The sequence below is a fragment of the Candidatus Baltobacteraceae bacterium genome (assembly GCA_035502855.1).
GTDB lineage: Bacteria > Vulcanimicrobiota > Vulcanimicrobiia > Vulcanimicrobiales > Vulcanimicrobiaceae > Aquilonibacter.
Map to the genome: position 1 here is coordinate 1 of DATJTX010000039.1, position 57671 is coordinate 57671.

49 protein-coding genes and 1 pseudogene (1 of these 50 running past the window's edge) are annotated in these 57671 nt (G+C 64.2%); 28 read left to right on the top strand and 22 right to left on the bottom strand.

All coding sequences use genetic code 11. The features are described 5' to 3' along the window. The 5 genes and pseudogenes from VMF11_15175 to VMF11_15195 all read left to right on the top strand — a co-directional run. On the top strand, positions 1–346 hold a 346-nt coding region (locus tag VMF11_15175; GenBank protein HTU71643.1), incomplete at its 5' end, for a hypothetical protein. A 238-nt stretch (positions 347–584) separates the two neighbouring features. Continuing rightward, positions 585–923, top strand: coding sequence for a hypothetical protein (locus tag VMF11_15180; GenBank protein HTU71644.1), 339 nt, complete (start codon positions 585–587; stop codon positions 921–923). Continuing rightward, entirely contained in the window at positions 920–1108 is a 189-nt protein-coding gene (locus tag VMF11_15185; GenBank protein ID HTU71645.1) for a hypothetical protein, read from the top strand. Before VMF11_15180 ends, VMF11_15185 begins: the two co-directional genes overlap by 4 nt. Continuing rightward, positions 1078–1170, top strand: a pseudogene (locus tag VMF11_15190) (MGMT family protein). The gene VMF11_15185 and the pseudogene VMF11_15190 overlap by 31 nt, the downstream one beginning before the upstream one ends. Before the next feature lie 53 nt (positions 1171–1223). After that, a complete protein-coding gene (locus VMF11_15195) occupies positions 1224–2663 on the top strand; it encodes an AlkA N-terminal domain-containing protein (GenBank protein HTU71646.1) in 1440 nt (479 codons plus the stop codon). Between the two features lie 42 nt (positions 2664–2705). On the opposite strand, the gene VMF11_15200 is transcribed toward VMF11_15195, so the two are convergent. Both VMF11_15200 and VMF11_15205 read right to left on the bottom strand, forming a co-directional pair. Then, on the bottom strand, positions 2706–3620 hold the full coding sequence (locus tag VMF11_15200) for a retroviral-like aspartic protease family protein (GenBank protein HTU71647.1): 915 nt from the start codon (positions 3618–3620) through the stop codon (positions 2706–2708). Positions 3621–3711: 91 nt separating this feature from the next. Further along, entirely contained in the window at positions 3712–4374 is a 663-nt protein-coding gene (locus tag VMF11_15205; GenBank protein ID HTU71648.1) for a hypothetical protein, read from the bottom strand. A gap of 55 nt (positions 4375–4429) precedes the next feature. On the opposite strand from VMF11_15205, the gene VMF11_15210 reads away from it, so the two are divergent. Then, the gene (locus VMF11_15210; GenBank protein HTU71649.1) at positions 4430–4882 is read left to right on the top strand and encodes a helix-turn-helix domain-containing protein; all 453 of its coding nucleotides are present in this window, start codon (positions 4430–4432) and stop codon (positions 4880–4882) included. Next, complete coding sequence (locus VMF11_15215; GenBank protein ID HTU71650.1) at positions 4882–6042, top strand: YbfB/YjiJ family MFS transporter; 1161 nt, start codon at positions 4882–4884, stop codon at positions 6040–6042. The genes VMF11_15210 and VMF11_15215 overlap by 1 nt, the downstream gene beginning before the upstream one ends. Before the next feature lie 4 nt (positions 6043–6046). Here the strand turns inward: VMF11_15215 and VMF11_15220 are convergent, their stop codons facing one another. Beyond that, the gene (locus VMF11_15220) at positions 6047–10147 is read right to left on the bottom strand and encodes a DEAD/DEAH box helicase (protein HTU71651.1); all 4101 of its coding nucleotides are present in this window, start codon (positions 10145–10147) and stop codon (positions 6047–6049) included. Positions 10148–10206: 59 nt separating this feature from the next. On the opposite strand from VMF11_15220, the gene VMF11_15225 reads away from it, so the two are divergent. After that, positions 10207–11505: a PQQ-binding-like beta-propeller repeat protein gene (locus tag VMF11_15225; GenBank protein ID HTU71652.1), complete on the top strand. Its 1299-nt coding sequence runs from the start codon at positions 10207–10209 to the stop codon at positions 11503–11505. Between the two features lie 8 nt (positions 11506–11513). On the opposite strand, the gene VMF11_15230 is transcribed toward VMF11_15225, so the two are convergent. Continuing rightward, complete coding sequence (locus VMF11_15230; protein ID HTU71653.1) at positions 11514–12245, bottom strand: hypothetical protein; 732 nt, start codon at positions 12243–12245, stop codon at positions 11514–11516. A 115-nt stretch (positions 12246–12360) separates the two neighbouring features. On the opposite strand from VMF11_15230, the gene VMF11_15235 reads away from it, so the two are divergent. Then, positions 12361–14034, top strand: a complete 1674-nt coding sequence (locus tag VMF11_15235; protein ID HTU71654.1) for a hypothetical protein — start codon at positions 12361–12363, stop codon at positions 14032–14034. Between the two features lie 55 nt (positions 14035–14089). Here VMF11_15235 and VMF11_15240 read toward each other — a convergent pair whose 3' ends face one another. Both VMF11_15240 and VMF11_15245 read right to left on the bottom strand, forming a co-directional pair. After that, positions 14090–14764, bottom strand: coding sequence for a hypothetical protein (locus VMF11_15240; GenBank protein HTU71655.1), 675 nt, complete (start codon positions 14762–14764; stop codon positions 14090–14092). A gap of 216 nt (positions 14765–14980) precedes the next feature. Further along, entirely contained in the window at positions 14981–15667 is a 687-nt protein-coding gene (locus tag VMF11_15245; protein HTU71656.1) for a hypothetical protein, read from the bottom strand. Positions 15668–15793: 126 nt separating this feature from the next. Here VMF11_15245 and panE point away from each other — a divergent pair, with 126 nt between their 5' ends. Further along, positions 15794–16717 carry a 2-dehydropantoate 2-reductase gene (gene panE, locus VMF11_15250; protein HTU71657.1) on the top strand — a complete coding sequence of 308 codons (924 nt, stop codon included), beginning with the start codon at positions 15794–15796 and terminating at the stop codon, positions 16715–16717. Further along, positions 16714–18093 (top strand): glycoside hydrolase family 47 protein, encoded by a 1380-nt coding sequence (locus VMF11_15255; GenBank protein HTU71658.1) that lies wholly within the window; start codon positions 16714–16716, stop codon positions 18091–18093. Before panE ends, VMF11_15255 begins: the two co-directional genes overlap by 4 nt. Here the strand turns inward: VMF11_15255 and VMF11_15260 are convergent. Next, positions 18090–18512, bottom strand: coding sequence for a hypothetical protein (locus VMF11_15260; GenBank protein ID HTU71659.1), 423 nt, complete (start codon positions 18510–18512; stop codon positions 18090–18092). The two genes, VMF11_15255 and VMF11_15260, sit on opposite strands and share 4 nt — an antisense overlap. A 42-nt stretch (positions 18513–18554) precedes the next feature. Between VMF11_15260 and VMF11_15265 the strand changes: the two genes are divergently transcribed. Next, the gene (locus VMF11_15265) at positions 18555–19598 is read left to right on the top strand and encodes a hypothetical protein (GenBank protein ID HTU71660.1); all 1044 of its coding nucleotides are present in this window, start codon (positions 18555–18557) and stop codon (positions 19596–19598) included. Here the strand turns inward: VMF11_15265 and VMF11_15270 are convergent. Together VMF11_15270 and VMF11_15275 are read right to left on the bottom strand one after the other, a co-directional pair. Beyond that, entirely contained in the window at positions 19560–21353 is a 1794-nt protein-coding gene (locus VMF11_15270; protein ID HTU71661.1) for a PAS domain-containing protein, read from the bottom strand. The two genes, VMF11_15265 and VMF11_15270, sit on opposite strands and share 39 nt — an antisense overlap. A 54-nt stretch (positions 21354–21407) precedes the next feature. Then, the gene (locus tag VMF11_15275; protein ID HTU71662.1) at positions 21408–22265 is read right to left on the bottom strand and encodes a helix-turn-helix domain-containing protein; all 858 of its coding nucleotides are present in this window, start codon (positions 22263–22265) and stop codon (positions 21408–21410) included. Between the two features lie 373 nt (positions 22266–22638). Between VMF11_15275 and VMF11_15280 the strand changes: the two genes are divergently transcribed. Further along, the gene (locus VMF11_15280; GenBank protein HTU71663.1) at positions 22639–23589 is read left to right on the top strand and encodes a proline dehydrogenase family protein; all 951 of its coding nucleotides are present in this window, start codon (positions 22639–22641) and stop codon (positions 23587–23589) included. Further along, positions 23586–24440, top strand: coding sequence for a dihydrodipicolinate synthase family protein (locus VMF11_15285; protein ID HTU71664.1), 855 nt, complete (start codon positions 23586–23588; stop codon positions 24438–24440). The genes VMF11_15280 and VMF11_15285 overlap by 4 nt, the downstream gene beginning before the upstream one ends. Here VMF11_15285 and VMF11_15290 read toward each other — a convergent pair. Beyond that, entirely contained in the window at positions 24417–26378 is a 1962-nt protein-coding gene (locus VMF11_15290; GenBank protein ID HTU71665.1) for an oligopeptide transporter, OPT family, read from the bottom strand. The genes VMF11_15285 and VMF11_15290 overlap by 24 nt on opposite strands. Before the next feature lie 81 nt (positions 26379–26459). Here VMF11_15290 and VMF11_15295 point away from each other — a divergent pair, with 81 nt between their 5' ends. Continuing rightward, a complete protein-coding gene (locus VMF11_15295; GenBank protein HTU71666.1) occupies positions 26460–27824 on the top strand; it encodes an ATP-binding protein in 1365 nt (454 codons plus the stop codon). Between the two features lie 7 nt (positions 27825–27831). On the opposite strand, the gene VMF11_15300 is transcribed toward VMF11_15295, so the two are convergent. Then, the gene (locus tag VMF11_15300; GenBank protein ID HTU71667.1) at positions 27832–28200 is read right to left on the bottom strand and encodes a hypothetical protein; all 369 of its coding nucleotides are present in this window, start codon (positions 28198–28200) and stop codon (positions 27832–27834) included. A gap of 88 nt (positions 28201–28288) precedes the next feature. Between VMF11_15300 and VMF11_15305 the strand changes: the two genes are divergently transcribed. After that, positions 28289–30883, top strand: a complete 2595-nt coding sequence (locus VMF11_15305; GenBank protein ID HTU71668.1) for a LuxR family transcriptional regulator — start codon at positions 28289–28291, stop codon at positions 30881–30883. Here the strand turns inward: VMF11_15305 and VMF11_15310 are convergent. The 8 genes from VMF11_15310 to VMF11_15345 form a co-directional block, all read right to left on the bottom strand. Next, complete coding sequence (locus tag VMF11_15310) at positions 30867–31154, bottom strand: hypothetical protein (protein HTU71669.1); 288 nt, start codon at positions 31152–31154, stop codon at positions 30867–30869. The genes VMF11_15305 and VMF11_15310 overlap by 17 nt on opposite strands. Positions 31155–31238: 84 nt before the next feature. Then, a complete protein-coding gene (locus VMF11_15315) occupies positions 31239–32102 on the bottom strand; it encodes a class I SAM-dependent methyltransferase (GenBank protein ID HTU71670.1) in 864 nt (287 codons plus the stop codon). 59 nt (positions 32103–32161) lie between these two features. Next, positions 32162–34123 carry a YcaO-like family protein gene (locus tag VMF11_15320; protein HTU71671.1) on the bottom strand — a complete coding sequence of 654 codons (1962 nt, stop codon included), beginning with the start codon at positions 34121–34123 and terminating at the stop codon, positions 32162–32164. Positions 34124–34172: 49 nt separating this feature from the next. After that, on the bottom strand, positions 34173–34322 hold the full coding sequence (locus VMF11_15325) for a hypothetical protein (protein HTU71672.1): 150 nt from the start codon (positions 34320–34322) through the stop codon (positions 34173–34175). A 305-nt stretch (positions 34323–34627) separates the two neighbouring features. Beyond that, positions 34628–35422 carry a hypothetical protein gene (locus VMF11_15330; protein ID HTU71673.1) on the bottom strand — a complete coding sequence of 265 codons (795 nt, stop codon included), beginning with the start codon at positions 35420–35422 and terminating at the stop codon, positions 34628–34630. A 164-nt stretch (positions 35423–35586) separates the two neighbouring features. Then, a complete protein-coding gene (locus tag VMF11_15335) occupies positions 35587–36510 on the bottom strand; it encodes a nucleotidyl transferase AbiEii/AbiGii toxin family protein (GenBank protein HTU71674.1) in 924 nt (307 codons plus the stop codon). 952 nt (positions 36511–37462) lie between these two features. Beyond that, entirely contained in the window at positions 37463–39184 is a 1722-nt protein-coding gene (locus VMF11_15340; GenBank protein HTU71675.1) for a GAF domain-containing protein, read from the bottom strand. Next, positions 39181–40716: a mechanosensitive ion channel family protein gene (locus VMF11_15345; GenBank protein ID HTU71676.1), complete on the bottom strand. Its 1536-nt coding sequence runs from the start codon at positions 40714–40716 to the stop codon at positions 39181–39183. The genes VMF11_15340 and VMF11_15345 overlap by 4 nt, the downstream gene beginning before the upstream one ends. 15 nt (positions 40717–40731) lie before the next feature. Between VMF11_15345 and nadA the strand changes: the two genes are divergently transcribed. The 3 genes from nadA to nadC are packed head-to-tail and all read left to right on the top strand — an operon-like array spanning position 40732 to position 44118. Further along, positions 40732–41751, top strand: a complete 1020-nt coding sequence (gene nadA, locus VMF11_15350; GenBank protein ID HTU71677.1) for a quinolinate synthase NadA — start codon at positions 40732–40734, stop codon at positions 41749–41751. Further along, positions 41748–43271 (top strand): L-aspartate oxidase, encoded by a 1524-nt coding sequence (locus VMF11_15355; GenBank protein HTU71678.1) that lies wholly within the window; start codon positions 41748–41750, stop codon positions 43269–43271. Before nadA ends, VMF11_15355 begins: the two co-directional genes overlap by 4 nt. Then, on the top strand, positions 43225–44118 hold the full coding sequence (nadC, locus tag VMF11_15360) for a carboxylating nicotinate-nucleotide diphosphorylase (protein ID HTU71679.1): 894 nt from the start codon (positions 43225–43227) through the stop codon (positions 44116–44118). The genes VMF11_15355 and nadC overlap by 47 nt, the downstream gene beginning before the upstream one ends. Here nadC and VMF11_15365 read toward each other — a convergent pair. Further along, positions 44115–44639: a hypothetical protein gene (locus VMF11_15365; GenBank protein ID HTU71680.1), complete on the bottom strand. Its 525-nt coding sequence runs from the start codon at positions 44637–44639 to the stop codon at positions 44115–44117. The two genes, nadC and VMF11_15365, sit on opposite strands and share 4 nt — an antisense overlap. A gap of 78 nt (positions 44640–44717) precedes the next feature. Here VMF11_15365 and VMF11_15370 point away from each other — a divergent pair, with 78 nt between their 5' ends. Genes VMF11_15370 through VMF11_15385 form a run of 4 tightly spaced genes read left to right on the top strand, consistent with a single transcriptional unit; the run spans position 44718 to position 49591 of the window. Then, positions 44718–46157 carry a Xaa-Pro aminopeptidase gene (locus VMF11_15370; GenBank protein HTU71681.1) on the top strand — a complete coding sequence of 480 codons (1440 nt, stop codon included), beginning with the start codon at positions 44718–44720 and terminating at the stop codon, positions 46155–46157. Next, a complete protein-coding gene (locus tag VMF11_15375) occupies positions 46154–47476 on the top strand; it encodes a cytosine permease (GenBank protein HTU71682.1) in 1323 nt (440 codons plus the stop codon). Before VMF11_15370 ends, VMF11_15375 begins: the two co-directional genes overlap by 4 nt. Beyond that, on the top strand, positions 47469–48371 hold the full coding sequence (locus VMF11_15380) for an ATP-binding cassette domain-containing protein (protein ID HTU71683.1): 903 nt from the start codon (positions 47469–47471) through the stop codon (positions 48369–48371). Before VMF11_15375 ends, VMF11_15380 begins: the two co-directional genes overlap by 8 nt. Beyond that, positions 48368–49591 (top strand): ABC transporter permease, encoded by a 1224-nt coding sequence (locus VMF11_15385; GenBank protein ID HTU71684.1) that lies wholly within the window; start codon positions 48368–48370, stop codon positions 49589–49591. The genes VMF11_15380 and VMF11_15385 overlap by 4 nt, the downstream gene beginning before the upstream one ends. Positions 49592–49721: 130 nt before the next feature. On the opposite strand, the gene VMF11_15390 is transcribed toward VMF11_15385, so the two are convergent. Continuing rightward, positions 49722–49976 carry a glutaredoxin domain-containing protein gene (locus VMF11_15390; protein ID HTU71685.1) on the bottom strand — a complete coding sequence of 85 codons (255 nt, stop codon included), beginning with the start codon at positions 49974–49976 and terminating at the stop codon, positions 49722–49724. 37 nt (positions 49977–50013) lie between these two features. On the opposite strand from VMF11_15390, the gene rsmI reads away from it, so the two are divergent. The 5 genes from rsmI (at position 50014) to VMF11_15415 (ending at position 56934) form a co-directional block, all read left to right on the top strand. Continuing rightward, the gene (gene rsmI, locus VMF11_15395) at positions 50014–50847 is read left to right on the top strand and encodes a 16S rRNA (cytidine(1402)-2'-O)-methyltransferase (protein ID HTU71686.1); all 834 of its coding nucleotides are present in this window, start codon (positions 50014–50016) and stop codon (positions 50845–50847) included. Between the two features lie 33 nt (positions 50848–50880). Then, a complete protein-coding gene (metG, locus tag VMF11_15400; GenBank protein ID HTU71687.1) occupies positions 50881–52431 on the top strand; it encodes a methionine--tRNA ligase in 1551 nt (516 codons plus the stop codon). Continuing rightward, positions 52428–54116, top strand: a complete 1689-nt coding sequence (locus tag VMF11_15405) for a GGDEF domain-containing protein (protein ID HTU71688.1) — start codon at positions 52428–52430, stop codon at positions 54114–54116. The genes metG and VMF11_15405 overlap by 4 nt, the downstream gene beginning before the upstream one ends. A 172-nt stretch (positions 54117–54288) precedes the next feature. Next, positions 54289–55053 carry a TatD family hydrolase gene (locus VMF11_15410; protein ID HTU71689.1) on the top strand — a complete coding sequence of 255 codons (765 nt, stop codon included), beginning with the start codon at positions 54289–54291 and terminating at the stop codon, positions 55051–55053. Between the two features lie 21 nt (positions 55054–55074). Further along, positions 55075–56934: a hypothetical protein gene (locus VMF11_15415; protein HTU71690.1), complete on the top strand. Its 1860-nt coding sequence runs from the start codon at positions 55075–55077 to the stop codon at positions 56932–56934. Here the strand turns inward: VMF11_15415 and VMF11_15420 are convergent. Then, positions 56918–57671: the 3' portion of a phospholipase D-like domain-containing protein gene (locus VMF11_15420; GenBank protein ID HTU71691.1), read on the bottom strand. The gene runs 134 nt beyond the window's last position; the window shows 754 of its 888 coding nt (coding positions 135–888); the start codon falls outside the window, past its right edge; the stop codon is at positions 56918–56920. The two genes, VMF11_15415 and VMF11_15420, sit on opposite strands and share 17 nt — an antisense overlap.

The window sequence follows — 57671 nt, forward strand, 5'->3', positions numbered from 1 at the left end:
CCCCGCAGATGTGGCGACTATTTGCGTGCTACCGCCCCACGGGTCTGTTACCTGCAACTTGCCTCCGGATCAGATTCAGGATCCTAAGGAGCGTGCAAAATACGCGGCTGCATTACAGGCGAACGCATTGAAGCTCCAGCAGGCATATCATTTTCATGATGTTTCTGTTCTTGATTTGCTGGCGATGGGGGCCCTTCAGATGCACCTGAAAGGCTTTGCTGCGGCGGGCGCACCGTCGGATTACGCAGCGCTTGACGCCATTTTCCGCCAAGCGGGCATTAGCAAGACTAGAATGGCGAAGATCGATGCGATGCTGGCGGCTCCAGCACCCAAAACGAATCCCTAGTCACTGACGCCGGGCACGAGCCACCCGCATTCGCCGCACTGACGTACTCCCTCTTGAACTCAGCGTTCGGGGTCAGCGCTCCGGAGCGTGCCTTAGAGGATGGGGTCCGAAAACGGCGAGCCTGCGCACACGCAAGGCGTTACGATCATCGAAAGCAGCATTGCGTGTTTCAAGGAGAATATGATGACGACAACGGTGCGGGAGACGGCCGGCTTCGTCGAGGCGCTGGTCGCTCGCGGTGCAGCTCGTGTGGGCCATTCCACGGCGCTCGCAGCGGAGGGCGGGTACACCGAAAGCGGGAAACCGCTACGGCACGACGCTGTGCGTTTGGGATGCGCAGATCGGCGGGTGGCGCGTGACGTGGATCAATCCGGTGAGCGGGGCGCGAACCGAGTTGACGGCGCGTGGCGATCGCGAGCGCATCGTGCAGATCGGACGCCACGCGGACGGGACGCCGGTTCGATGGAACTTCAGCGAGATCACGGAACGCTCGTTTCGGTGGTCGGGCGAGGCACTCGAGACCGACGGAAAGACCTGGCGACTCGAAGTCGAGTTTCGGGGCACCAAGGTCGCATGAACGCAACGCGCGAGCTCGTCTTCAGCAGCGCGCATGTGCCAAGCCCAATCGGACCGCTGATCATCGTGACCGACGACAACGGCCGCCTGCGCGCACTCGACTGGGTGGATCACGAAGCACGCATGCGCGATCTGCTGAACGTGCAGTACGGCTGCTCCGGCGCATCCCAAGCGGCCGTACGGTGAGTTATGGTGAGCCGGCGACGCGGCTCGGATATCCGCGTGCCGCCCGCGCAGTAGGCGCAGCGAACGGCGCGAACGGACTGACGCTCTCCGCGGACCGCGGGCACATCCTGCCGTGATGCTCGACTCCGCGGCATGCTACGCCGCGCTGCGCGCACGCGATCTGCGTTTCGACGGGCGCTTTTTCGTCGCCGTGCGGACCACGCGCGTCTACTGCCGTCCGATTTGCACGGTCAAGACACCCAAGCGCGAGAACTGCGAATTCTACACGAACGCGGCGGCGGCCGAGGCTCGCGGTCACCGTCCGTGTCTGCGATGCCGGCCTGAACTTGCACCGGGGAGCTCGAGCGTCGACGCGGGTTCGCGGCTGGCGCAGGCAGCGGCGAGCGCAATCGGCGACGGCGCCCTCGAAGGCGGCAGTCTTGCCGATCTGGCCGCCGCGCTGCGGACGACCGATCGTCACCTGCGGCGCGCGTTCAACGCGCGCTTCGGCGTCTCGCCGATCGCCTATGCTCAGACGCACCGGCTGCTGCTCGCGAAACGCTTGTTGACCGACACGCAGCTCAGCGTAACGCAGGTCGCGTACGCCAGCGGCTTCGGAAGTTTGCGGCGCTTCAACGCGCTCTTCAAGCAGCGGTACCGGCTCAATCCCGCAAATCTGCGCGCGCGTGCGCAAACCACCTCTCTCGATTCGCAATTCGACGCAATGGCGTTCACACTCGCCTTTCGACCGCCGTACGACTGGCCGTCGCTCCTCGCGTTCCTAGGCGCGCGTACGATTTGCGGCGTGGAGGAAGTCGGCGAGGGTGTTTACCGGCGCGCGTTGCGCGTCGAGCGCGGAAGGGCAGTCTCTTCAGGCTGGATCGAAGTAAGCTTTGCCGAGGGCGCACCGGCGCTGCGCGTGCTCGTGTCGGGTTCGTTGCTCAGCGTGATCTCATCCGTGTTGGCGCGTGTCGAGCACGTCATGGATCTCGCCGCCGATCCGCAAGAGATCGCCGCGGTGCTCGGTCCGATCGCGGCGCGGCGTCCGGGATTGCGCGTGCCCGGCGCATTCGACGGCTTCGAGGTCGCCGTGCGCGCGGTGATCGGACAACAAATCTCGGTCAAGGGCGCGCGCACGATTGCCGGGCGCTTCGCCGAGGCCTTCGGCACGCAGATCGCGACGCCGTTCGCCGGCGTGTCGACGCTCTTTCCTCGCGCGAGGGACGTCGCCGACGTTAATCCGGATCGGATCGCCGCGCTCGGAATCATCGGCGCGCGTGCGCGGACGATCGTCTCGCTCGCTCGTGCCATCGCGCGCGGCGAGCTCGACCTGCATCCGCGTTCCGACGTGCCTGCGACTCTTCGTGCGCTGCAGGCGATCCCCGGCATTGGCGAGTGGACGGCGCAATACATCGTGATGCGCGCCGTCGGTTGGCCCGATGCCTTTCCGCACAGCGATCTCGGCTTGCGAAAAGCGTTACACGAGAACGATCCCAAGCGAGTGCTCATGGCAGGCGAAGCCTGGCGGCCGTGGCGCGCCTACGCCACAATGCACCTTTGGCATCGGCTTGGATAACAACAACGATGCGTCTTCGTCGCGATGCCGGTCGCCGGGTGCTTATCGCGGATCGGCAGCGCACGCTGAAGCACGGATCCAGATACGACGTGCCTGATGATCGTATACGAGTCGAAATTTGCCTAAAAGATCGCTTCCTAGCAGCATCGCGGGCCGGCTGCCGAAATCTCGGCGAAGAACGGGCAGATCGATTACCTCCGCGCGAGCGTCGCGAACGCTGACGTTCGCGAAACGAACCGTGCCGATCGGGCCAACTCGCGGCGTCATGCGGTTCGAATTCGCACCGTAGATTGCGGCGCCGTTGTGAAAGTCCGCTGAGCGCGTGTCAATTCCAGCGGCTCGCGCAAAGGCCGGCGTCATGCGGGTATCGCGCGATCCCGTATCGATCACCGCCGTTCCGGCGTAGCCATTGACCGAAATCGGGATCGAGAGCAGACCGCTGCCGTTTACGGTTGCCGCGGATACCGGCGCGCCGTCATCGCCCACGGCTCGAGCGGACTCGACCGGCTTGGCGTAGACGTCGACTTTGCCGCACGGAAAATCGAACGCAATGATCGCACCGTCCATATAGTCCGTGCCGAGCACGCCCGCTTCGCGCCCGGCGTCGTGCCGGTCGGGAAGGCCGTATACCGTGACGTGCTCGATGTGACGATCGCTCATCGCCAAGTCGTCGATCTTGTAGAGGGGAACGTCTGCCGTACCCGTCTGTCCCGATAGACTCCCGGCTGCGCCCGCGACCGTTTTCAATTTCGCAAAGCGGGCGAACCATTGATAAACGGCAGAACCGTCGGCGCCGGTATCGAGAATGAATGGATACGGTCCTCGTCCGTTGACAAATACCGGCACGGTCTGATGACCGTCGGGCGATGGAGTGAGAGCTACCTGCGCATCCACGACAGTCCTCGCGACGAAGACAACGAGAAAGACGGCGCACAGTGCGAGAACACGGCGGAGCATACACAATCCTCTGTTTTGGGTTGCAACTAATTCTTTAAGAGTAATGATAGCCGCGTCTCGGCCCGCATGTCAAGGGTCCAGTCCGCGATGATCAGCGTGCCATAGCGATCGTACGCTGCGCAGAAGCCGCTCGAACAAAGATCATGATGTGACCGATCATGAACGTCGGGACCAGAGCTAACGGGATCAGCGACCACGGTAGCGCCGAGATCGCTGCGGAGCCGGCACCGGCGTGGAACACCTGCAGCGGAAACCCGTTGGCGGACGTAACGCCGAGCGCTACCGCAACCAAGAGGTCGAGCAGCCCCCACGCGTTCCACGCCAGCACGCGCGGGTCATTCGCGTTCTCCCCTCTCATGCTCAACGCGACCGGAAGAGCGAACGCACCGGCAACCATATCGCCGATGCCGGCGAAATATGGAAACGGGCCGCCGAGTGCTCCGGCAAAGGCAAGCAGCACGAACTCTACACCGAGAATGCGGATGACGTTGAGCGCAACGAATGTCCGCGACGCTACGCCGCGCCATACAAACGGTGCAGCGATCAGACTTGCGGCAAACAGCGCGACGAAGACCCGGAAGTCTTTTGCGTCGCCGTTCGCGGTGAGGGCTGCGATCAGCCCGATCCACCCGCCGGCCACCGCCGCGAACACGGCGCGATTCCAGAGAGGGGCAGGACGATTGCCGATGGTTGCGGCTACGATCGCGGCGAGCGAGGCGCCGGCGGTAACGGCTCCGAACGTGTCTAGCATCATGCAAGTGACTATACTGCGTTGACTTGCGTGATGCAAGTAGCTACACTGAAATTCGATGCAACACGCCAATCTCTCGGCACAGATCCCGTGTCCCATCGCTCGCTCGCTCGAAATCGTCGGGGAGTGGTGGACGCTGCTCATTGTCCGCGATGCGTTGCTCGGCGCGCGCCGCTTCGATGAATTCAAGGCGACGGGGATCGCCGATAACATTTTGGCCGCGCGCCTCAAGAAGCTCGTCGCCGAGGGTGTCCTCAAGAAGCGCGCCTATCAGCAGCACCCGGTGCGCTACGACTATGCGCTAACGATGAAAGGCCGTGCGCTTGCGCCGGTCGTGATAGCCCTGCGCACGTGGGGGAAGCGATTCACGAAGGGCCCCGATTCGAGCGGTGTGACGCACTCCGCATGCGGGCACGAATTGACGGCGGCGTTGTATTGCGCGGAATGCTCGCGGGTTGCGCTCGGTGACGATGTACGCGCCGTACCCGCACGATCGGAACGAGCGAGCTAGTGTCGCTCCGTGGGGGACCCCGCGTGCTCGTCTTCTGGTCGAGCGCGGTGTTCGCGTTGCAGATCGGGGTCGCTCGACTCGGATACGGCCTTGCGCTGCCTGCGATCCGGACGGCGCTTCACGGCGATTACACGCTCTACGGAACGATCAACGCGGCGAGTCTGGGTGGCTATCTAGCCGGTGCGCTGATCGCGCCGCTGGTGATCCGGCACATACGCCAGGCGGTGCTATGGAGCGGCGTCATCGCCGGTGCGGCGCTCGTCGTCTCGGGATTCGCCGGTGATTCGCTCGTCTTCGGCGCGGCACGCACGCTCTTCGGATTTGCCAGCGGCGTCTGCCTCGTCGCCGCGGCAGTTCAAACGCTCGAATCCGTCGAGGCGTCAAAACGCGGCGGTGCAAGTGCGGTCATGTGGGGCGGCATCGGCATCGGAATGGTTCTCTCGGCGTTCGGCGCCGATTGGCTCCTTCGCGGACTCGATTGGCGTATCGCTTCGTTCGGTACCGGCGTGGTGACGGCACTGATCGGCATCGGTTACGGCGCTGCGGCCCGCCGATTGCCCGCGAGCGCGCCCACGACACCGGTCGCTGCGCACCGATCGCTGTCACTGCGGCAGTTCGGATTTCTGAGCCTCGCGTATTTTTCGTTCGGCTTTGCGTACATCGCCTACGCGACGTTCATCGTCGCATCGATCGATGGGCGGCTCGGCGTTCGCGGCGGCCAAGCGACGATCGAGTTCCTGTGGGGCTTGTACGGGATCGCAAGCGTCATCGGTACGATGTCGATCGGACGCATTCTGCACCGTCCGATCGGACGCGGCGCCATGATCTTTGCCGCACTTGCCGGCGCTACCGGATGCGCGCTGGCGTCCCTCGCGCCGGGGGCCGCCGTTCCGAGCGCATTCCTCGTGGGTCTGGGTCTGACCGCGACGCCGGCTGCCGCAACGGCGTTCGCGCGCGCCCGCAGTACACCATCCACGGCAGCGGTGGCGATCGCCGCGGTCACCGTCGCGGTCGGCATCGGGCAATTGATCGGTCCGGTCGCAGCGGGCGTTGCGGCCGATCGCTTCGGCCTCAATTCGGTGGTGCTGGTGGCCTGTGCGGTCTATTCGCTCGGCGTACTATTCTCCGCCCTCGACGCCGCCATCGCTCTTAGGCACTGATCTCTTAGGCACTGATCTCGGCGGATGCGGCGACCGGGCTTCGCGAGCCCGGAAGAATGATACCGGTGAGGTGAAGCGGATCGTACGCGCTGACCACCATCAACTCGGCGTCGTCGCCGCTTCGGCGAGATGCGCGAAGCGCATCGATTGCTTCCGGAAGCGCAAACTGCTCGCCCACGAATCCGTGGACGAAACGGCCGCCGCGAATCTCACCGCGCGCTTCCATACGGCGCAGTGCGACGAGAAGGTCGCGCCAGCGGGGCGCTAGCGTTTCACGCGCAACTACATCGCGGAAGAGCACACCCCATCGCTCGAGTAGCCGTCGCGCGAACCACTCGGGATCGATCCCTGCGGTCGCCGAATCGAGCAGCGTCCACCGTCCGCTCGACGACCGCGGACGAGCGCGCAGACCCTTTTCACCCAGACGGCGCTTCGCATCGATCAGCGAACGGAGCGCATCGAAACCATCCGCGGTTACGAGCCCGGCCGCGACCAGCTGCCAGAGTGCATCCTCGACCTCGCTGGCCAGACGCTTCGAGCCGCGAACGATATCGCTGAAAAACGGCGCACCGCGGCGGCGTATTTCAGCAAGCACGTCGAGGGCCGCATGCGAAAGGCCGGCGGTACGGTACTCACCGCGTGCGATCAACGCTTCGGCGTTTTCGCGGGTAAAGACCGAAATCGGTGCGAGCTTGGTCGGTCGTACGCGGCGGCTTCGTTCGTCGTTCGGTTCGAGTGCGGGATGCGCTGAGAGCCGTCCCCACATCACCTCACCGGAATAGCACAACTGATCCAGATACTCGCGACGGTATCCGGCAATACGGGAGGGCAGAATCTGCGCCTCCCATGCCGCAGCGGGAATTTCGTAGCCTTCCAGCTGCCGAATGACCGCGAGCGTTCCATCGATGCCGTGGAGGCGAGAGCCGGGCGCGACGTGCTGCCATCGATGCAAGAAGCGAACGTACTGGATCGAGGAAACGGGCTCGATCTCGCGCCGCAGCGTGCCGATCGTACGGCGATGGATTCGCGCGAGCACGCGGCGGTTACACCATTCTTCCGCTTCTCCGCCGCGGAAATGGCCCCGCAGGAGCTGGCCCTGCGTTTCGAGCCGGATCAACGCGGCGTCGATCGTCGCAACCTCGATGCCGAAGCGTTCGGCCAGTTCGAGGTTCGTCGCCGGGCCGCCCGACTCGAGCCAGCCGCGCAGGATCTCGGCTACGGCGGCCTCACGCGTCTGCGGCACTTCACCGTGCGTGGCCGCACTAATGTGCGGTTCCAACGTCGCGCCGGGGTATGCGGCGCGTGCAAAATCCAATCGCTCGGCGCTCGTCCAGAACGCGCCCGAGCGCGAGCGTATCGTCGTCGCGCGCCGCTGCGCGACGAGTTCGTCGTACCACGCGGCCCATTGCGGCACTACAGGCAGCACCACGAGCGTCGCCAAGGCGTCGTGCAATTCGTCGGCATCGCGCACGACCGGCCAAGACTCCTCGGCGACCTCGGCGATCGCCTCGGCGCTCAAAATCCCGGCGCCGCCGACGTCGTCACGGATGGTGCGCCGCAGCTGCACGGCACGGGCGCGGCGTTCTTCGAGCGGGGCATCGTCGAGATAGGCAAACGGATTCGCGTTCAAAATTTCGTGGCAGAACGGAGAAGGCTCCGGCGTATCGATGGCGACCGTGCGTATCGCGCCCGCTTCGAGGCTGCGCAGGATCTCCAGCAGACCGTCCAGGTCCATCGCCTCGTGCAGACAGTTGTCGATCGTTTCACGCACCAGCACGTGATCGGGAATACGAATCGGTCCGCTGAGATTCTCGGCGCACGCCGCTTGATCCGGGAAAACGGCCGCCACCAAATCATCGGCCCGCATCCGTTGTAATTGCGGAGGGACTTTTCGACCGCCTCGCATCCGCAGGATCGCAAGCGCGCGCGTTGCGTTCCAACGCCAGCGTGCGGCAAACATGGGCGCCGGCAACAACGCTTGCGTGAGCACGTATTCGACGCTCGCCGACTTCACGTACTCGAAGATGACCTCGAGCGGAAACGCGTGCTGGTCGGTGAGCGAGAGCACGATACCGTTGTCGGTCGCTGCGGCTTGGAGTTCCAAATTGAACGAACGGCAAAAGCGCTTGCGCAGCGCCAAGCCCCACGCGCGATTGATACGGGCGCCGAACGGCGTGTGCAGGATGAGCTGCATCCCGCCCCCCTCGTCGAAAAATCGTTCGGCGACGATCGTCCGGTCGGTTGGCACGACGCCGAGAATCGCCTTTCCGGCGCGCACGTACGCGATCGCCTGATCCGCTCCCGCCGCGTCGAGCCCGCAGCCGCCGATCAAAAATTCCCGTGCTGCCGCGTCGTCGCGTTCGTCGATCGCCGAGCGAACCGCCGCGACTTCACGCGAGAGTTCGATCGTGCGGCCGAGGCCTTCGCCATTCCAAAAAGGCACGGTCGGCGGCGCACCGCTTGCGTCTTCGACCCGCACGACTCCCGGTTCGATGCGGCGGATTCGCCACGACGTGGTTCCCAGCATGAAGATGTCGCCGGCCAAACTCTCGATCGCAAAATCTTCGTCCAGCGTCCCGACGATATGCCCGTCCGGCTCGACGACCACGTTGTAGTTTGCCGTCTCCGGAATAGCGCCGCCCGATGTGATCGCGGCGATGCGAGCGCCGCGCCGCCCGCGCAGCCGGCCGTTGACGCGATCGAAGTGCAGGAACGCTCCGCTGCGTCCGCGCGAGGTCGCAACACCGTCCGCGAGCATGTCGATGACGTCGTCGAAATCCTTGCGCGCGAGCGCTCGATACGGGTACGCCGTTCGAACGGTCTGGTATAACTCCGCCACGTCCCACTCTTCGCTCGCGCAAGCGGCGACGATCTGCTGCGCGAGAATATCGAGCGGTGACGTGGGAATCGTTATCGCATCCATCGCACCCGTGCGTATCGCGCGCACCAGCGCCGCGCACTCGAGCAACTCGTCGCGCGTCGCGGGAAACAGCCTGCCGTGCGGACGCGCCCCGATCCAGTGACCCGATCGGCCGATGCGCTGAAGCGCCACGGAAATCGACCGCGGCGAGCCGAGCTGCACGACCAAATCGATCGACCCGATGTCGATACCGAGTTCGAGTGAGGCGGTGGCGACCACGGCCCGAAGCTCGCCCTGCTTGAGCCGATCCTCTGCCTCAAACCGCTTCTCGCGCGAAAGACTTCCGTGGTGCGGCAGCACCACGCCTTCACCGAGGCGCTCGGTCAGGGCAAAGGTGACGCGCTCGCTCATGCGCCTCGTGCCGACAAATACCAGCGTCGTCCGATTGGCGCGTATCAAGTCGGCGATACGATCGTAGATCTCGCCCCACATCTCGCTGCTCGCAACCGGGCCGAGTTCGTCGCGCGGTACCTCGACGGCAATCGTCATTTCACGCCGGCTCCCGACGTCGATCACCTGCGCATCCGGGCTCAAGAACCGCGCAACGTCCTCCAACGGACGCACGGTTGCCGACAACCCGATCCGCTGCGGCTTCTTGCCTCCGGCGCCCTCGACGATGCGGTCGAGACGCACGAGCGTCAACGCCAGATGAGACCCGCGCTTGTCGCGCGCCATCGCGTGGATCTCGTCGACGATGACGGTCGTGACACCGGTGAAAAGGGCTCGCGACTTCTCGGCTGTCAACAGAATGAAGAGTGACTCAGGGGTTGTAACCAGAACGTGCGGCCGCTTCTTGAGCATGCGTTGCCGTTCAGCAGCGGTCGTATCGCCCGTCCGAACGGCCGTGCGGATCTCGGCAAGCGTCGAGCCTCGCTGCCGTGCCAAATCGACGATCTCGCCGAGCGGAATCTCGAGATTTTTGCGCACGTCGTTCGTGAGCGCTTTGAGCGGAGAGACGTAGACGACGAGCGTTCGATCGGGAAGCTCGTTCGCCGCCGCCCGGCTCACGAGATCGTCCAAGCAGATGGAGAATGCGGCGAGCGTTTTCCCGGAGCCCGTCGGAGCCGAGATCAGCACGTCCTTTCCCGCGTGAATCGCGGGCCAGCCGTGAACCTGCGGCTCGGTCGGCTTGCCATAGCGCCAGGCGAACCAGTCGCTCACCAGCGGATGGAAACGATCGATCACAGGACGTGAAACACCGAATGCCCGCGGGCGTATGCGCGGCCACTACGAATAACCGCCGTATGCGCAGCTTCTTGCCCCTCATCCTCGCGGTCGCGACGATGGGCGCCACGATCACGCCGAGCAACGTCGCGGGCTTGCGCGTTCGATGGCAGGTCAAGCTCGGCGCGGTCGCCGACACGGCCCCGCTCGTTGTGGGAACGACGCTCTACATCACCGCGACGGACGGCACGACCTACGCGGTCGACACCGCTAACGGCCGAATCCTTTGGCGGTTTGCGACGCACGGCCCGAAGATCACGACGTCGGTCCCCGCCTACGATCCGGCAACGCACGCGCTGTATGTGCCGGGCGTCGACGGCATGGTGCACCGCCTCGATCCCGGGAACGGACGGGAAGTACGCGAGGGCGGATTTCCCGAGCAGATCACGCTCGCGCCACAGACCGAAAAGAACGCATCGCCGCTGCGCGTGGCCAACGGCTATCTCTACGCGCAGACGTCCGGGTACGTCGGCGATGCGACGCCGTACGTCGGCCACGTGGTGGCGATTCGTCTGAGCGACGGCAGCAAGCACGTCTTCAACGTGCTTTGCAGTTCGCATCACGAGTTGATCGAACCGCAAACTTGCGCGGGACAGCGCGCGGGGATGTGGTCGCGGGCCGGCGTCGTGGTCGACCCCGACGCCTCGATGCACGGACGTATCTACGTCGCCACCGGCAACGGCCCGTTCGACGCTTCCGCCGGCGACTACGGCGATTCGATCCTCTCGCTGAACGACGATGCGGCCACATTGATCGGATATCTGACGCCGCCGAATCACGACGAGCTGGAGGCCGACGACTTGGACGTCGGAAGCTCATCACCCGCGATGCTGCCGCGTCAACCAAATAGCGCAACGCCGCTGATGGCCGTACAGGGCGGCAAGGATTCGGTCTTACGCCTTTTCGATCGGGCGCATCTGAGCGGAACGTATCTGCCGCTGCAGTCGATCGGCCTGGATCACCTGCTCTTCTCGATTCCCGGCGTGTGGACGGACGGCGCCGGCACGACCTACGTCTTCATCGGGATCACCGACGGCGTGCACGCGTACCGTCTCGTCACGAAGAACCGCGTCAGCCGTCTGGTCGCCGCCTGGCATACCGCGCTCGACCTGGGAAGAGAGGGCGCCTCCCCCATCGTCGGTGACGGCGTGCTATTCCTGGCGACGAGCAACCAACTCTTGGCGCTCGATGCGCAAACGGGCCGGCAGCTCTGGAGCAGCACGGCGATCGGCCTGATCCACTGGGAAATTCCGGTCGTGGCCGGCGATACGGTCTACTGCGCGGACTATAACGGTACGCTCACCGCTTTCTCACGATGAGCGTCGCCTCACCCATCGCCGCCGGCACGCGCTCTGCGGGCGAGATAATTTGCCGCGATCCAGGCGGATCCGGCGATCCCGAGCGTTTCGAACGCTTCGGTCCAATTCGAGAAACGATGCGGATCGGCGAAAAGCCTCGGCACCCAGACCAGCAAGCCGAAACTCAGGAGCATGACCGTGTTCAGTCGAGCCGCGAGCAACGCCCACAAACCGGTGAGCAGGGCGACTGCGGCCAGCGCAAACGCAATCGTGGTCGCGACCGACCAGAACATTTGGCTCGGCGGAACCCAGGTCGGAACCAGACTGGCCGTATACGAGAGATAGAAGAGCTGATAGAGTGCGAACGTGATAACAGAAATACCGAACGAATAATATCCGATCCGCGCCCATCGCGCCGTGAGGAGCATGGCGCCGGAAACGAACGCAAACACTTCGAAGAAGTTGCCGTAGCCGTCGAAAAGCAGCGGATGCGCGACGATGAACGGCACCCACAGCAAGGCGAGGATGAAATAGAGCAGGCCAAGGACGAACGCGCCCGCTCGGACCGTTCTCGGCCACAGAACCGCGAGGCCGCCGAGAACTTCGAGCGCGCCCACGATGTCTGAAAGAATCTCGCGTAGGGGGAGCCCGGCAAGGGCCTTCATCGCCTCCCAATTGCTGAGGTCGTGCCATGCCAAGGCTACGATTCCGAGACCGATCACCGCCGAGCCGTAGACGTAACGTCCGATCGAAAATCTCATTGCTTCGCCTTAGCGGGAATTGGCGCAGATTCCTTATACTTCTTTATGCGTGCGTCTGAACGGGCCAATGTTATATTGTGTTAGAAGACTTTGGCCCGTCGCGATTTTCGTTGTCTTGGCGGGCATCCATCTCGCCGTTGGAAAGCTGCCCTGCGCCGGTGACGAAACGCGCTACGCCTTCCAAGGCGTCGGGCTCTACACCAACGGCAGCTTCTACCCCGATCGGGCTGTTTGGAAGCGGTTTGCCGATTCGAGCGGATGCGGCAACGGCGGCGTTTTGCAATCGGACCACCGCGGACGGCCATTGCAAACCATCTCGGCCAGCGTTATCTACGGCGCGGCGCTCCGCGTCGCGGGTCTCGAGGGAGCGCGGTGGCTCAACTTTGCGGTCGGATGCGTCGGGCTCACGCTCCTCTACGTTCTGTTGTGGTCACTGTTTCCGCGCCGCACAGGCGGACCGAGTGCGGCTGCTATCGTTTCGTTTGCCGCAATCGCGCTCTCGCTTCCGTTCGTGCCGTATCTGCAGCTCATCTATCCCGAAGTATTGCTCTTCACGGCGGTCGCGGCAGCGCTTTACGGGTTGACGCGCCGTAGGTACTACCTCACGCTCGTGGCGATCGTCCTATTGCCGTTTCTCCACGTCCGCGCGCTGCCGTTGTCGCTGATCTTTTTTCTCGTGCTCCTCGTGCAAATGCGGCGCGACAAGACCGCGATCGCCATCCGTTGGCAATTCCTCGCGCTCTACGCCGCCGGCATGGCGATCTTTGCCGCATCGCAGTACCGGCTTTTCGGGTCGCTCACCGGGTCGGCGTTTCCCTCGTACGCGCCATCGCTCTCGATCGCTCTCGAACGTATCGGGATGCAGCTCTACGGCGTGCGGCACGGCGCCGTCGCGTACGCACCGCTGCTCCTCGTCGGCTTCGCCGGTTTGCTACTCGGAACGCTTCGCCGCGAGCGCGTGTGCGAATACTCGCTCATCCTGTTCGGGACGTACTTTGCCACCTTCATGTGGTCGAACGCATCCGAGTCCTGGACCGCGCGATTTTGGGTCGCGGGGCTTCCGTTCTTGGCGGTCGGCTTGGGCTTTTGGCTGAATCAAGCTAAACGCTGGTGGGAATGGCTGCCGGCGGCACCGCTTGCGGCAATCGATATCGGCAACACGCTGACCTATATTTTTAACCCGCTCTGGTATCTGGAGAGCCGGCAAGCCTCGATTCCATACGCGGCGCTGTTCCTCATAGCACACGTGCACTTCGGGTTATTGCTCCCGGTCGACGGCGAACCGGGTGGCATCGCACCCTATGCGGCGCCGATCGCGCCGCTTCTCGCGTACACGGCGCTGCTAATCGCGCTACTTGTCATGTGCAGGGTGCCGAGCGTTACTCGGTCGAGAATCCTTTTCACTGCGGCTGCCTGCGCGTTGCTCACGCTTCCTGTCGCGTTCGCAGCTGCCAACTCGGTCGACGCGACCGATTACTCCGTCACCGTTGACCCGAAGCAGCATGAATTCGTCGTGCGCCTTAACGCGCCCCGGCAGAACGTCGATGCTATTCAGTTCGACGATCAAATCCCTGCCTTTTGGCAAGCGCCGCCGTATCCGCGCTCTTTTACGATTCGCTGCATCCGCGATGGGCGGGTCGTGAGCGAGACCGACGAACCGGCGCATCCGCTCTTGATCCTACCACGCTGTGTGGACCCGACATCGATCGAGATCGAAGGAAACGCCGGCAGTCAGGATGCGACCTACCGCGGTTTCGGTCGCATGCGTCTGATCCGCCGCCTGCTGTAAAATGCTTCGCGTTTGCGCTTGCTCAACATGGCAGTACTCTCTTCCGTTTCGTGACTCACGGTTCGATTTCGACGGTCGCCTCGGCCCGTTCGATCAAGCGCTTTTCGGCTGCCGGCCATCGTGTCGATGTGGTTGAGTCTTCGCTATAAATGATCATAAGTTCTTTGCGCTGGCCATCGAGTGTGTGTACGAAACGGACGGACATCATTGCCGGCGGCAGCGCGTATCCGCGCGCGCGAAGCAGCGCGTCGACGTGCTGCTCGTCGGAGCCCGAATCGATCCCGCGCGGTATCGCATATCCTTTGGACGCAATCCACGCTTCGAGCGCCTGCAGATCCGGCGCTACAGTGACGCCGGCACGCTCGCGCTCGAGCCACGTGTCGACGTAGAAATCCATTCCGCCGAGCATCGCGTGACGGGTTGAATGATATTCGTGGTGCAGCTTCGGCATCGACGGAAGGTAGCTTTCGAATTGCACCCAGTAGAGCCGCTGCACCACCTTTCGTGAATTCGCTTGCACGAAAACGAAGAGTTGGCAATTCGAGATGCCGAAGAGAACCCAACGATCCGACCCCACAAAGCGAGCGGTTTGCGGGATTCGAATACGAACGCGGGGGTCGAGCGTCGACGTCACGACGTTCCCGTTGACGCCGCGTACCGGTACGAGAGCGGCGGCAAGCAAAAGCATGACCAGATAGCGCATCTGCGATAATTGTAGCACGCTCTTCACCGATTCTTCTCACGCGCGCCGGATAGTTACGGTGTAGCGTGAGGAGAATTGCCTCGTGGTTTGGGAGATGACGCGCGCCTGCGCGCTCTCATGCAAACATTGCCGCGCCGAAGCCATTCCGTATCGGAGCCGGGAAGAACTGTCGACCACTGAAGCGTTCGCGCTTCATGAAAGCTGAGGTGGAAGCCCCTTTGGGCTTCCACCTCGTCTCGTCACTTAGTCCGAGACTAGCGTCAGGGTCGACATATCGACTTGATATTGGCCCGGACCGATTTCGTCGTTCGGGTAGGCGCAAATCTCGCTGCCGTCCGGTCCGAATATTTGAACGAGATTCGGCTGATCGCAGTCGGTCTGCTGGAGGCCGTACTGCGCAAGGAGGTCGGCGCCCGGCGAGTACGCCTGAACCGGGTAGTAGCCGTAGTTGCCGTAGTCGTTGAAGGCCAGACCAATCGAGAAGGCGCCCCAGAATCCGCCGCCCCAGTAGCGCGGCGATGCCACCCATTCGCGGCCTCCGTTCCACTGCCACGGAGAGCGCCCGCCCACGCGTGCGACATAGCGCGGCATCACGGTCCGCTCGGGCGGGTGATACGACTGTTGCTGGTAATAGCGCGACGACTGCTGCGAGTATCGCGGCTGTTGCGAGTAGCGCGGTGTCTGCTGCGAGTAGCGCGGCTCCGAGTACCGCGGCTGTTGCGAGTAGCGCGCCGCTTGTTGCTGGTAACGCGGTGCCTGTTGGTACGAGCGCGATGGGGCGGAGCGATTATACGAGCGCGCCGACGCCGACTGATAACTGCGAGCCGATGCCGCCGGACGCGAATAAGAACGGTCACCGTGCGAATCGGCCAGCGCCGCGGCAGGCAGCGCGGCGAGCAGACAGGCGATGATCGGGATTTGGAGTTTCATGGTGAAGTCAGCCTACGCCCAGAGTTTGATAATGAGCCTCCATCACGTTGAGAGTCCGCTGCCAATCGGATGAGCACGCGTTTAAGACAGCAGGCGGGCGCATAGCCGTGCAGTAAGAAGAACGGCATGCGCATTCTCGTTGTCGGCGCCGGTGCGACCGGCGGGTTCTTCGGCGGCCTTCTGGCACGCGCCGGGAGAGACGTCACCTTTCTCGTGCGTCCGGCGCGCGCACAGGCGCTGCGCGAACACGGTCTGCAGATAAAAAGCCCGCGCGGCGATTTCACGCTCGCGCCGCAAATCGCGCAAACCGGAACCCTCTCTTCCACGTTCGATCTAATTTTGCTCGGCGTCAAAGCCTACACGCTCGAAGACGCGATGAATGACTTCGCGCCCGCGGTCGGGCCGCAGACGGCGATCGTACCCACGCTCAACGGCATGCGGCACATCGACCTGCTGACCGCGCGGTTCGGGAAGAGCGCCGTGCTCGGCGGCGTTTGCATCGTGTCCAGCACGCTCGATGAGTCGGGACGGATCGTGCAGCTCACCGACATGCAGTCGCTCACCTATGGCGAGCTTTCCGGCGAGCTCACGACGCGGATCCGTCAAGTCGACGCAACGCTGCAGGGCGCCGGTTTCGCCGCGTCCGCTTCGCAGCACATCGTGCGCGATATGTGGGAGAAGTGGGTCATCATCGCCACGCTCGGCGCGAGTACATGCCTCATGCGCGGATCGATCGGCGCGATCGTCGCAGCCGGCGGCGCGCCGGTGATCGAGGCGACCTTGGAGGAATGCGCCTCGGTTGCACGCGCCGCAGGGTATCCGCCGACCGACGCGTTCGTTGCCGACATGCGCGCCCGATTCACGGCCGCCGGCTCCCCGCTCACGGCCTCGATGTATCGCGATCTGCAAGCGGGAGCAAAAGTCGAAGCCGATCAGATCCTGGGCGATCTGGTCGGACGGGCCCGCGAGTTCGGGCTTTCGACGCCGCTGCTCGCGGCTTCGTACGTCCAGCTCAACGTCTACCAGCGCGGGTTGACGCAAACCGCGTGAAGCGTCGCGCATTTCTTCTCTCGGGCGCGAGCACGATGGCTGCGCTCCCGCTGCTTGGCGACGTCGATCCGATGCCCGATCCCAAAACGATCGCTGCGCAAGTCCGCGACGAGTTCGCGCACGCATGGAACGGATACAAGCAGTTCGCCTGGGGTTACGACGAGGTCAAGCCGGTCAGCGGGACCGGCTCGAACTTCTTCATTCCGGGTCACTCCTTCGGGCTTTCCATCATCGAGGCGCTCGACACGCTCTACGTGATGGAACTCGATACCGAGCTGGCAGCTTGCGTAACCTGGCTACGAACTCATCTCGACTTCGACGTCGATGGGAACGTGCAAACGTTCGAGGCCGTCATTCGCATGGTGGCCGGATTGCTCGCCGGCTATTACGCGACCGGCGAGCGCTTCATGCTCGAGGGAGCGCGCGACCTCGCCGATCGACTCCTCGTCTGCTTCACGAAATCCCCGACCGGGGCGCCGTACCGCTTTGCGAACCTGCGCACCGGTGCGGTGAGCGATCCGCAAAGCAATCTGGCGGAGATCGGCTCGAATATTCTGGAATTCGGCGATCTCTCGCGCCTGACCGGCGATCCGAAGTATCTGCGTGCATCGATGCGCGCGTGCGAGGCTGTCATCGCCAAGCGTTCCGAGCTCGACCTGCTCGGGACCCACTTCGACATCGAGCAGGGCGTCTTCACCGATCCCATCGACGTCGCGCCGGACGAACCGGCCGACTCATTCTACGAGTACCTCTGGGGCGGCTGGCAGATGCTGCGCATCGAACAGTCGCGCGCGTGGTACCGTTTGCTCACCGACGCGCTACTCAGGTACAAAGTCGTGCACGTCGACGGAAACCTTTGGTTCCGGCAGGTGAACTATCAGACCGGTGCGCCGGCGGGCACCACGCAGATCACCGAGCTCGCCTCGTTTTACGCCGAGCTGGTCGCCAAGGGCGGCGATCGCGCGATCGGCGAAGCGTTCTACGACTCTTGGACCGGCGTACTGGACCGCTACACGCTGATCCCTGAGGTCATCGACTACACGAGCCTCGCCGTCATCGACCCGGCCTACCGGCTGCGGCCCGAATATGCCAATGCGGCCTTTGATCTCTGGTTCTTGACCGGCGATGCGAACTATCGCCGGACCGCGTATCAATACTTCACCGCGCTACGCGCCAACTGCCGCGTCGCGAACGGTTACACCGATCTGCGCGACATCCAAACGTGGCCGATGATTGCCGGCGATCACTTTCCGGCCTACGCCTTTTCCGAGAACTTCAAGTATCTCTATTTGATGTTCGCCGACTCGCCGCGCTTCGATGCGTCGACCTACTATCTCAACACCGAGGGAAAGATCCTGCGCGGCCTGCGCCGTTAGTGCAGCGCGATCGGCAGCAATCGAACGTCTTCGACGCCGGCGGTGTTGCGGGCGATGATGGTCAACGTGTAGGCACGCTTGTACTGAGGCACGATGTCGAGCACGTGCTGCAGAAAGACGAACTGCCCGAACCCGATGCGGGTCGCGTTGAACGAGAATGATTCAGTACGGATCTCGAGGCTCGCGACGTTGGTCGTGGTCGCGATGCGTCCGCGCCAATCCGTTCCCGGAGCGATCGTGGTTTCGTTCGTCCAAAACGCAAGGATGCGCGGCGGTGCGCTCGGCGCGGCGACCGCGGCCGAAGGCCACGGCGAAGGCATCACGACGGCCGCGCTCGGATCGAGGCGCGTGCCGACGACCTCGTCTTCGCACCCCGCTAGCAAAAAGATGACTGCGAGCACCACGCACAATCGCCGCATGTGAAGGGGTCGCTTCGTGCGCAGTGCGGAATCCACCCGCTCATGAAGCAACGCCCCGCGCCGAGCACGCTCTTCGATTGGTCGATGACCGTCGCGAGCCTTTGGGCATCGGGCGGCATCATGATCGACGCGTATCATCATTTTCATTCGACCGTCGAAACGTTTTTCGAACCCGCGCACGGCTTGCTCTACGCCGGCTTGCTCGCGGCCTTCGTGTTCGTCGGAATTGCGGCGGCGCACTTCCATCGTCAAGGCTACGCCTGGCGATACGCGCTTCCGAAGGGATACGAGGCCACGTATGCCGGACTGATCACGTTCCTGGTCGGCGGCATCCTCGACATGATCAAGCATACGCTCTGGGGATTCGAGCAGGGCTTCAACGCGTTGACCAGCCCGACGCACTTGCTTATCGGTGCGGGAGTGTTTCTGATCATCGCGGGCCCGGTACGTTCGATCCTCGTGCGCGAGCGCCAACCGGCGACGCTGGCCGGTCAGCTGCCGATGCTGCTCGCGCTCGCATCGATGATGGAACTGCTGCACTGGGGTACGCAATTCGTGTTCCTGAGCGAGGCCGAGCATATGAACGCGCCCCTAGACCCGTCGCGCTTCCCGCACGATACGCTCACCCTGCTCGCGCTGCTCTATTACAAGCAGGGCATCGGTCTGCTCGCCGTGATTCTGCAGAGTCTGTTGGTGGTGGGCTTCGCGCTCTACGCCGCCCGGCGCATTCGCCTTGCGCCGGGAGCGCTGGCCGTCCTCTTCCTCGTCGGCAACCTGTTCGTTGCGGCCGCCTTCTCGAACTATGCCGGCCAATTTATCGCGGTCGTCTTGGCGAGCCTGTGCGCCGGCGTCCTCGGCGATGCGCTCCGCGTCGCGCCCGATTCCGGTCCGGTGCGCTGGAACGTCTTTGCCTTCGGCATGCCGGCCCTCTACTGGACCGTCATGCTGGTGGTTTTGGCGCTCACCATGGACGGCATCTGGTGGAGTCCCGACGTGATCTCGGGCTCGGTTCTCTTCGCCGGACTTTCCGGAACGTTCGCTTGTGCGTTAGTCGGCGCGGGCGAGCGTCTCGAGAAAAATGCGTAGCGCGGTCAGCCGGCGCGGCGGCATGACTCCCGGCCACGCGAAGTCTACCGCAACCGCGTGATCGAACAGCACGCCGCGCGGCATCACCACGTAACCGTTACGCTCTTTGACCCGTAACGCGACGTCGGTGCCGCGATCGGTCCGGCTGAACGTTCCGTTGGCGTCCCATTCCTCCCGAAGGACTTCGAGAAACGCGTCGCGCCGTTCGTGCAGCTCGGCATAGCGCAAGATCTCGTGGCCGAGCGCGATGGCCAGCCCGACGCCGGCGAATCCCTCGTTTAGGGGCATGCGCAGCCCGTGCTCGATCGCGATGATCGAGCCCAGCGGCTCGCTGCGCTCGTTCATCGGCCGCAGCTCCAGCGTTGCCCATCGCCGGCCGTTACCGCAGCCGCCGCGAACCAGCCGGTGCACGCTCTTGCCGTTCTCGAGTACCGGCCACGCGCTTGCGACTCGCACGCGCTGCGAAGGGTCGCGCAGCAGGCCTTCGAGCAACGAGCATTCGAGCGTCGTTGCGCGTTCGTTCATGTGCTGCAATTCCAATTCGAGCGGACTGATCACGCCGTAAATGGCGATCGGCTCCTCGGCCAAGTCCAGAGCCGTCATCAGCTGCGCCGTCTGGGTATAAGCCTGCTTACGCACGCTGATGTCTTTTCCGATGAAGAACCACGCGCCGAAACGAACGCCTTCTCCGTGGACCGGGTGTCCGGTCAACTCGATCCACAGGTCGTTGCCGTCGTTCAGGCGGCGCAGCAGCAGCTCGTGCGAAATCGAGCGATGCTGCTCCAACCGTGAAACGACGTTTGCGACGACCTGGGCATCGTTGCGCGGGCTGAGAAACGACAAGAGCCCCTTACCCACGACGCGATCGACGTCGAGTCCGACCAACGCGGCGAACGCGGCGTTGGCGTACGTGACGACCGGTCCGCCTTTGACCGGCGGCGTGGCATCGGCGACCACGATGAAATCCGAGGTCTCCGAGAGGATCGAATGAAACAGCGTGAGCTGATCATCCATCCGTTTTCGATCGTCAACGTTTCGATAGACCGCGACCCATTTTTCCACCCGGCCCGATTTGCCGTAAAACGGTGTGATCGTCATGTGAACCCATACCGGCGTTCCGTCGCCGCGCCGGGCGCGAACATCGTGCTCGAAGCGGGAGCCGCGCGAAACCTGGTCGATGCACAGCTGGAGCAACTCCGGGTTCTCGGTAAAGACGCACTGCGCTATTCCCTCGCTCAAAATGCGCTCGCGCGGTAACTGCATCAGTTCGCAAATCGCATCGTTCGCATAGACCACGTAGCGCCGGAATGGATCGCCGTCGGGCAGTTCGAGGATGCACACGCCGTTCTGCGCCTGTTCGACCGCGCCGGCGAGCACGTCGGCCATACCGCCGCGCTCCTCGAGCTTGGTAACGTCGTCGAAGACCACGAGCACGTTCTGCATCTCGTCGGCGGGCCACGGGTGCAGCGAGATCCGCAGCCAACGCGCGCCGCGCGGAGCGTCCGTCCGGACGGTTACGCAGCTCGATTCGGACTCGGTGAAAGCCCACTCCAAGGCTGCCGATGCTTCTTCTTGATCGGCGTCGGAGAGGGTCGCGAAGAACCCTTGCGGATCGAAGGCGTCGATCCCGATCGTGCGCGCCAGCTCGATGAAGCGGGCGTTGGCGTAGCGCACGTAGAGCTGGCCGGAGCTCCAGCGCCCCAGCAAAACGATTGCCTCCGTCGCATTGCGCATATCCGGCACACAGCAGAACACACGGCTGAGGGCTTGTCTGTGAAGCGGCAGTTCACAGCCCGGCAGGCTGGTGAGCTAGGCGCACGCGGACGCGAGATCGACGAGCGTGCTCAGCAGCCGAGCGACCTCAACCTCTCCTGCGGCAATGCTGCGCGGTTCGAGCCAGCCGCAGGCTAGGACGCCGGAAAACGCTCCGCGTTCGAAAAGCGGCACGATGAGGGCGCTGCGAACCTTCAATCCTCCGTTGAACGACCGCCAGCGATCGAGGGAGCACTCGAACTCGTACCGGGTCTGCCCATCGGGCTGCGTGAAGCTGCTGACGACCCGGGCTTCGGCCTCGGCTTCGTCCGGCAGAAGAACGCGCTCGATGATGCCGGCGCCACCCGTTTGCAGCGAGGCCTGATGCGCCTCGAGCATCACTTCGTTGCTCAAGTCGCTCCAATGGCGAGGAGCGCGGGGGCCGGCGGCATAGCCCGAGGTTCGGCCGTCGGCGTCGACGAGCGAATAGATGGCGCCGCAGTCCGGCCGCGCAATCCGCCGCAGCGCTTCAACCGCGCCTCCGGCCGATTCGGCGAAGCTCGAGCTCGACCCGAGATCCCTTGCAAAGCGCTGCAACTCGATCAGGGAGCCGGTGACTTGCGCTTCGAGATCTTCGCGCGCGAACGCGCCGGCGCGCGCTATACCTCCCAGGCCGAAAACTTCGGCGACCCGATGAGCCAGACGCGACGAAAGCCTCGGAATCCCGCCGTTTTCCAAGACCGAGTACCACTCGCGGCTCACGCCGAGCGCCTCGGCGGCTTCCTCCTGGGTTACGCGGTGACCGACGCGAGCCGGGAGCCGCGTGTACGAGCCGAAATCGAGCGCTTGCGGATGTATGGAAAGGCGGCGGGAACGCAGCAGCTCGCCTAATCTTCGCGAGCGGTTGGTTCTCATGTGGGACCGGGTCTGCATCCTCGCCTCTTACCCAGCCCTCGCCGTCTACCCCGTATGCGCCCGTATACCTCGGACGTGAACAAAGCCCGTCGCCGTGAGGCGCCGGGCTTTGTTGTAGCGTTCGAGCACTGTCGGCCTGTCATGGATCCATTGCCAGACCCCTACTGACCGCCGTGTCGTCGAATTCGTTCACCTTCACTCCGGCCGAGGTACGACATCAACCGTCGGGCGTGTGGTGACTCGCGTTTCTCTACGTTTCGCACTTCGTCGTTACTCGAAGTGTTTGAATGGTAGCAAGCGAACAAATGCCGTGCAAGAGCAAATCCGCGCCACTCACAACCTATTCGCAAGAAAGTCGAGTTACCCACACCTTATGCCCACGCTATCCATCGATTCGCTGCTCGAACGCCCTTTGCGCGCGGCAATTTTGGCGGCCGCGGAGAACGATCTGGTGCGCACAGCGGTCAGCCGCTACGGCATGCAGCTCGGTGCGCGGCGATTCGTCGCGGGGGAGAGCCCCGCGGATTTCCTGCGCGTCGCGCACGAAGTCAACGCCCGCGGGTTCGCGGTCGCCTGCGGGATCCTGGGCGAGGGCGTCCACGAACGCGCGCAAGCGCTCGCCGCCGCCGATCAATACTGTGCGCTCCTGCGCACCTTTGCCGAGCAGCGCATCGATGCCAACGTGGCCTTCAAATTGACGCACGTGGGTCTCGACGTCGATCCCGAACTTGCCTATCAAAACGCTGCGCGCATCGCGCAGACCGCGCTCGAGTGCGGGAACACGATGCGCCTGGATATGGAGCAGTCGCGCTACGTCGATACCACCCTCGCAATCTATCGCCGCTTACGCGAGCGGTTCGACAACGTCGGCTTCGTCTTACAATCGTACCTGCGGCGCAGTCTGGACGATCTGCGGGCGGCCGAGCGGCTTGCACCCAACGTCCGGTTGGTCAAGGGCGCCTATCTCGAGCCGCCCGAAGTCGCCTACGAAAAGAAGGCCGAGGTCGACGAGAACTATCTGCGCCTTGCCCTCGCCGCGCTCGGCGGATCCGGCTATACGGCCATCGCCACCCACGATCCGGCGATCATCGCCCGGGTCGAGCACTACGCGCGCGAACACGCGCTCCCCAACCGGGGACGATTCGAATTCCAAATGCTCTACGGTATCGCGGCGCCGTTGGCCGCTTCGCTGGTCGAGCGCGGCTATCGCGTTCGTCTGGCGGTGCCCTTCGGCGATTGTTGGTTCCCATACCTGATGCGAAGACTTGCCGAACGGCCCGCGAACCTTGCCTTCTTCCTGAAAGGAGCGTTCGCACGGGGATGATTGCAACCGGGAGTCTGACGGGCGTTTGGTCGGCGGTGCTCACGCCCGTCGACGAATACTACGAACCGGACGCGGCGCGCGCGGTCGCATACTATCGCGATCTGCTGCACGACGGCATCGACGGCATCAACCTGCTCGGCACGACCGGCGAAGCGATGTCGTTCAGCGTCGGCCAGCGCCTGGGTTTGATGGAAGCGGTTGCGGCCGGCCTACCGCGTGAACGCACGATGTGCGGCACCGGCGCATCCTCGCTGGCGGATACGGTTCGCCTCACCCGTGCCGCGAGCGACCTCGGCTTCGCCGCCGCCCTGCTCATGCCGCCGTTTTTCTTCCGCGATGCGAGCGACGAGGGTCTCCTTCGCTTCTTCGACGCGATGCTCAGCCGGGTCGGTACGCTGCGCACGACGATTCTGCTCTACAATTTCCCGCGCATGACCGGGATCACGTTCCACGCCGGACTCGTCGACCGTCTGCTCGAGGCGTTTCCCGGCACGATCTCCGGCATGAAGGACAGTTCGAACGACGAGGTGCTACAGCAAGAAATCTTGGAGCGCCATCCCGAGCTGCGCGTCTTTCCGTCGACCGAAGAAACGCTGATCGAAGCAAAAGGCTACGGGGCCGCCGGCTGCATTTCCGGCAGCGTCGCGCTGTGGCCACAACCGGCGCATGCCGCCTACGCGAACGGTGACGCGGCGGCGGCCGCGCTCGTGCGCGCTTCGCGCGCACAGCTTACCGGTGCGCCGTTGATCTCGCTCGTGCGCGCACGCGTCGCGCAAGCACGCCGAGACGATGCTTGGGCCCGCGCCATGCCGCCGAACGGGGCTTCCCTAGGACAGCCTGCGCGCACGTAACCCGATCCAGCGATAAACCAAGAATGGCACGACGAAAAACGCGATTCCGGCGAGCCAGTTTTCCCACGCAAACCCCGAGCCGACGATCGCCAGCGGCGCGCTCTTTTCGCTGAAGTAGATGAGCCCCGCCAATGCGACGCCGAAAAGACTCTCACCCGTAATGAAGCCCGACGCGATCAGCACGCCGAGACGTCGTGCCGGAGCCGGATTGGGTTTGCGCATCGTCCAGCGATTGTAGAGCGCGCCGAAGAGCGCCCCGACGACCGCCGGCGCCGTGGTCGCGGCGGGAAGATAAATTCCCAGACCGACCGCGAGCGGCGGAAAGCGGAATCGTCCGCTGCGCCGGCCGGCCTCGTCGATCATCACGACGACCGCGCCGACGATCGCCCCCGCAAAGATCAAATTCCAATCGATGGCGCCGCCGATCACGCCTTTGGCGAGCGTCGAGATCAACGTGGCTTGCGGCGCCGGCAAGCCGTGCGGGCCGCCGAAACCGTATGCCTTATTCAGCACGACCAGCACCGGCGGGATGACGATTGCGCCGAAGATCACTCCGACCACCAGTGCGACCTGCTGTTTCCATGGTGTCGCGCCAACCAGTTGTCCGGTCTTGAGATCTTGCAGGTTGTCATTCGAGATCGTCGCCACGTTGATCACGATTGCGGTAACGAAGAGCGCGTAGGCGATGAACGCCGGCGTCGCTGCCGGCGCGGCCGCGCGCGCGAAAGCCGCAAGGATCAGCGAAACGCCGAGAACCGCGATGATCGCCAGGCCCGAGACCGGACTGTTGGACGACCCGATGAGGCCCGCCATGTACCCGCAGACGGCCGCAACCAGAAACCCGACGATCACGACATAGATCACCGCGCCGATGATGAGCGGCACGATCATGGACGAGAGGACGCCGCCGGTAAGAAACGCGACCAGCAGAATCGCCATCGGAATCATGCAGATTACCGAAATCAGCGTAACGATGCCGATCGGGATGTCTTGCTCGGTAATCGGCGCCTCATCGCCGTGCTGCGCCGCGCGCCGCCGGCGCGAAGCGGCCAGCGAAGACGCGATGCCCTTCCATACCGGCCCTACCAGCGTTCCCAGCGTCCAAATCCCGGAGATGCCGATCGCACCCGCACCGATGAAGCGCACGTAGTGCGACCACACGCTCATTGCGGCGTCGCCGGCCGGCCCCGCGATCGGATGCAGCGCGGTGAGCACCGGGATCGCGATCCCCCACGCAATCACCAGGCCGCCGAAGATCGCCATTCCGACGGTAAGTCCGATCAAATGGCCGGCGCCGATCAGCGCGAGCGACATCCCAAGACCGATGCCGGTCGTCGAAGGACCGAAACGCCGGTACGCGTCGAATTCTCCGCTGAAGATCCCGAACGCGATCAGGAGTTGAAACGCCGCCGATACCAGCGAGCCGACGACGAGCGCGATCAAGCCTTGCCGGTTCTCCGCCACCGCTTCGCTGCTGTGCGTTCCCGAACCGACCTTGAGCACTTCGGCGGCGGCGACACCTTCGGGATAGGGCAAATCGGATTCGGTCACGAGCGCGCGCCGCAGCGGCACGCTGTACATTACTCCGAGGATACCGCCCACCGCGCAGATACCGAACGACTCCCAAAACGGAAAACCCGTCCACCATCCCACCATCACCAGACCCGGCAGCACGAAGATGACCGACGAGAGCGTCCCCGCCGCCGACGCCACCGTCTGGACGATGTTGTTCTCCCAGATCGTCGCGTTGCGCAGCCCGCGCAAGACCGCCATCGAGATGACCGCCGCCGGAATCGAGGAGGCGAACGTGAGCCCGACTTTGAGACCGAGATAGACGTTGGCCGCCGTAAAGACCAACGTGATCAATCCGCCGAGCGCCAAACCGCGAATCGTGAGTTCGACGCGCGAAGGCCGCGCCGCATCAAGGCTTTGCTGCACGTCCCTTCGATTGCACGCGCACGCGCGGCAGTCTTGCTCCTGCGGCAGGAAAAGCGCCGCTCATCAACGGAGGCTGGAGGCATGCCCACGCTCGTCGGCCGTGACCGGGACATCGCCGCCGCGCTCGGCGTTTACACGAGCGCAAAGACCACGCCGTCCGCGCGAACGCTCTTCATCGAAGGGCCGAGCGGGATCGGGAAGACGGCGCTTATCCTCGAACTCGAGGACCGCGTCGCCTCGGAATCGCTGGTTCTGCGGGCACGTGCGCGCCGGTTCGAACGGGCGATGCCGTTTTCACTGGCCGATCGGCTCGCGCGCAACCTGCAAACGACGCTCGAGGGCGCCTTACGCCGCCGCCCGGCCGTCGTCATCGTCGACGACACACAGTTCGCGGATAATGAAAGCCTCGAGACGATCGCCGCCGCAACGCGCGCATCGGCAAACCGTCCGCTGCTCACCGTTTTTACACGCAGCGACGAGAATCCGCGCGACGTGCACCTGCAAGCCGACGCCTCGATTGCGCTCCGCGAACTCGACGCGAACGCCGCGACCCAAATCGCTCGCGCGCATTATCCCGGTGCATCCCCTGACGTCATCGATGCCGTAATTGCGAACGCCCGCGGCATTCCGTACGAGATCGTCGCCATTGCCGCGCAAGCTGCGCGCCGCCATGCGACCGGTGCCGCGATGGTGGATTTTTCTTCGCGCGCCGCGATTGCGGTCGAGTTGGCCGCACTTGCGCCGGCGCAGCGCACGATGCTGCAACTGCTCTCGCTGCTTGCGGATCCCGTGGAATTGCCGTTGCTGCGCGAGCTGATACCGGACGCAGCCGAGCTTGCGGCGCTGCTGGCTGCGCTCGCCGATACGCACGTCCGTCGCGACGGCGAAGAGGTGCGTCTCGATCACGAACTGACCGCGTCGGCGATCGCGGAGACGATTGCGATGACGATTCCGCTGCATCGCCGTATCATCGCCGCGATGCAGCGCCGCGGTGCAAAATGCATAGCGGACCGCCTTGCGCTCGCCGAGCAAACGCTGGCAGCGGGCGATCGCGCGTTGGCACGCGGCGTCGTGCTCGATCTCGCATTCGCCGCCGCCGGCGAACACCTCACGCGTGCCGTGCTCTGGGCGTCGGAGCGTCATCTCGAACTCGGCGAGCCTCCCGATGAGCGCTTCATCGACTTCTATCGAAACTTCTTTGCGGCCCTGATGGATACGCGGCAATATACGCGAGCCGAATCGATCGTCGCGCACGCATTGAGCGAAGCACAGCACCGCGGCCTATCCGGGATGGGATCGCTGGTCGCGCAGTTGGTGCTGGCGCAATGGACGGTGGAACGGCACGAGGCTGCGAAGGCGAGCTACGAGCGCTACGCGCAGGCATTTGCGGATCCGCGCGATCTTCAACTGCTGCGTGAGGCGGCGCCGTGGCTACGGGCGGTCTAGGGAAGCTCTAGTTCTCGGCGCAATCGTTCCGGAGGACGAAGACGGCGATACGCCGGCCCTCTTCGCCGTGGAGCGGCGCGACCGTCACCTGCAGATGCGAAACGACGGCGGTGGCGCTCGCGGCCGGGCGCGACGTGCGCCAGGTCGCGGTCAACGCGCGCACGACCCGGTCGATCGGACCGGGCAACTGGTCGATCCGCGAATCGGCCGCGTAGAGCGCAGCCAGGGGATCCTCGCGTCCCGACGGTCCCGCCATCACGACCCGGTATGTATCGTCCAGAATGAAACAGTAGGGAATCAGGTTCGGCCGCGCCGCCGGCAGCGGGGACGCATTTCTCGGCGCCGCGTCCTTAAAGGTTAGTGCTCGGGCATACATGATCGGGTCCTCCACGCTGCAAGACTAGCGCGATTGCGGCCCTGCGAACGTCCGGGGAAATACCTGATTTTCGGCTAACGCAGCCCGCGTGGGCATCCTGGTGGGGCGCGATGCCGAGCTGGAACAGGCTCGGGCCGTATTGGATTCGGCGGCGAAGGGCGGCCTGGTGCGCGCGCTGCGAATCACCGGCCTCAGCGGCACCGGAAAGACCCGGCTCGCCGAGGAGTTCTCGGACCAGGCGGCGGCCGCAGGCTGGCTCGTCGTCCGCGTGCCGAGCTTTCGCATTCACACGACCCTTCCGCTCTTTGCGGCACGCCGAATCGCCGGCGAGCTCCTGGACGCCCTGGGCCCTTCAGCCGAGCGGTACCGTTCGGGATTGACCCTCGAGCGCGATCGCCCCGAGGACTTCCAAGAAGCGTTCGTTCGAATCGTCGAAGGCGTAACGCTCGACCACCGCTTGCTCGTCGTTCTCGACGATGCGCAGTGGACGGACATCGAAAGCCGCGAGTTGCTCTTACGCATGGGGACGGCACTGGCCGACCGGGCGATCGTAATCCTCACGGTCGAACGTACCGATGAGTCGGCGGAACCGGCGCTGCGCCTTCTCGACGAATCGATCGTGCTGGGCGACCTGCCGAACGCGGCCTCGATGGAAATCGTGCGCGCCATCTACCCGCAGGTGAGTCCCGAGGTTGCGGAATCCATCGTGGCCGCGACCCGCGGTCACACCATGGACGTGGTCGCCGTCGCTACCGCCGCGCGCGAGAGCGGTGCGCAAAACGCAGCCGACGTCGGCGCAAGTACCCGCCGCGTCGTGGTCCGCGACCTGTCTCTGCTCGATCCGGAGATCCGCGCTTTTTTGCAGCTTGCCGCACTGATCGACGAACCGATCGAGTTTTCGCTGCTTCAACAACTCTGGCCGCGCGATCGTTTACTCGATATGATTTCGAAGGTCTCGGGACGCTACCTCATCGAGGGGAACGACGGATTGCGCTTCGTCCATGCGACGATCATGGAGAGCGTGCTCGAGACGATTCCGATCGAAATCCCGCTGCGCTATCGGATCATCGACGCGCTCCGGAAACGCGTTACGCCGCGCCTGGAAGATTACGAGCGGCTGATCAAACAGAGCGCGGCGTGCGGCGACCGCGAGCTCGAGCGCGACACGCTTTTGAAGCTGGCGGATGCCGCGGCTGGGAAGTCGCTCTATCGTCTCGCTACCGGTGCGATGGAACGAGCCTTCAAGATTGCGCCGGCAACTCGCGAAGAACTGATCCCGCTCTATGCGCGCCTCTCGCAGATGTACAACGCGATGGGACGGGTGACGGACGCAATTCGTGTGTGCCGCGACGCTCTCGTTCAAGCCCGGGAGCACGAGCTCGTCGACGGGCTCGGCGCGATCGTGGCATCACTTGCTCTGGGCTTGAACCATGCCGGGCAGAGCGCCACGGCTCGCGCGGAACTGGAACGCTACGGCGAAGTGCTGCGCTCGGACGCCGATCGCGCGCAGCTGCTGACCGTCGGCGGCTATTTGGCCACCTGTCAGCACGAACTCGATCGCGCGAACGAACTGGCCACGGCGTTCGAAGCCTTACCGCCGCCGGTGAGCCCGCTGCTTACGGTGCGGCACCACATCAACCGTGCGTTTCTTTCGCTGCGTATCGGCGACGAGGCCGGAATCCTCGATAACGTACGGCTCGCCGAGCGCGCGGCCGAGCCGCTGCCGGCAGTCGTTTCGACGATGCCGCGCGCGGTCCGAATGCTCCATGCCTTTCGCTTCGGCGGGTTACAGGCGGCGGAGCGCTATCTGGAGGTGCGTGAAGACGAACTCAACGAGGTGCTCAACTTCATGCTTCGGGCGGCAACGCTGCTCGGGCGCGGTGCATTCGACGACGCACGCGACTTCGTCATCGAGAAGGTCGGACGATTCGAAGATCCGTCGGTGACGTACGCGCTCCTCGGTCTGTATGCGGTGTCGGCGGCGCTGGCGGGTTTGCCGCCGGACGACGCCGGCTGGGATCCGGTGCGTCCGGCGATTGACGCCTTTCGCGGAGGCGAACGCACCGGGGCGCTCGCGGTCGGGATGTCGGCGTGGGCATATGCGCAGGCCGCTCAAAACAAGCCTGCGACCGGCGCGCTCGTCCGCGAACTGCTGGCATTGCATCGGCGGCCGTTCGACTTTGTGATCGCTCCGTTTCCGGTCTTGCTCGCCCTTGGCGCGCGTCATCTCAACGACCGCGAGCTCATCGCCGAAGTCGCGACGGGCACGACACTCTTCTGTGACGCGCAGCCCTGGAACCGCGCGCATCTCCTCCTCGCGCGGGGCGCAGCGGGAAACGCGTTGGGGTTGACGTCAGCCGCCGTCGAGTTGGGCGAAGCGCGCGCGATCTTCACCGCGCTGCAAGCCGATTTTTTTGCGAATTTCGCGGAACAGATTGCTTCCGGCGGCAGCGCGAAAGTCAAAACCGCCGGAGCAGAGCGCCCCGGAAATACGACGCGACGAGAGCGCGAAATCGCCGCCCTCGTAGCGGAGGGCTTGACGAATCGCGAGATCGCCGAACGGCTCGTGCTGAGCGAGCGCACGGTCGAAGGTCACATCGCCAATCTCTTCGCCAAGGTGAACGTCAATTCGCGAACGCAGCTCGCGACCTGGTATTTGCGGGCCGTCAGCTCTGTTGCATGAGGTACACGATGCCGACGTGATGCGGTCCGCCCGGATGCGCCTTGTGGAATTCGGTGGCGTCATGCTTGAGATGCGAATCGACGTAGGCGGCCATCGCGTGGAGATCGGCCTTGCCCGGCGCCTCCGCCAGGCCGACATGCCTGCGAATCAGCTCTCCGACCTTCGCTGCGTCGTCTTGCGGCGTGTGCGACCACTCATTATAGACTTCTGGTGAGGTATGCAATACATGGAGAAATCCAGCGGCGGCTGCATGCCGTTGTACCTCGGTCATAACGACAATACTCCCTTGAATCGTGGGAACGGTGGTCGGCTCTTGGACGGATCGTTCCGTGAGCAGCGGCCGAGTCCTTGCTCGTTAATCAGCGCGGGCGGTAACCAGCCGTAGCGGTAGGGACGTCGTAACATAGCCGTTGGAACCCCCGATCTCCGACGCGAATGCAAACAACCGGTCGCGCAACGCGTCTTGCATCGGCCGTTCGAGCAACCCGAACGGATACATGTTCCGCGTAAACGTCCACAGCTGATCGAGCGAAAGCGTGCTCCGCAGCACGGTCCGCTCGATCAGCTGTTCGTGAAAACCGGCGGCGGTCAACAATGAGCTCAGGCCCTCGTCGTGCTCGATGGCTTCGCGCTCGGGAATGACCAGCCTGAACGAAGGCCAATCGGCGCCCAGCGAAGCCAGCGCCGCGCCGACGATGCGGAAGATCGACTCCGGTGCACCGAGATCTTCAACGATGCACGCAAAGAGGGCGCCCGGACGCAAGGCGGCGTGAATCCGCTCCACGACCGTGCGCAGACGCGAAACGATCGCCAGAGTCAAATGGGCGAGGACGACGTCATAGGTATTTTGGCCTAGGCCATCAGCCGCATCGGCGCACCGTAGCAAGGCAAGCGGTGCGACGCGCCGGGCACGCGCGATCTCGTCCTCGGAAAGATCGACCCCGTGCAGTGTGATGTCCTTGCCGTACGCGCGCGCGATCTGCGCCAGCAGCGTTCCGTTCCCGCAGCCCAGGTCGAGCACGTCGTGAGCCTGCGGCGCCAGTTCCCGCACCCGCCGGGCGAGCAGTTCATACGACGTCGCGCCGCCGTCGGCGCGGAAAAGCGAGATCGTTCCCGAGGTGGCATCGGCGAACGCGCGATGGAACGTGATCAGATGCTGATTCCACTCCGCGACCGTCGGGACGTCGCCGGCGCGCAGGCGCGCGAGATAGGGCGTCACCCGGCATCGGGTTGGACGCGGGCGCAGCGCGCCCTCTCGGGCTTTCGAACGAGTGAGCGCTAGCGATGCAAAGCAAAGGGATTCAGCAGCGCACGCGCGCGTGAGCCCATGGCGCCGGTGAAGACGAACGTTTCCAGACCCGGAACGATCGTTCTCACGACCGCGATCGGGAGATCCGGCGGCGAGAGATCGATCGCGACGACGCTGTCAAACCCGTCCTCGCGCAGCAACTCGAGCGTCGTGCGCAGGTCGGCAGCCAAATCATCGCTGCTGCGGTCCGGCAAATCGCGCAAGAATATCTCCCGCGCAGGCAGGTCGTAGTACCACTGTTTGGTGGGAATCGCTTTCAAACGCCGCGCGTGGTCACCCATGATTCCCTTGGGCTCGTCGGAACGCAGAATGTCTTCGCGCGCCGCTTGAATATCGACCACGCGGCTTTGCACCGCCTCGGTGAGCGCGCGCGTCAGCGCATGCGCGGGAGAGAGCGCGCAGCCCAGCCCCATGTGCGCCATCGGCGGAGTTGCGTCTTCCTCGGTGACCGAGGCGATGACCGTTATGGGGAGCGCACCCTCTTGCAGCGCGAGCGCGCGAACCGTGAGTCCGGCTTCGACGATTTCGCGCACGAGCCGGTCGACGTTCGCCTCGCCGGCCGGCAGCGCGATTCGCGGCGCGCCCGCACGATCGCCGGCTTCCGGCCCGAGATAGAACCGCGGGACGAGTGAACAGCGGACGTGGTACATCGACCAGATATGACGCTCGATCAGCTCGCAGAGCGCGTGGTAGATCGCCTCGGTGAGATTATTGCCCGAGGCGAGACCGTTGGTCGAGGTGACGTCGAAGAGGCGCTCCCCGAACCACGGGCATTGCACCATCGCAAGCGGAACGGGGATCGCCTCACCCGTGAGCAGCTCGGTGCCGAGCACGCACTCGACCGTGCGGTCGCCGGCGTCCTCACGCACGCCGCACGCCGCAAGATCGATGCGCTCGCCGACGATCCGCAGCGATTCCCGGAAGAGTGGGAGGTTCACGGCCGCCCCGATCTGCCGTTCCGCCGCTTCCATGACCGCACTTGCCATCGCGCTTTCCGGCGTCATTCCCTTTCCGTTGTAGACGCCGAGCAGATCGGGTGAATGCGGCACCAGCGCGGAGTAGGTGGGAATCCGGGTGCGATCGAGATGGGTCGTGTCGGCGACGCGAGTGATCCCGTACCGCCGGCGCAGCTCGGGTACCAGCGCGACCGTCTGCGTAAACGGAACGGCGCGATCGTACGTCTGCGGCGCCTTGCGAACCGATGGCGGCAGAACGATCGGCGCCGTATCGGCCGCAGGCTGGAGCGCGATCGTAACACGGGTCGGTGCCGCGGTTTCACCGCCTGCGCGCCCGCGGCGAGCGCGGCTGCGCAGCACCGTGCGCAGACCAAAGCGCGCGTCCATGCGCTTGAGGTCACCCTGCGATCGCGCGATCGACGCGATTGCCGCACGGGCATCCTTCGGCGCACCTTCGAGCACGTCGTCCCAGCTGCGATCCGCATAAAAGATCGCTCGCGCGCGTCGAATGAAGTCGTCGCGTTCGGCCGCGCCAAGCAACCCGCGACGGCAAGCGAGGCGGGCGACATAACGCACGTTGACCAGGGGCACGCTCAATGCGTCGTGCGTCTCCGGGTGCGTGAGCACGGCCACTTCGTCGTCGCCGTCGATCACGTCGCGCGCATACCAATTGGCGATCGTGCCGAGCGGCGTGAATCCGTACGGCGCGCACTCGGCCGCGCGCAGCGCGCCCATGCTCGATGCGCCGAACATTCGCGCGCGGCTCACCGCGGCGTAGCATTCCTTGGGCGAAGGCGCGAGATCGTGATGAAAGACGCCGTCGATCAATAGGACGACGTCGTGTTCTCGCGCTGCGCGCTCGACGTCGCCGCGCGATGCGGGCGGAAGATAAACGACGCCGGCGATCGCGACGCGATCTTCAAACGGCAACGAAGGGCCGGCAAATACGGCGACCCGGCGGCGGTGAGCGTCCACGCACCACAATTTCGGCGGACGCGCGCACGCTCACCTGTGCTCCCGGTTATCAGGGAGTCGTGCTCGGACTTGGGCTCGGTGACGGTGTCATCTGTGCCGTAGCCGTGGTCGTTTGCGTCTGCGCGCCGACGGCAATGCCTGCACCAAGAGTGGTTGCAAGCACCGCCGCAGCGACGAGGCGCGTAATGAGTTGCTGCATGCGCTCGGTCTACCCCGGCGACGCGCGCCGCTAACGCGTTAGACGCCCGCTAAACCGCGGCCCGTCCGGGCTCGTCCAAGGTCTCTTTTCACGCTAAGGCAACGCCGACTTAGTCCCGCGCAATTCACGCGTCGTGTTATAAAGGTCACGCGCCGAGAGGCGTTCTTGCGCTCGTTCAACATCGTCAAGCCACACTATCCGAAGGGCGTCGAGCACGTGTTCTTCAACCCTTCTTCAGAGCGGAATCAGCCGAAATGTCGACAACATAGCGCCGACTTAATCGGACCCACCGTAAATTGGCCTGGCTACCGAAGGCCGAAAATCCAACCTTCTACTTCCGCTGCGGCCATATCGTCTTTGGAGAGTGGAGGAGTGAAGAGCGGCTCCAGCAAGCTGACCTCGTCCTGCTGGCGTGCCCACTCCGCAATGACGAACGCATCATGTTGGTCGCCGCTACGGTCGCCTTGGTCAAATGCCTTGTTCCAGAGGGCCGGGTAAACCTCAGCGATGACGGACGCCCCTTCCGGTGGGCGCCAGCCATCAAATGGCCAGAAGAAGACCTTGCCTCCCAGCTGCTGGCGAATGAAGCGCAGCCACGGCAGCCCGGCATGTGTAGACTTTGCGACCGTCCCTTGGCAGTCAAAGTGAAACACCGATTTTGCCGTACGGGTGCGAATCTCGGTAATGCGTCGCCACCGGCTGTTTCCGGAGCGCAAAGCGCCCGCGCCCCACAGATCGTGACGCACGAAATCAACATACATGTGGTCGCCATCTGTCGGCCAATGCATCTGAAAATCGTCGAGAAATGCAGACCAGTCGTGCTGCAAGCCGTGCTTCGCGAAGTATTTCAGCGGAAACGAAAACGCGTGGTCGATCCCCACGAAGGTTGGGTTGCATTCTCGGAGCGAGGAGACGAGACACTCAGCGACTCCTTTGCGCGTCCAATGTTTTCGCGGGCTTGGCGGTGGCGGCACCTCTGCGGTTACTGAACCACGAGATGCCTGGTATACGCGCAATCCCTTCAGGCTGCTCGTCGGGGTTTGCGCGCCGGAATAATCGATGCCGATGTATCGCTCAAACACGTTGCTGGCCCCGATCATCGAGAACCCGTAACTCGATGAAGAGCCCTTTACCTTCGTTGCTGTCGGGCACTCGCTGGAAGAAGGTCTCCGGTAGCGCGCTGGATGCGAGGGGAAAGTTCCAAAACGCGGCGCGAAGCGCGCAGCTGCGACATCCGGAATTCATACACACTTTGTTTAAGGCTTCACGGGATGCCCGCGAAGCGACCAGCGAGCTCGTCGGCCTGGGCGCGCAACTTGGCGTTATTCTCTTTCGCGAGCTTTTGCAGGTTTTGCACTTTCCATTTAATCGCGGGTAATCGCGCAACATGTTCGATATCGAGCAGTTTCCATTGCGGATCAGCATTAGCGAGCGAAATTAGGAATTGCCTCTCATCGGGTGTTAAAGACTTGGGAAGGTCGTTGAACAGACGGTTACGAGCCGAAAGCAATTCGGACAACTCGACCGGTTCGGCCATCATACCACGGAAGGTCTGCTCATAGTCGCGCGATATGTCTAGTTCTGTAGGAAAGAGCACTTCATGGATTGGTCGGTTATGACTGGCCAAGTAAACAACAAAGCTCCGCCTGATATCTGGCGTAATGCCTTCATTCGCAAATAGCTGCAATACGTCGAAGAGGTCGCGTGGATGCTGCCGATCGAGCGCGGCGACCAGCTTGCCCCCATAGACGTCGTGGGGAGAGAGAACGGGCAAGTCCAGATCTCGCAAGAGTGTGTTTCTTGCCCTAGGCGCAAGTGAAAGACGCTGAATCGGCTCGACCGTTCCGCGGATGACTTTGTTTACTTCGATCTTTACGCGGATTGTGCCCCGTGTAATCAGGAGCTTCGCTTCAATAGCATCGCCCTGAGCCGGTACATGAGCCTGAAAGCCGCGCGCAATGAGACGATCGCGAGCGTTCCGAATTGCGTCGTTTATGGCGGATATAGCGGCAGAACGCGGCACTCTGTAGTCCGTGAACGCCAAATCCAAGTCGACGGACAGACGCGGCATGTCGCGTAGAAAGAGATTGATCGCGGTGCCGCCCTTTAGCGCGAGCCTCTCGTCTGTAAAGATGAAAGGTGCAACTTCAGCCATCATTCGGGCGGTGTCGATATATGTTTGGTTCACGGTTTCAGCACGAGCAGGCCATCTCGCGATTTTGACACCCAGGGTCGACCGCTCCCGGTAGGTAGTTTCTTAAGGTCGAGCTTCGCGACCCAATTCAAGTCAAGCTCACGAGCTAATTGCAAACAAAGACGGACAGTCTTTACGCTCTTACAGTTCTGTAGAAGCTCGTTCAAGACATCAGCGCGCATGTTGTAAGCGCTCTCCATGATCTCGCGTGCCTCTTGTAACGGCTGCCGAACTCCTACCTCGCTTAACAGTTCGAGCAACGCACGTTCAGGCGAAGATGTTAGAGGCCCGTCCGTGCGTTGTTCAAACGCTGTGACGTGCAGCATGTCGTCGGGAGTCTCACTGAAAAGCCGCTTCCGATGGTACTCGCCGGGGAAGCGCGTCGTGAACCATTCGGGAAGCCGGGCGGCGGCCCAACCGTATAGGTGCAACACCTCATGGCTGGCGACGTAGTGACGAACGCCATACCAGTCGAGAGCGGTCTTGCCGCCGATGTGGAGCCCCGTGATTTGGCATTGTAGCGCTACGAGAGTGGCGTCTCGAGAAAGTGGCTGGCCCGCCCGGTAATAAACTCCCCTGCCTAGCCTTTTGAGCCATCCGGTCCGGACGTAGTGCACGGCAAGGTCGGCGGATATCCCGTGCCTGGACAGAAGGGTTGTCGTCAGGGGGCTGCCTGCTGGAAGGTCCTCGTACAGACGCTTTAGTTTATTCCGAGTTGTCGTAACCACGCTACGATCATAGCATATTTTCTAAATAGTGTGTTTAGAATATCTATCGCTATCGTAGCGCAGCTACGACAACAGTCGACATTTCAAACCGCCGGGATGTAGAGCTTACTACTAGGCCGGTAGCTGGGAGCCCATCACCCTAAGCGGCACACTACAGGGAGGGGCGGTTACCTGGCATTCAATCCTGACTCGCCGTTTATCCTAACCCCCCAGCCGGCTTAATTACCGGCAGCCGATTTCGCGTACCGTTCGCGGATGCGCACCGCTTCGATGTGATCGTACGCGCGCGAGGCTTCGCGGGCGAGCTCTTCCAATAGCTCGACCTCTTCCGGATCGAGTTGCGAGCCGTTGCGGTGCGGTCCGTAGAGAACGAACGAGACGAGTTCGTGACGCACCGTCACCGGGATCGCGAGCACGTAGTGTTTCGCCTGCTCGCGGTCGAGGTGACCGCGGAGTTGATCGAGCCACACGCGCTCTTCGCCGGCTTGCAGCATGCGAACCAGCAGATGGTTACGATCGAACCCCGGAGGAGCGACGGTCGTATTCGAGGCGGTCGCGACGCCCTCGAACCGCTCGCCGTCGTTCGAGCGGCGGTAGAGTGCGGCTGCACTCAACTTCAGCGCGTCGACCGGCACCTGGGCGAGCCCGTCGGAGACCGCTGCTTCATCGGTTGCGTATGGCAGCGCGCGCGCGGCGCGGCGCAGATACTCTTCGGCTTCGCGGCGCTCGCGGAAAAACACGGTTTCCACGGAGTTCGAGACGGTACGATTGATCCGGTCGAGGAGTACGCCGACGATGATGGTGGCGACGAGCGCGACGCCGGTGGCGAGACGGGTCTGCGCGATGACGTGGCCTGCACCATAATCGAGCAGCGAGACGAAGACGATCACGAGTATCGACAAAATGCCGTAGCCCAGCGCACGGTTGAGCACGAAGTTCACGTCGATCACGCGGTGTTTGAGAACCGCGTACATCACGCAAATCGGCATGGTGATCACCGCGTAGCCGGCGACCTGCGCGACCAGCGGCGGAACGCCGGGGATGAAGTAGATCGCATAGGCGATGAACGAGACGACGAACCCGACGATCAAGAATCGGAAGCGCTGACGAATTTCGGCGCGGGCGTGCTGATATTTCTTCACCATGAAAAAAGTGGCCGTGGCGAAGACCGCGAGCGGGAGCCAGGTATCGAGCGCGTAACCCATCCAGACCGGTACGCCGCTCGACCACCGTAGGTACCATTCGTACGCATACGCGAGGAAGACGACGGTAATCGCCGCCCAAACCGCGCGATCGACCGAGCGCGCGAAGCCGGTCAGCTTGTCGTCGGGAAAGCGTAAGACGAACGGCAGCAGCGGAAACACCGCGAAATTTCCCCACACGGTCGAGAGCAGGAAAGAGAGCACGAGATATTCGCCGGTCGGGAGATACGGCGTGAAATACGCGAACGAAGGGGTGGTCGAGAGAAACCCGGTCGCGTAGGCGTAGAAACTCCACGTCATCACGCTCGGGCGCAAGAAGACCAGTACGAAGGCGATCACCACGAATATCGTCGACGGCAGCATCGCGATGACACCGAGCGCCTGCGCGCCGCGCGTAAAGGGGATCTGCCTCGCGGTGAGATTCGCAATATACGTCGATCCGTCGGCGTGTTTGAGCATGAAGGCGGCGCGGTCTCCGGCACGCGGATACGCAAACGCGGTGAAGGTCTTGCTGAAGGGCGGAATCTGCAAAATGTCGCCGCTGCATACCCCGGCCTGCGCCGCGGGCGATCCCGGTGTAACCGACTGCACGCGCGGGTTCACCGCGCTCTCCATCCGTACACCGTACGTGCCGCCCAGCCAGTTCCCGGCGAAATCGGTGTGCCCGATCGGAGCATAGAAGATCACGATCACGAGCGCCGTGACCACCACCAGCACGACGCGCCCGGCGAACCTCACGTCGGGTCCGGACTCGCCTGCGGCGCGCTCACGAACGGCGCCGCCGGATCAACCCCGAGCGCGATGCCGGCGCCGCGGAACGCTTCCAGCACGCGAACGTTGATCTCGCGACGCACTTCGAACTGACGCAGCGGCACGGTGCGAATCACCGCGCGAAGCTCGATGCCGTTGCGCGACATCGCTTCGATGCCGCTCCACTCGACCGGTTCGATCACGGAATTATGCCAAGACGGGTCGGCACGCAGCCCTTCGAGCGTCTCATGAAGAACGGCAAGAGCCTTACGTGCCTCAGCGCCGGAATCGATCGTGACCCGATAATCGATACGCGACCAGCTGCGCGACGCGTTGACGACTTGCGAAACGGTGCTATGCGGAATCGTGATCAAATTTCCGCGGCTATCGCGGACCTGCACGACGCGCAGGGTGAGGTGCTCGACCATGCCGTTGTAGTCGCCGATCATCACGTAGTCGCCGACGACGTATTGGTCTTCGAAGAGCACCAGCAATCCGTTGAGAAAGTCGCGAACCAGGCTCTGCGCGGCGAAGCCGATCGCGAGCGCCGCGATGCCGCCGATCGTAACGACCGAAGCGATCGGAATTTGCAGCGCCGACAGCGTTGCCAGCGCGGCGACGAAAAATACGAGGAACGTGCTGAAGCCGACCAGTGCCCGCGAAAGCGTCGGCACGCGCAAGAGGTAACGCGCCTGCGCTCCCGGGGCGATGCCGAACAATGCCCACGCCCGCACGCTCTGCGCGATCGCGATCGCAAGCAGACGTTCCGCGACCAACGCGACGATCCACACCAGCGCGACCAGCTTCGCTCCATGCAGAATCGCGTTTCCGTATCCGACGCTCTGCGGAAACTGGAGCAAGCCGTAGGTCACTGCAGCCAACCACAGCAACGCCAAGCCCCACGCGACCACGACTGCCGCCGCGCGATTGCGCAGGAATCGGAAGAGCACCAGGCCTGCAATCGTCAAGACGATCAGCCCGATCGCGGTAGCGGCGAGCACCGTCAGACTGCGGTGGATCGCCGCCGGCTGCCGCCGTTCGAGCGCGGCGATCAGCGCCGATTGGAGCGTGCTCTGCCATTGTTGCGCGAGGTCGGCTTCGGTCAGATTCGCGTGACGGGCGTCCTCGGCGGTCACAGTGAGAATCGGCAGCGGGGCGTGGTGACGCGCGTCGGTCGCGACCAGCGCGTATTCCGACCCCTCACGCTCGATACCGACCTTGAAACTTGCCGGGTCGTAGACCGTGGTGTTGCGGTCCGGGTCGAGCGCCAAGAGTTGCGCGATCGCTCCGTCGATGAGAAAGCGGCGCGACTGGATCGGCATCGCCCCGGGCGGCGGGCTCGCCAGCGCCGTGATCCGCAACACCGGTATGCCGTCGATGACGACCGGCGCCGACGCAAAGAGCGCCGGGTGCCCGGGAGTCGGAACGAGCGTCGGTACCTGTGCGCCCGCGACTGCATACCAGCAAGCGCAAACGATCGCGCCGATCACGGGTATTGAGAAGTAGCGAAGAGAACGCATCGCCCCCAAGGATTCATGACCTCCACCGAACTCACCCTCACCGCCGACGACGAGCGTGAAACCGCGCCGATCCTCGAACGCGTCGCCAACGTGATTCCACGCGTCGAGTGGCCGCTGCACGCGCCATACGTCGCTGCGATCAACCGCCTCAAGCGCGAGCGCAACGCCGTCATACTCGCGCACAACTACCAGGTACCCGAGATTTACCACACGGTTGCCGACATCGTGGGCGATTCGCTTGCGCTCGCGATCCAAGCTGCAAAAACGCCGGCCGACGTCATCGTGCTGTGCGGCGTGCACTTCATGGCCGAGACCGCCAAGCTGGTCAACCCCGAGAAGACCGTGTTGGTGCCGGACCTGCGCGCCGGTTGTTCGCTGGCGGAGTCGATTACCGCGGCCGACGTGCGCTTGCTGCGCGAGCGGTATCCCGGCGTTCCGGTCGTCACCTACGTCAACACGTCGGCCGCGGTCAAAGCCGAATCCGACGTGTGCGTGACCAGTGGTAACGCGGTTGAGATCGTCGAGGCGCTCGAAGTTCCGCGGGTGATCTTCCTTCCCGACGAATATCTTGCAAAGTACGTCGCTACGAAGACCAAGACCGAGATCATCGCGTGGAAGGGCCATTGCGAAGTGCACGAGCGATTCACCGGCGCCGACATTCGTAAGTACAGGCAGGGCGATCCGCGGCTCGTCGTGATCGCGCACCCCGAGTGTCCGCCGGACGTTCTTGCGGAAGCCGATTTCGTCGGGTCGACGCACGGTATGTCCGAATACGTACGCGAGCACCAGAACGCGCGCGTGCTCATGGTCACCGAGTGTTCGATGGCCGATAACGTGGCCGGCAGCTATCCAAGCGTCGAATTCGTGCGGCCGTGCAATCTGTGTCCGCACATGAAGCGCAACACGCTGCCGAAAATCCTGCACAGCTTGCAGACGATGCAGTACGAAGTCACGGTCGATGCGGCGGTCGCGCAGCGCGCCCGCGCCGCGGTCGAACGCATGCTCGACTTTTCCCGCGCGCGCGGTGCCCGGTGAACGCACAGCGCGCCGCCGTGGTGATCGTCGGCGCCGGCATCGCCGGATTGATGGCGGCGCTCAAACTCGCGCCGTTGCCGGTTACGGTTCTGTGCAAACGCCGCCTCGGGAGCGGCGCAGCGACCGATTGGGCGCAAGGCGGTATCGCGGCCGCGATGGGCACGGACGACTCGCCCTCGCTGCACGCGATCGACACCCAGCGCGCCGGCGCCGGCATCAGCGACGCGCGGATCGTCACGATCTTGACCAACGACGCACCGGCACGCATCGAGGAGCTGCTCGAACTCGGTGCTGCGTTCGACCGTGACGCGTCCGGCGAACTCGCGCTCGGCCGGGAAGCGGCACACCAACGGCGACGCATCGTCAAAGCCGGCGGCGATGCCACCGGCCACGAGATTCTGAGCACGCTCATCGCCGCCGTGCGTGAAGCGCCGACGATCACCGTCGTCGAAGACATCACTGCCCACGACATCGTGCTGCGGGACGGACGCGTCGCCGGCGTGCACGCACACGACCGCGACGGCCGCGCGCTCACGTTTCTCGCGCCGGCGGTGGTGCTCGCCACCGGCGGCATCGGTCGCCTGTACCGGTACACCACCAATCCCGTCGAGGCGACCGGCGACGGCATCGCGATGGCCGCGCGCGCGGGCGCCACGCTCGCCGACATGGAGTTCGTGCAGTTTCATCCCACCGCACTCGCCGTGGGTCTCGATCCAATGCCGCTCGTGACCGAAGCGGTGCGCGGCGAAGGCGCCGTCCTGCTCAACGACCTGGGCGAGCGGTTCATGCTGGCGATTCATCCGGACGCGGAACTTGCACCGCGCGACGTCGTCGCGCGCGCCATTTTCGAACAGATGCAGCGCGGCCGTCTCGTCGGTCTCGATGCGCGCGAAGCGATCGGCGAACAATTTCCGCAAGAGTTTCCGACGGTCTTCGGATTCTGTCAATCGGCGGGAATCGATCCGCGCGCAGCGCGGATTCCGGTGGCACCGGCGGCGCACTATCATATGGGCGGCATCGCGGTCGACGAATGGGGCCGTTCCTCGGTGGCCGGATTGTGGGCGTGCGGTGAAACGAGCGCAACCGGCGTGCACGGTGCGAACCGGTTGGCGAGCAACTCGCTCCTCGAAGCGCTGGTGTACGGTTCCCGCGTAGCCGAAAGCATTGCCCTCTCTCACCCCGAGCCCCTCGACGCCGCCGGCGACGAGCGTAGCCCAGCGGAGTCGAGCGACGCGGATCACAACGATGTGATTGGCGATCTGCGGAACCTGATGCACACCAATGTGGGTCTGGTCCGCAACGAGTTCGGCCTGCGCGAAGCACTCTCACGCATCGAGGATCTCGAACGAGGCTTTCCTCGTGCAGGAAACGACCTGCGGAATCTGCTCGTCGTGGCGCGATTGATCGCCGAGGCCGCCCTCTCGCGTAAAGAGAGCCGCGGCAGTCACTACCGTTCCGACTATCCCGCGACGGATGAAGCGCTTGCGAAACGCTCCTTCACGCATCTCCTGCGAGCGTAGCGCGCCGGCGCGGCTCCTGATCGAGCCGCTCGTGCGCGCCGCGCTGACCGAAGACCTCGCCCACGGCGGCGATCTCACAACCGATGCGATCGTTCCGCGCGAGCTGCGCACGACCGCACAGATTCGCGCGCGCGCCGGCGGCGTGGTCGCCGGGCTGGACGCGGCGCTCCTCACCTTCGATCTGCTCGAACCGGGCGCGGTCACGACGAGAACACGGATTCACGACGGCGAGCTCGTCGCGCCCGGCGGCGTCGTCGCCGATTTGGAAGGGCCGGCGCGCGTGCTCCTGACCGGCGAGCGCACGATGCTCAACCTGCTCTCGCGTCTGTGCGGAATCGCGACCGCGACGCGCGCCTTGGTCGACGCGGTCGCCGCGACGCGCGCGCGCATCGTCGATACGCGCAAGACGACGCCGGGATTGCGAATTCTCGAGAAATACGCGGTGCGCTGCGGCGGCGGAAGCAACCACCGCTTCGGTCTCGATGACGCGGTCTTGATCAAGGACAACCATCTCGCGCTGGCCGGTTCGATTCGCGAAGCGGTTGCGCGAGTGCGCGCGCTCGCGGGACACATGGTCAAGGTCGAGGTCGAGGTCGATACGCTCGAGCAGCTGCGCGAAGCGCTGCGCGAACCGATCGACGCGGTACTGCTCGATAACATGGAGCCGCCGGCGTTGACCGAAGCCGTGCGCGTCGTGAACGGCGCGGTTCTAACGGAAGCCAGCGGCGGTATTCGCCCCGAAACGATTGCAGCCGTTGCTGCCAGCGGCGTCGATTTGATCTCGGTCGGGTGGCTCACCCACGGCGCACCCGCCCTCGATCTGGGTTTAGATATCGCGCTCGGCTAACGACGGGGAGCACCGCCCTGGTGCCAACGGCCCATCATCGGCATCCCGTGCCCGCCGCCGGCGAGGCCGAGCAGAATCGCTCCGGCGTCGGGAGCATGCGGCTTGCGCGCGCCGCGGCTGCGGTGCGGCCATGGTTTACCGCTCGCATGCGGCCACGGATGATCGGCTTTGATCTGCGCCATGATGGTCTTCATTTGACCGCGCATTTGCGCGGCATCGGCGAGAATCGCCGACTTCTCGGCGGGCGAGAGCGCGGCGTCGAGCTGCGCGATCGCGGCGCGACGGTCGGGATTCACGGATACCGCCAAATTGCCGGCGATCGACGCCAACAGGCGCTTGTGCGCCGGCGTGAGCGCGCCGAGCACCTCCGCGCGGAATTGCCGGTGCATCGTTTCGATCTGTTGGAACTGCGCGTGCATCTGCGCTCGCATCGCCGGACCGGGCGCGCCGGGGTCTTGCTGCGCAAGCGCGACGGCCGGCACGGCGAAGAGGAGTGTGAGTGCAAGAAAAAGACGTTTCATACCATCTTTCTACGGCATGCCGGCAGGGGAAAAGCTGAGAAACCGGGGTTCAAGTTGGCGATCCCGAATGAGAGTTCTATGAGCGCAGACTCCACCAAGCCCGCCCCGAGCACACCCTCCAAGGCAAGTCACGACAGCGACACGCCGCCGGCGCTGGTCGAGTTCATGTCGCAAGGCTGGCTCGAAGCGCCGTTGCGCGTAGGTGCTCACCCGCAGCTCGCGCGGCTGCGTTCGCGGCGCGACGAACTCTCGCGCGCCTATCCGGGATGGTACCTCGTGATACCGGCGGGCCAGGAACACGTGCGCGCCAACGACACCTGCTTTCGTTTCCGGCCGGCCAGCGACTTCGCGTATCTCATGGGAACCGGCGAACCGGGGGCGCTGCTCGTCATGGAGCCGGAAGGAGCATCGCATCGCACGCTGCTCTTCGTGCCCGAACACAACCGGGGCAAGGCGGACTTCTTTACCGATCGTGTCTACGGCGAACTCTGGGTCGGGCGGCACCGCGGATTGGACGAGAGCCAGATTTTCTTCGGCGTCGATCGAACTCGCCCGCTGCAAGAGATTCCGGCCTTTCTCGAAGACCTCGCCTCCGCCCACCATCCCGTGCGTGTGCTGCGCGGTCACAATCGCGCGATCGACGATGCGCTGCCGCATGACGACGAAGACGACGAACTTGCGGTTCGCCTCTCCGAAATGCGGTTAGTCAAGGACGAGTACGAAGTCGCCGAACTGCGCAAGGCCTGCGAGATCACCAAAGCGGGTTTCGAAGACGTCATCCGGCTCTTTCCGCGCGCGACGAGCGAGCGTGAGTTCGAGGGCGCCTTTTGGAACCGCGCGCGGATCGAAGCCAACGACGTCGGCTACCTGACGATCGCCGCGTCCGGACACAACGCCTGCACCCTGCATTGGACGCGCAACGACGGCACCCTCGACGCGAGCGCGCTGCTTTTGCTCGATGCAGGCGTCGAATGCGACTCGCTCTACACCGCTGACATCACCCGCACGATGCCCGTGCGCGGGCGCTATTCGCCGGAGCAGCGCGCCGTCTACGATATCGTCTACGAGGCGCAACGGGTTGGAATCGACGCGGTTGCGCCGGGCAACGACTTTCTCGAACCGAACCGGCGCGCGATGCGGGTGCTGGCCGAAGGTTTGATCGATCTGGGCGTACTGAAATGTTCGCTCGACGAGGCGCTCGATCCGCAGAAGCAGTGCTACCGCCGGTACACGCTGCACAACGTGAGCCACATGCTCGGCCTGGACGTGCACGATTGCGCGCGCGCGCGTTCCGAGAACTACAAGTTCGGCTCGCTTCGCGAGGGAATGGTGCTCACCGTTGAGCCCGGCCTCTACTTCCAACCGAACGACGAGACGGTCCCGCCGAAACTGCGCGGCATCGGCGTGCGAATCGAGGATGACGTCGTCGTCACCGCCGCCGGACGCGAGAATCTCTCCGCGATCCTGCCTTCGAAAGCGGACGCGGTCGAACGCTGGATTGCCGATTTGACGGCTTGATCTATAAAGATCAGGTCCTCGTGGTCGAGCCGATCGGCATCGAACCGGTCGGCGAGAGTTCGCGTCACGGCCGCGCGCGCGATCTCTTCGGCGTCTGGTTTTCAGCCAACGCCGAGATCGCGACCTGGATGGTCGGCGTCTTCATCGCCGCGCTCTTCGGCGCGGATTTACGCAGCGCCGTCTTCGGCATCGTCGTCGGCAACGTGCTCGGCTTTGCCATCCTCGGCGTGCTTGCGACGTTCGGTCCGCGCTACGGCGTGCCGCAAATGCTCGCCTCGCGCCTCGCGTTCGGACGCCGCGGCAACAGCGCACCCGCGGCGCTCTCGTTTCTGGCCGGCATCGGCTGGTTCGCGATCAACACGATCTTCGGGGCCTATGCGTTGCAAACGCTCGTCCATATCGGCTACGGCCTGGCGCTGGCGATCATGCTCGTGCTGCAGATCGCACTTGCCGTTTACGGCTACAATCTGATCGGTGCGTTCGAACGCGCGAGCGCCGTGCTGCTGGCCGCGGGCTTCATCCTACTCGGGGCGGTGACCTTACCGCACGCGTCATGGGCGCCCTCGCACGCGCCGTTGCAAGGCTTCATGTTTGCCGCGGCGCTCGCGTTCGCGTACGCCATGGGCTGGGTTCCCTGCGCTTCCGATTACTCGCGCTACCTGCCGCGCAGCACGAATCCGCGCGCCGTATGGTGGTTCGCCTTTCTCGGCTGTGCGCTGCCCTGCATCGCGATCGAGATCATGGGCGCGGCAGCGGTCAGCGCCTCGCACGTAAATTTGCGCACCGAGGTTCCGACGCAAGCGATCGCGCAACTCTTGGGCTCGGGCGCGGTAGCAAAGGTCGTGCTCGTCACCGTCGTTCTCGGCACCTTGACTGCCAACTGCATGAACTTGTACTCGGGCGCGCTGGCCGCGCTGGTCGCTTTCGACGTGCGCATCTCGCGCGCGGTCGCCGCGTTCGCGGTTGGGATCGTCGGCGCGCTGCTCGCCCTGGGCGGCTCGAATCCGGCCGACACGGCCGTGTTCTACACGAACTTCCTTTTATTGCTCTCGTATTGGGCCGCGCCGTGGGCCGGGGTGGTGCTTGCCGATCGCTGGCGCGCGCGCGGAGCAAATCGCGATCCCGAGCACGTTGCGGCGTGGCGACCCGGCACGCTCGCGTGGCTCGCGGGTGTTGCTGCATCGATTCCGTTTTGGAATCAAGCCTGGTTCGGCGGAGCGTTCGCGCGAGCATTTCCCCAGTACGGCGATCTTTCGTACTACGTCGGATTTCTAGTCGCGTTCGCGGCGATGTCCGCCTTGAGCTATCGGTATGCTTGACGTCGATCACGTTCGCAAGGAGTTCGGCTCGGTGAGGGCCGTGAGCGACGTGCACTTCGCGATCGAAGACGGAGCGACGTTCGGGCTGCTCGGCCCCAACGGTTCGGGCAAGACGACGACGATGCGAATGATTCTCGGCATCCTCGTTCCCGACCGCGGCAGCGTTCGCTGGAACGGAGCAGCGGTCGGCGACGAGAGCCGGCGTCATTTCGGCTATCTACCGGAAGAGCGCGGGATCTACGGCAAAATGAAGGTCCGCGAGCAAATCACCTACTTTGCCAAACTGCACCGCTTGCGCGAGCCCGAATTGACCAAGCGGATCGATCGCTGGATCGAACGCTTGGGTCTCTCCGTTTACGCCGATCGGCCGTGCGGTGAGCTTTCGAAGGGCAACCAGCAGAAGGTGCAGGTCGCGTGCGCCGCCGTGCACGCCCCGGTCCTGCTGGTGCTCGACGAACCGTTCTCCGGACTCGACCCGGTCAACGCCGAAGTGTTGCTCGCGGTATTGCGCGAGCTGCAGAGCAACGGTACCACCCTCATCCTTTCGAGCCATCAAATGTGGCAGCTCGAAGATCTCTGTTCGCGATTCTGCATCATCGCCGGTGGCGCCAACCGCGCCGAAGGGTCGCTCGCGCAGCTGCGTTCGGCGTGGCCGACGCGGGTCGTGCGGGTCGCGCCGCCGAGCGAAGCGGTTCGCAATCTGCTCGAAGGCGTCGCCGGCGCGCACGCGCTCGCCCGCGTGGACGGCGCCATCGATTATCAAGTCCCCGCCGCAACCGACTTCGCCGCGCTGCTGCATCGACTCGTCGACGTCGCGCCGGTCACCAAATTCGAGGCGCTCGAACCCTCGCTGCACGAAATCTACCTGCGCGCCATCGGAGAGACCGCCGCATGATCGAGGATCTGGCAACCGTCTACGCCGCCGAACTCGCGCGTCGAATCCGTTCGCGGCCGTTCATCGTGGGTCTCGTGGTCGGCGTGCTCGCGATCGCGCTGGTCGGAAAGCTCCCCGCTTTTCTCGACAAACAAGTCAGCAGCGCAAACGCGGTCGTGCTGATCGGCAGCGCCACCCTAACGGCACGCGCCGAACCGCTGCTCGCCGCGAACGATCGCATTCTCGGCTCGCTACCACTGCAACCGATCGATGATGCGTTCTTGAAACGTCACGGCGCCGCCGCCGCGATCGAATTACGCGCCGCCGGCGACGGGCTCCGCGTCACCGTCTTCGCGCACGATCCGGGAAGCGTCGAGCCAGGCCTGCTTCGCCGTGAGCTTCTTCCGCTGCAGCTCGAACTGACGACGCAGCGCAGCGCCGCCGAGGTGAAGAAAATCTCCGCGATACCGATCGCGATCGCGGCGGTCGGGTCCAAATTCAGCTCCGCGAAGCAGGCCGCAGCGGTTCGCGCGATCGCCTACACGTTGATCTTCTTTCTCTATCTTCTCATTCTGCTCAACAGCCAACTGGTGACGGCCTCGGTCGCCGAGGAGAAGACGAGCCGGATTGCCGAGCTGCTGGTTGCGTCGGTGAACCCCGCGGCGCTTCTGAGCGGAAAGATCCTCGCCTCGGCGACGCTCGGCATGGTGCAGCTCGCGGTTTGGATCGCGACGATCCTCTTTCTCGGCGCGGGGTCCGGCGGTTCACAAGCCGCGGCTTCCGGCGGCGGAATTCTGTCGCTCGGGAGCGTTCTCGACGTCATCACGCCGGGGATCGTCGTGGCGTTCTTCGTCTTTTTCGTAATCGGTTTTCTTCAGGTTTCGACGCTCTTCGCGGGCGCAGCCTCGTTGATCAACCGGACCGAGGACCTCGGTAGCATCACGCTGCCCCTGGCTCTGCCGGTGGTTGCGGCATTTTTCATCGCCATCGCGACGCTCCAAGTGCCCGACTCGACGCTCGCCGTCGTCACGAGTTACGTTCCGCTGCTCGCGCCGTTCGTGATGTTTACGCGCATTGCCGTGAGCAACGTTCCGGTCTGGCAGATCGCGGTTTCGATCGCGATCAACCTCGCCGCGCTCTACGTGATTGCCGTCTTTGCCGGAAAGATCTATCGCGTCGGGATGTTGCTGTACGGCCGCTCGCCCAGCCTGCGTCAGGTTTGGAGCGTCATCCGCTCTTAGGCAGACTCCCGCTACGGCCTAACGCCGCACGGGTGGTTGACGCCGTCCCAATACAGATGCACGTGCGATCGTATCGTGCGAGAGACTACGGTTCGTGCCAATCCGTTCGACCGAACGGCTAGTGTACGGTTCAGCCGCGCGGCGGATGTCCCCAGCCCGATTGCACGTAAGCTCCGTCGATCACGATCGCCGGAACCGTCGGGTCGCCCTTGGTCAGCGCGAGCATCGATTCCCGCTCGCGACGATCGTTCTGCGCGTCGTGCGTCGTGTACGGTACGCCGTGCGCGTCGTAGTAGGCCCGCGCCTCGCGGCAGTACGGACAGCTGGGGCTGATGTAGAGCTCGAGCCGCGCGCCGACCGGCGGATGCTCGACGTCGATGGCCATAACGAGAGTTCGCTTTCTGGACGGCGAAGGAGAGGTCATGCCGCTCGTCCTCGTTCCTACTCCGCTCGGAAATCTCGGCGACATCACGCTGCGCGCGATCGAAGCGCTGCGCGACGCGGAGCTGATCGTAGCCGAGGACACGCGAGTCACGCGCAAGCTTCTGGGTGCGCTCGAGATCGCCACGAAAGAATTGTGGAGCTATCGTGAAGCGAACGCCGCCGCAGTGACGGCCGGCATCCTCGAGCGGGCGCGCGCGCAGCGCGTTGCGGTCGTCACCGACGCCGGCATGCCGGCGATCTCCGATCCCGGAAGCGAACTGATCGCCGCGGCGCGCGCGGCCGGCGTCGCGGTCGACGTCCTTCCCGGACCCAGTGCGGTGCTCGGTGCGCTCGTGCTCAGCGGTTTTTCACTGCGCCGTTTTGCCTTTGAAGGCTTTCCCGCACGCGCGACCGGCGCACGACGAGAGCAGTTTGCCGCAGCGCTGCGCTCGGGCGTGACCACGGCGTGGTACGAATCGCCGCAGCGCATCGTGCAATCGCTCGCCGATCTGCATTCGCTCGCTCCCGATGCGAAGGTCTTCGTGGTGCGCGAATACACCAAACGCTTCGAGCAACAGCTTCTCGGTACGCCGGCCGAGGTCGCCGCCGCGTTGGCGGATCCGGTACGGGGCGAGATCGCCTTCGTGCTCGCGCCCTACACGGGCGCCGCGCGCGAGCTACCGCCGCCCGATCTCGACGCCGCAATCGACGAACGGCTCGAGCGCGGCGAAAGCGTTGCCGAGATCGCACGCGCCCTCGCGCGCATCGGCGCGGGCGCGCGGCGCGATCTTTACGCCCGGGCGACCGAGCGCAAGGCCAAGCGGCGCGGGTAGGCGCGCCCCTGCGCCGAACAGCATCCTCCTCGCATGAGCCGCGCCTTTTACGTCACCACCCCGATCTATTACATCTCGGGCGACCCGCATATCGGTCACGCCTATACCACCGTCGTCGCCGACGTGCTGGCCCGCACCGCGCGAACCGCCGGTCCGGCCTTCTTTCTAACCGGCACCGACGAGCACGGCCAAAAGGTCGCCAACGCCGCGGCCGAACACGGCACGACGCCGCAAGCCTGGTGCGACGAGCTCGTACCGCGCTGGCAGTCGCTCTTTGCCGCCTATCACGTCGAATACGACGATTTCATCCGGACCACGCAGCCGCGCCACGAAATCAAAGTGCAGCGCGTCTTCGAACGCCTGCGCGCCAGCGGCGACGTCTACTTGGGGAAGTACGAAGGCTGGTATTGCGTCAACGACGAGACCTTCTGGCTCGAGTCGAAGCTCGTCGACGGGCGCTGCCCCACGTGCAGGCGCGAAGTGCTGTGGATCTCCGAGGACGATTGGTTTTTCCGTCTCTCGAAGTATCGCGACCGGCTGCTCGCGCATTTCAAGGCCAACCCCGAGTGGGTGCGGCCGCGCAGCGTCTACAACGAGATGGTCGCGATGCTGGAAGAAGGCCTCGAAGATCTCTCGATCTCGCGCACCAACTTTGACTGGGGCATTCCGATTCCGGACGGCGGCCCTTCGAGCGGCTCAGGGCAAGCTGTCATCTACGTCTGGTTCGACGCGCTGCTCAACTACATCACCGCGATCGATTGGTCGGAGGACGAGCGACGTTTTCATTCGCTTTGGCCGGCGTCGGTGCAACTCGTCGGAAAAGAGATCGCGCGGTTTCACACGATCATCTGGCCGGCGATCCTCTGGGCGCTCGGCGAAGCCGAACCGAAGCTCGTATTCGCGCACGGGTGGATCACGGTCGATGGGCAAAAAATGGGCAAGAGCCTCGGCAACGCGGTCGATCCGTTCCTCCTCGCCGAGCGCTTCGGCGCCGATTCGCTGCGCTATTTTCTTTTGCGCGAAGCACCGTTCGGCAGCGACTTCTCGTATTCGGAAGAAAAGATCGCGCAGCGCCACAACAGCGACCTCGGCAACGATCTCGGCAATCTGGTCAAGCGCACGATCTCGATGCTGCAAAAGTATCGCGGCGGCGCGGTTCCCGCACGCGGTTCATCACGCGTTTTCGCCGAGCGCTTCACCGATCTGCCGCAGCGCGTGCGCGGAGCGATCCTCAACCTCGACTTTCGCGGCGCACTCGAAGCGGCGTGGGAACTCGTGAGCGCACTCAATCGCGAGATCGACGAACGCAAACCGTGGGCGCTCGCCAAAGAGGGCCGCAGCGACGAACTGGACGCGCTGCTCTACGATCTGTGTGAAGGGCTGCGCTGGCTCGCGATCCTGCTGCACCCGTTCATGCCCGAACGTACCGCGCAGATGTGGGAGCAGCTCGGTCTGCGCGAAGGGATCGGCGACGATTGGGCGCGCGCACTGATCTGGGGCAGGCTTGAGCCCGGAACGCAGGTCGTAGGCGGCGAGATTCTCTTCCCGCGCATCGAGTTGGCACAGAGCGCAGCGCCGGGATGACGGAGCGCCGAGCGGCGGCGCCGAGCCGCGCGATCACCGTCGGCGGCGGCATTGCCGCCGTCGCCGGGCTGGCCGCCGCGCTGACGCTCTATGCCGCTTCCTTCACCCGTCTCGATTGGGCCGTTACCGCACTGGCCGCAGCAGCGATCGCGTTCGTCGCGCTTCACGCGCTTCCGGTGCGCGGACTGCGCATGCGCCGTACCGGGATCTTTGCCGAAGCAATCGTTCTCGATCTTCCGATCGCCGCGCCGCTCCTCGCGCTCGGGGGCGCGGTCGGTATCACCGCCTGCGCGCTCGCCTTCGCGCTGGGTTTCGGGATCGCCGCGCTCGTGCGCCGCGGCGAAGCGGTGGCGGACCTTCCGCGTGCCGGCGTTCTACGCGTGCTGGCATCGCTGCTCGCGCTTCCATTCGCCGCGAATATCGCCGCGCTACAAGCCCGGCCGCTGTCGCAGTCGACGCCGATCTTCGTCGGGTTGATCTGCGCGACGGTCGTCGTATTCACGTTCGCAATCTCCGCCCCGTCGGCAGCCTACACGTTCCATCTCTCGGTGCGGCGCATCTGGCGGCGGCTCGTGCGCGACCGCCGTGCGTGGGGCGTTGCCGCGGCAAGCATTCTGTGGACGACGGTCGTGCGTAACGAGGTCCTGCTCGGGCATCTGCTCGTCGTTATCGCGATGTGGCTGCCCGTCTGTCTTTGCGCGCGCTTGCTGCGCACCATCGACGGACAGCATGCGGAATTGCACCGGCTGCGTTTGGTGCGCGACGCCGTTCAAGCCATGCTCGGCGAGCGTGATCCGCTGCCGCAGATCAACGCCATCCTCGCGACGCTTCGCGTTCCCTCGTTCGACGAGACGGTCTGCGTGATGGCCGCGACGGCGACGCGCACCGAGAACTGGCGGACGGTAACCACCCTGGGTCCGCCGCTCAGTCCCGCAGGCGACGAGCTGGGACGCCGCGTCCTCGCGCGCTTGAAATTCGGCGGAGCGCCTTCGACCTCGCTACGCGACGACTACTATATCGCCTACGCCTTCAGCGCGCGTCTTTCGGACGGTGAGCTGCACGGAGCGATCGCCGTCTTCCGGCGGCACGACCGGCCGCTTTTGCACGAGCAGATCGCGCAATTCACCAACGCCGCGATCGAGCTCGCGCCGCTCTTGCGCGACATGCGCACGATCGCAGCCACGCAGAGCGCCGCGACCATCGACGGCCTCACGGGACTGGTGAATCGCGCCACGGTGATGGACCGGCTGGCAGCGATGGTCGACGACCTTTCGGTTTCCGAGCTCGGCGCCGTCCTTCTGCTCGACATCGACCACTTCAAAACCATCAACGACGAACTCGGTCACGCGGCCGGCGACGCGTGCTTGCGCAAAATCGGCGAGATCATTCGCAGCGGCGTGCGCAGCGGTGATACCGCCGGACGAATCGGCGGCGAAGAGTTTCTGATCGTGATGCCGGGCGCCGACCGCGAGGTCGCGCTCGCCGTCGGCGAGCGTCTGCGTCTAGCGGTTGCGCTCGGCGGCATGCGCCATGCCGCCGGCGACCCGGTCACCACCAGCATCGGGGTCACGGCCGCGCGCGTCGGCGATACCGCCGAAACCATGCTTGCCCGTGCCGATCGAGGTTTGTACGAAGCCAAGCGCCAGGGCCGCAACCGCATGGTGGAGGATTTGGAAAGCGCATGATGCTGTGTGATCGCCCCTCACTCAACGCCTCGCTTCTCGGACAAATGACAAACGCTTGCAGCGCGCACTCGGGGGGACCCCGCACGCTTTGCGTGCGGGGGGCGCGCAGCAGCGCAAGCTGCGGAGCGCCGGTTCAACTTAGCGATCATACTGCGGAGCGAAGCGAAGCAGTATGATTGATACACACGCTCATGTGCACGATCGCAAGTTCGACGACGATCGCGGCGTCGTCATCGATCGGGCGCGAGTCGCCGGCCTCTCGACGATCGTCACCGTCGGCTGCGACCTCGAGGATTCGTTTCGAGCGCTCGAAACCGCGCGCGAGTACCGCATCTACGCCTCGGTCGGCATCCATCCGCACGAAGCCAAGGATGCGCCGGTAGATATACCCTCGATCTTCGAGCCCTTTCTGCGCGATCCGCGCATCGTCGCGATCGGCGAGGCCGGACTCGACTACTACTACGATCACAGTCCGCGCGACGTCCAGCGCCGGGTGCTGCGCGAGCAGCTGGATCTCGCCGGCGGGACCGGTTTCCCGTTCATCTTTCACCAACGCGACGCGTTCGACGATTTTACCGCGATGCTGCGTGCGGCGTGGCAAGCACCGATGCGCGGCGTCGTGCATTGCTTCACGGGTGATGCGACGCAAGCGCAGGTGCTCACGCAAGAGTTCGGACTCTACCTCGGAATCGGCGGCGTCCTCACGTTCAAGACCGCCGAGCCGCTGCGCGAGGCGGTGCGCGCCGTCGGTCTTCGGCCGCTGGTCCTCGAGACGGATTGCCCGTATCTCGCACCGATCCCGCACCGCGGCGACCGTAACGAGCCCGCGTATGTCGCGCTCGCGGCACAGAAATTGAGCGAAGTGCTCGAATGCTCCCTCGACGAAGTCGTCACCGCAACGGACGCGAACGCGCGCACGTTGTTCGCCTTGAAATAAATCGCAGCAGAGGAGCCGGAGATGAATCTCGTTCTCGTTCTTATGGGCGCGTTGCTGCCGTTCACGGCGGCAACGCCGTACGCAACGCAAGCTCAACCGATGACGCTGCTCGTCGATGCCTCGCTTGCTGCGCGCGGCATCGCCTACGTGCACGAGACCGTGCCGGTTCGGCCCGGCCCGTTCACGCTGGTCTACCCGAAATGGATACCCGGCGAACACGGTCCCACGGGCCCGCTCTACGATCTCGTCTCGATTCGCGTCAGAGCCGGCGGTGCGGCGCTCGACTGGCGGCGCGATAGCGTCCATCTCTACCAATTTCACGTCGACGTGCCCACCGGCGTCGATTCGCTCAACGTCGATTTCACGGTACTGATGAACGCGCCCGGCGACACGATGGCCACGCACGACGTCGCAATCGTCAATTGGAATCGGTTCATTTTGTATCAGAACGGGATCGATTCACACGACTACTTCGTGAAGCCGACGATCGTGCTTCCGAGCGGATGGCAGTTCGGTACGGCGTTGCGCGATCCGCAGCGCAGCGGCAACACCGTTGCCTTCGCGCTCACGCCGCTCAATATGCTCGTCGACTCACCGCTCGACATGGGCAGCTACGTGAAGAAGTGGACGCTCTGGAGCGGCGACGGCTCGTTCGTGCAGCTCGACGCGTTCGCCGGCCGGCCGCAGGATCTCGACGTGCCGCAGAAGATGCTCGATGCGTACAAGCGCGTCCCCGCGCAAGCGTTTGCGCTCTACGGGTCGCGTCACTTCGTCGATTATCATGCGCTGCTCACGCTCTCTGACCAGATCGGCTTTCAAGGAATCGAGCACCATCAGTCCAGCGACGACCGCGCGCCCGACGATTTTTTGACCAACCCGCTCGAAGCGTTGCAGGGCGGCGATCTCGTCACGCACGAGTTCTCGCACTCCTGGAACGGCAAATACCGGCGGCCGGACGATTTGACGACACCCAACTTCCAGGTTCCGCAGCAGACCGATCTGCTGTGGGTCTACGAGAGCATGAACCAATACCTGGGCGATCTGCTCTCGTTCCGTTCGGGCATTCGCGATTACAAGGACTACCCCGAGTATCTCGCTTCGCTCTACGCCGAGATGGATACGGAAACGGGCCGCGCCACGACGCCGCTGATCGACCTCACGACCGGCGCGCCCTACTATTACACCGCGCGCGGCGACTATCACGCGATCCGGCGCGGCGCCGGCGACTTCTACACCGAGGGCGAGCTGATGTGGCTCGACGCCGACACGATCATCCGCGAGCGTTCGCACGGCGCGCGTTCGCTCGACACGTTCTTGCACCTCTACAGCGAGCCCGCGCTCACCGGCCCGATCGTCAAGACCTACGACCGCGCGCAGATCGAAGCGCTGCTGAACCAAACGCAGCCCTACGATTGGCACGCATTCTTCCAGCGGTACGTCTATTCGATCACCACGCACCCGCCCACCGACGAGCTCGCCCGCGCCGGTTGGAAACTCGTGTACAATGACAAGCCGAATAGGTTCATCAGCGCCGGCGAATCGCTGCGCCACTCGATCAACGCGTGGTATTCGATCGGCGCGCAGATCTCGTCGAAGACCGGCGCGATCACGGACGTGCGCGAGAATTCACCGGCGTGGCGGGCCGGACTTGCCGTCGGCGAAACGATCCAGGCGGTCGACGGTCAAGGCTTCGATCCCGCCGTCTTCGACTACGCGCTCACGGTTGCGCAACACGACCGGCGGCCGATTTCGATGGTGATCTCGCAGGACGGTTGGTACTCCACCGTTGCCATCGATTATCACGGCGGTCCGCGCTATCCGCACCTCGAGCGAATTTCCGGCACGACCGACATGCTCGCCGAAATCATGAAGCCGCACTGACTGCGACCGGCTGCGCGCGCTGCCAGCGTGCATCGAACGCCGCGCGCAGATGCGTAACGATCGAGGGAGCGTCGGTGCGGGCGCCCCAATCGATTTGATCGGGGTGATCGAAGGCGACGGTCGCGTTGGCCGAGCCCATCCATCCGCGCGTGCCGTTCACGATTGCGAGTTTTTCGTCGGCATCGATCGTGCGCACCGCGACGCCGTCGCGGCTCAGCTTCTCGAGCGCGCCTCGTTCGTTCGTATTCCCTTGCAGATCGCGCGAACTGACCAACAGCCGGACGTGCGCGCCGGCACGGCCGGCCGCATCGAGTGCCGCATAGACGCGATTGTTGGCGCCGAACGATTCGCTCTCGACGATCACGTCGTCGCCGGCATGCGCTTCGTGCAGCAGCCGTGTCTCCGAAGCAAGCGCCCCGCGTTTGGCCACCGCGAAGAACGGCGTCGGGCTATCCTCGCGGCCCTCGACAGCGTCGCGCACGATCGCTTCGTCGCGCGCGAAGTCGTCGCGCACGATCGTATCGGCGCCGTCGTCGGGCCAGTTCCGGTCGTCGAGGAAGAGCGCGCCGTCGACCAATGCCGCCTTGGCGTGCAGCATCGGGTCGTTCGAGTCGGCCGCCGGATGAACGAACTGCGCATCGACGCCGGCGGCTCGCAGTTTGGCGATCGCCGACGTATTGGCCGAACCCACGCTGCCGTCGTCTTTATAGATGTAGCCTTCGAGCCGCACGCGCACG

Excerpts from the sequence above, each read along its gene's own strand:
- VMF11_15185 (HTU71645.1), top strand. The coding sequence starts at position 920 with ATGAACGCAACGCGCGAGCTCGTCTTCAGCAGCGCGCATGTGCCAAGC.
- VMF11_15195 (HTU71646.1), top strand. The coding sequence starts at position 1,224 with ATGCTCGACTCCGCGGCATGCTACGCCGCGCTGCGCGCACGCGATCTG.
- VMF11_15200 (HTU71647.1), bottom strand. The coding sequence starts at position 3,620 with ATGCTCCGCCGTGTTCTCGCACTGTGCGCCGTCTTTCTCGTTGTCTTC.
- VMF11_15205 (HTU71648.1), bottom strand. The coding sequence starts at position 4,374 with ATGATGCTAGACACGTTCGGAGCCGTTACCGCCGGCGCCTCGCTCGCC.
- VMF11_15210 (HTU71649.1), top strand. The coding sequence starts at position 4,430 with ATGCAACACGCCAATCTCTCGGCACAGATCCCGTGTCCCATCGCTCGC.
- VMF11_15225 (HTU71652.1), top strand. The coding sequence starts at position 10,207 with ATGCGCAGCTTCTTGCCCCTCATCCTCGCGGTCGCGACGATGGGCGCC.
- VMF11_15230 (HTU71653.1), bottom strand. The coding sequence starts at position 12,245 with ATGAGATTTTCGATCGGACGTTACGTCTACGGCTCGGCGGTGATCGGT.
- VMF11_15245 (HTU71656.1), bottom strand. The coding sequence starts at position 15,667 with ATGAAACTCCAAATCCCGATCATCGCCTGTCTGCTCGCCGCGCTGCCT.
- panE (HTU71657.1), top strand. The coding sequence starts at position 15,794 with ATGCGCATTCTCGTTGTCGGCGCCGGTGCGACCGGCGGGTTCTTCGGC.
- VMF11_15260 (HTU71659.1), bottom strand. The coding sequence starts at position 18,512 with ATGCGGCGATTGTGCGTGGTGCTCGCAGTCATCTTTTTGCTAGCGGGG.
- VMF11_15265 (HTU71660.1), top strand. The coding sequence starts at position 18,555 with ATGAAGCAACGCCCCGCGCCGAGCACGCTCTTCGATTGGTCGATGACC.
- VMF11_15275 (HTU71662.1), bottom strand. The coding sequence starts at position 22,265 with ATGAGAACCAACCGCTCGCGAAGATTAGGCGAGCTGCTGCGTTCCCGC.
- VMF11_15280 (HTU71663.1), top strand. The coding sequence starts at position 22,639 with ATGCCCACGCTATCCATCGATTCGCTGCTCGAACGCCCTTTGCGCGCG.
- VMF11_15285 (HTU71664.1), top strand. The coding sequence starts at position 23,586 with ATGATTGCAACCGGGAGTCTGACGGGCGTTTGGTCGGCGGTGCTCACG.
- VMF11_15295 (HTU71666.1), top strand. The coding sequence starts at position 26,460 with ATGCCCACGCTCGTCGGCCGTGACCGGGACATCGCCGCCGCGCTCGGC.
- VMF11_15300 (HTU71667.1), bottom strand. The coding sequence starts at position 28,200 with ATGTATGCCCGAGCACTAACCTTTAAGGACGCGGCGCCGAGAAATGCG.
- VMF11_15310 (HTU71669.1), bottom strand. The coding sequence starts at position 31,154 with ATGACCGAGGTACAACGGCATGCAGCCGCCGCTGGATTTCTCCATGTA.
- VMF11_15325 (HTU71672.1), bottom strand. The coding sequence starts at position 34,322 with ATGCAGCAACTCATTACGCGCCTCGTCGCTGCGGCGGTGCTTGCAACC.
- VMF11_15330 (HTU71673.1), bottom strand. The coding sequence starts at position 35,422 with ATGATCGGGGCCAGCAACGTGTTTGAGCGATACATCGGCATCGATTAT.
- VMF11_15345 (HTU71676.1), bottom strand. The coding sequence starts at position 40,716 with ATGCGTTCTCTTCGCTACTTCTCAATACCCGTGATCGGCGCGATCGTT.
- nadA (HTU71677.1), top strand. The coding sequence starts at position 40,732 with ATGACCTCCACCGAACTCACCCTCACCGCCGACGACGAGCGTGAAACC.
- nadC (HTU71679.1), top strand. The coding sequence starts at position 43,225 with ATGAAGCGCTTGCGAAACGCTCCTTCACGCATCTCCTGCGAGCGTAGC.
- VMF11_15365 (HTU71680.1), bottom strand. The coding sequence starts at position 44,639 with ATGAAACGTCTTTTTCTTGCACTCACACTCCTCTTCGCCGTGCCGGCC.
- VMF11_15370 (HTU71681.1), top strand. The coding sequence starts at position 44,718 with ATGAGCGCAGACTCCACCAAGCCCGCCCCGAGCACACCCTCCAAGGCA.
- VMF11_15380 (HTU71683.1), top strand. The coding sequence starts at position 47,469 with ATGCTTGACGTCGATCACGTTCGCAAGGAGTTCGGCTCGGTGAGGGCC.
- VMF11_15385 (HTU71684.1), top strand. The coding sequence starts at position 48,368 with ATGATCGAGGATCTGGCAACCGTCTACGCCGCCGAACTCGCGCGTCGA.
- VMF11_15390 (HTU71685.1), bottom strand. The coding sequence starts at position 49,976 with ATGGCCATCGACGTCGAGCATCCGCCGGTCGGCGCGCGGCTCGAGCTC.
- rsmI (HTU71686.1), top strand. The coding sequence starts at position 50,014 with ATGCCGCTCGTCCTCGTTCCTACTCCGCTCGGAAATCTCGGCGACATC.
- metG (HTU71687.1), top strand. The coding sequence starts at position 50,881 with ATGAGCCGCGCCTTTTACGTCACCACCCCGATCTATTACATCTCGGGC.
- VMF11_15405 (HTU71688.1), top strand. The coding sequence starts at position 52,428 with ATGACGGAGCGCCGAGCGGCGGCGCCGAGCCGCGCGATCACCGTCGGC.
- VMF11_15410 (HTU71689.1), top strand. The coding sequence starts at position 54,289 with ATGATTGATACACACGCTCATGTGCACGATCGCAAGTTCGACGACGAT.
- VMF11_15415 (HTU71690.1), top strand. The coding sequence starts at position 55,075 with ATGAATCTCGTTCTCGTTCTTATGGGCGCGTTGCTGCCGTTCACGGCG.